This is a genomic window from Rhodococcus sp. IEGM1339, assembly GCF_050321925.1.
In the GTDB taxonomy this organism is placed as follows: domain Bacteria; phylum Actinomycetota; class Actinomycetes; order Mycobacteriales; family Mycobacteriaceae; genus Rhodococcus; species Rhodococcus pyridinivorans.
Genome location: NZ_JBNQFT010000006.1, coordinates 1 through 56017, shown reverse-complemented (window position 1 = coordinate 56017; position 56017 = coordinate 1). Strand labels below are relative to the sequence as shown.

Here is a 56017-nt window from a genome sequence, read left to right as displayed (position 1 = left end):
CCCGCAGCGCGGGGTGCCACCGCAGCGACGGGGCGCTCCTCCGTCACAGCGTCGCGGCGGCCCCCCGCCGTCCCCCGAGGGCACCCAGGTGCTCCGGCGCGACGGACGACCGCAGTCACCGCAGGCGTGGTCGCAGGCACCCGCCCCGAACTACCGGCCCGCTCCGCGGCAGGACCGACAGCAACCGCCCCCGCAGCAACGACGCGACTGGGCACCGACGCAGCGACCCGAACGGATCGCCGACCCCGCCCCGAACCGTCGCCCGCCGCGCGGGAACACACCACCGCCCGCACCCCCGCGACGCCCTGCGGCACCGCCTTCACGACCGGGCCCGCCCTCACGACCGGCACCACGCCGCCCGCTCGGTGCCCGGCGCATCCTGCGGCGACTCGCGATCGTCCTGGTGGTGCTCGTCGTCGCGATGGGCGCGAGCATGGTCTACCTCGACGGCACACTCGCGCGCGTCGATGCGCTCGCCGATTACGACGGCCGGGTCGGCGACACCCCCGGCACGAACTGGCTGCTCGTCGGCTCCGACAGCCGAGTGGGCCTCACCCCCGAGCAGGAACAGGAACTCGCGACCGGCGGGGAGGTCGGCGCCGACCGCACCGACACGGTGCTGCTCGTCCACATCCCGCCCGGTGGGGGCGCCACGACGATGATCTCGCTGCCCCGCGATTCCTACGTGAGCGTCCCGGGCTTCGGCCAGGACAAGCTCAACGCGTCGTTCGCGTTGGGCGGACCGCAACTGCTCGTGCAGACGGTCGAGGGCGCCACGGGCGTGCACATCGACCACTACGCCGAGATCGGCTTCGGCGGGTTCGCGTCGATCGTCGACGCGGTCGGCGGGGTCGACATCTGCGTGCCCTATCCGATCGACGACCCCCTCGCCGGACTCAGGCTCGAACCGGGATGCCAGGAGCTCAACGGAGCGCAGGCCCTGGGCTTCGTGCGCACCCGCGCCACCCCGCTCGCCGACCTGGACCGGATGAACAACCAGCGCCTGTTCCTGTCGGCGCTGCTGAGCAAGGCCACCAGTCCCGGCACCTTCCTGAACCCCTTCCGGGCATGGTCGCTGATGTCGGGTGCGGCCGGGTCGCTGCGGGTCGACGACGGCGACCACCTGTGGAACCTCGCACGACTCGCGTGGACGATGCGCGGCGAGACGGTCACCACGACGGTTCCGGTGGGCGGATTCGACGACGTCTACGGCATCGGCAACGTCTTGCTGTGGGATCGTGAGCGCGCCGTGCCGTTCTTCGGAGCCATCTCGGAGGGCGACCCGATCCCGCCGGAACTGCTCGCTCCGGCCCCCTGACGGACGCCGCGAATCGTCGTCGATCTTGGGGAAGGCTGTCCGAATTTTCCGTAGGGTAGCCGATGCTGCGTTGCCCAAGGGTAGCCAAGGCTTGGATGAAAAGCGCGTTGACCTGCACTAACGTCGTGATCATGACGACGATGGGCGACATGACCAAGACCAAGTTCCACACGCTGCTGCACGACCAGATCCGCCACGAGTTCACGGCGTCGCATCAGTACATCGCCATCGCGGTCTTCTACGACAACACCGATCTCCCGCAGCTGGCGAAGCACTTCTACGCGCAGGCCGTCGAGGAGCGCAACCACGCCATGATGATCGTCCAGTACTTCCTGGACCGCGACATGGCCGTCGACCTCACCGGCGTCGACGCGGTGCAGTCGATGTTCGAGGATGCCCGCGAGCCGATCGCGCTGGCCCTCGCCCAGGAGAAGAAGGTCACCGACCAGATCGTCGAGCTCGCCCGCACCGCGCGCGACGAGGGCGACTACCTCGGCGAGCAGTTCATGCAGTGGTTCCTGCAGGAACAGGTCGAGGAGGTTGCGACGATGACGACCCTGTTGACCGTGGCCGACCGTGCCGGTTCCAACCTCTTCAACCTCGAGGACTTCGTGGCCCGCGAGCTCAACTCGAAGGTGCGCGAGCCGCGCGGCAACGCCCCGCTCGCCGCCGGCGGCGCCATCTGATCGTTCCTCCATCCGGGGACAGCCCACCCGGAACGACGAAGGCCACCTCCCGCAGGAGGTGGCCTTCGTGCTGTCGTGAGCGGGTCAGCGCAGGGTGACCTGGCGGCTGCGCAGGCCGTCGCGCGACCGGCGCTCGGCGGCGGTGAGCGGTTCGTCCACGGCGAGGGCCTCGTCGAGGCGCTGCCCGAACTCGATGGTCGGGGTGACCCATTCGTCGGGGTGCTTCTCGCGGTCGAGGTCGAAGACCGGCACCAGCAGACCGTGGGTGCGGAACGAACCAGCGAACCGCGATCCCTCACCGAGGTGCAGACCGCCCGCCGCGTGCACGCGCGACAGCGCCGCCATCAGCACGTCCTCGTCCTCGGGGCGCACCCAGCGCAGGTGCGCCTTCTCGCCCGGATCGACCCACCACGCGCCGCGGAGACCGTCGCCTTCGAGACGCGCGGACGGCAGCACGGCTTCGTTCGCGTGCTTGACGGTGTGCGCGATCTCGGCGCTCGGTTCGACACCGGCCGGGATCCACCAGTCGAAGTCGTTGTGGACGGTGATCGCCGGCACGGCTGCCGGGTCGATCAGCTCGGCCAACGGCGGGGTGTCGTCGTCGACACTCGCGACCTGCAGCGACGAGCCCGGCTCGGCTGTGTGCGCCCAGTACAGGGCCGCGGCCAGTTCACCCGCCGGGTCCGGGCCGAAGCCGGTGGCGAGCTGCAGGCCGACGTACGCGACCGGCTCACCGTTCTCCTCGCGGACCAGGGCCGCTACCCCGCCGGGGAGGATGGTCGCACCCACGACGCGACGGCCGTCCTCGGCCGCGGGCAGCTCCGCGAGGGCCGACGGCACGAACTCGCGCAGTGCCACGAGATCGCATTCGAAGGCGAGTCCTTCGAAGGGCCGGGACGTCGCGGCGGCCGCTGTTTCCCGCTCGAGTCGGCGCTGCTCGAGCTTCGCGGCGCGGTTGCTGCCGGGCTTGGGTCCGCTGTTTCTCTTGCTCTTCTTGGCCACGGCGTCAAACTACACGGCGACCCGTGTCGCGATGTCGAGGTCGCGGGACCGGGTGGGGGTGCTCACCGATCGAAGGCGGCGTCGAGCTGCAGCTTGGTGCGCCCGGGATGGTTGGTGGCGACCCACTCGACGCCCAGCTCGCGGCACAGTTCGACGTCGGCGGGGTCGTCGACGGTCCAGCAGTAGGTGGCCCGGCCCGACAGCGCAGCCCGGTCGACGAGATCGCGGTGCTCGCGCAGCGTCGCGATCGAGGGACCGACAGCGGTCGCGCCGACGGTGGTCGCGGCACTGCCGCGCAGGTAGCGCGAGGTCTCCCCCAGCAACACGGTGGGCAGCAGCGGCGCGGCCCGGCGGATGCGCCAGACGGCCCCCGCCGCGAACGACATCACCACCACCCGGGAGAAATCGGCCGATGCCGGGGTCGCGAGACCGAAGCGGGCCAGTTCGGCGAGCAGTTTGCTCTCCACGAGACCGCCGTAGCGGACGGGATGCTTGGTCTCGACGAAGACCTTCACCGGGACACTCGTGAAGTCCATGACGAGTTCGAGCAGTTGCCGCAGCGTGAGCAGGTCGGCGGGCTCGCCGGGGCGTCCGTAGTCGTACTGCGCGAGCTCGTCGAGGGTCATCTCGCTGACGACACCGGTGCCGTTCGAGGTGCGGTCGATCGTGCGGTCGTGCACGCACACGAGGTGACCGTCGCGGGTGAGCCGCACGTCGCATTCGACGCCGTCGGCACCTTCCTTCAATGCGAGCTCGTAGGCGCCGATCGTGTGTTCCGGGAGGGCGGCGGACGCACCGCGATGCGCGACGACCCGGGGATGCGCGCTGCGGGTCACGGCGCCACCGCCTCAACGCGCTCCTCGTCGTCCGCTCGTTCTCCGGCCGATTCCGGAGCGTCGTCCTGTTCTTCGCGGGCCTGTTCCTGCTCGCGCACGGCGGCGGGGACGATGGGCGCGATCGGCGACGAGGCCGGACCTGCCGCGTGGGTGAAGCGGCGACGGCGCAGCGGCCGTCCCCACAGGTCGGCGTCGTCGAACAGGCGCAGGACGTGCAGGGTCGACAGCGCGACGACCGTCCCGAGCGCCGCGAGGACGGCGGTGAGCAGGACGCCGTCGGCGCGGGCCTGCAGGGTGTCGCGCTGACGCCACGCGAGCAGCGCCACCATGAGCACACCGTTGACCACCCACAGCACCCACCAGGTGCGGATCGCGCGGAGCAACCGCGGGTCGCGGTCGGCGATCTCGGTGAGGAAGACACCGGGCATCGCGAGGTTGAGGCCCGGAACGACCAGCCCCGCGAGGATGGACAGCGGCGACCGCGACTCGGCGAGACCACGCTCGGCGTAGATGCGCCGGCGCAGGTCGATCAACCGCAATCCGGATGCGACCGCCGCGGCCAGCGCCACGACCGGCCCGACCACCTGGGTCACCCACACCGCGGCATCCGACAACGCGAGCACGAGCGGGTCGACGAGACGGGTGCGGTTGTACAGCAACACTCCGTACCGGACGGCCTCGGCGACCGCCGCGAGACCGAAGACGACGGCGGTGCCGACGAGCAGCGTCGGCGCGAGGTCGGCGGCGGTCTCGGCGCGATCGGGTTCGACGGCCTCGTCCGGGAGCGGATCGAGCAGTCGCCAGCGGGGCATCTCACGATAGGACGGGGTCTCGGGAGCCGGACACCCGTGCGCAGGCGACGTCGGTTCGGTCGTCGGAGCACCACCCGCGGGTCGCGCGACCCAGCGGAAGTTACGGCGCGACGGAGGAACCGTCCCGTCGGGGGCGACGGGTGAGAGCAGCACACCGCGGCAGGCCGGGCACCACTGCCGCGGCTGATATGTCACCGGCCACCGATTCTCACAGCGCACACAGATCTGATAGGCCGACATCAATAGATCTTTGCCGGTTCGTCGCGCTCGGAGACGAGCGGGAGTCCGTGCTTCTGCCACGCCACCATGCCGCCCGCGACCTGGAAGGTCTCGTACCCGATGCGGGCCAGGTACTCGACCGCTCCGAGGGAGCGGCCGCCCTGCCTGCAGATCACGTAGATCTCGGCGTCGGGGTCGAGTTCCTCGATGTGGGCGGGCACGTCGGCGAGCGGAATGTGCAGCGCGCCGGGGGCGTGTCCGAGTTCCCATTCGTCGTCCTCGCGGACGTCGAGGAGGACGACCTCGTCGCCGAGTTCGGGTACCAGGTCGACCGACACGGTGGGCACGTCGGAAAAGCTCACGTCTCAATAGTGGCACGCGGCGTGAACGGATGTGGGTGTGGTCGTACCGATACTGTTCCGCAGGTGGGGCAGGTAGGTCTTCCACAACACTCCCCATCAACCCCATCCGCTGGAGTTATCCACAGTTTCCACAGGTTCATCAACAGGCCTATCCACGCATGGGGAATCACACTCGAGACATCTCACAGTGGACAAGCACCCGCCGATGGCCCGCGCCGGGTCCGTCGCTGAAATGATCGGGTCATGGAATTACGCATCTTCACCGAACCCCAGCAGGGCGCCACCTACGACGACCTCCTCGCCGTCGCACAGACCGCGGAACGACTCGGCTACGGCGCGTTCTTCCGCTCCGACCACTACCTGGCCATGAACGCCGAGGGCCTGCCCGGACCGACGGACGCATGGATCACGCTGGCCGGTCTCGCCCGCGACACGTCGACGATCCGCCTCGGCACGCTCGTCACCTCGGCGACCTTCCGGTACCCCGGCCCGCTCGCAATCTCCGTCGCGCAGGTCGACGCCATGAGCGGCGGACGCGTCGACTTCGGATTCGGAGCCGGCTGGTTCGAGGAGGAGCACCTCGCCTACGGCATCCCCTTCCCCACGCTGAAGGAGCGGTTCGACCGCTTCGAGGAGTCCCTCGCGGTCATCACCGGTCTGTGGGACACCCCCGAAGGCGAGACGTTCTCGTACGAGGGCGAGCACGTGCGGATCGAGAACTCCCCGGCGCTGCCGAAGCCGTACCAGCGTCCCCACCCACCGATCGTCATGGGCGGCGCAGGCAAGAAGCGCACGCCGGCACTGGCGGCGCGCTACGCCGACGAGTTCAACGTGCCGTTCAAGTCGCTGGACGAGACGAAGGTCCTGTTCGAGCGGGTGCGCTCGGCCTGCCGGGATGCCGGACGCGACCCCGAGGAACTGACCTACTCGAACGCACTCGTGCTGTGCTGCGGCCGGGACGAGGACGAGATCGCGCGTCGCGCGGCACGGATCGGCCGTGAGGTCGACGAACTGCGGGAGAACGGACTCGCGGGCACGCCGCAGGAGTTGATCGAAAAGATCCGCACCTTCGCCGAGGCCGGGACGCAGCGCATCTACCTGCAGGTCCTCGATCTCGCCGATCTCGAGCACCTCGAACTGGTGGCGAACGAGGTCATGCCCGCCGTCGCGGATCTCTGACGCGCAGGCGGTGCCTGCAGTCCTAGCCGGGTCAGTGGCTGCTGGTGGAGCCGAGGAACGCTTCGATGTCCCGGCTCCACTCGCGGCTGCGCCGCACCTCGAGACGCCAGTGCGCGAGGGCGAACAGCCCGGCCGCGGCGGCGGCGGAGAACGTCCACAACCACACCCCGAACAGCACGGCGGTGAACTTCGCGGCGGAGGTGGTCAGCGGGGGCTGCGTGTATTCGCCGGTGCTCGCCTCGACCCAGACCTGCACCTCGCTGCCCGCGGTCGCGAGACTGTCCACCTGGACGAGCGCGTGACGCGTCTCGTCGCCCCAACCCCAGGTCGCGGGGGCCGAGGAGATCTTCACGGTCTCGCCCCACCCGGAGGAGTCGCTCAGGGCATCGGCGTCGAGGACGGCCGTGACGCTGACACGTTCGGCGTTCTGCTTCTCGGAGAGTTCGAGCTGGGAGCTCCACATGGTGGCGGACACCCACATCGCGACGGGGATCATGATCGCCATCACGGCGATCATGAGGGTGAAGCAGCGCGCCTCGAGCTTGTCGGTGCGACGCACGAGCGGATCCCGCCTGCGCAGACTTCGCCGTGTACGCCGCAGATACCCCGCTCTGGTCGTCATGTCGGCAAGCCGTCCCTTTCCCCCTCTGGAATGATCCCTTCTTCCAGAATGCGTCCGCCTTCGGGGAAGTTCAAGGAACGCCAACGCATCTCACACTCGCACTGCGAGCGGAGATGTGGTGCGCGACACCGTCGAACCCTGAGGCCCGACGCTCTCTCAGGCGCCGAGGCCCACCGGGCAACTCACGCCGGTGGCGTGGACGGGGCAGTAGCCGTTGGGATTCTTCGCGAGGTACTGCTGGTGGTAGTCCTCCGCGTAGTAGAACTGCGTGAGCGGGGCGATCTCCGTGGTGATCTGCCCGTATCCGGCGTCGGCCAGTCGCTTGCCGAACGCTTCGGCCGTGGCCTCGGCGACCTCGATCTGCGTCTCGTCGTGGGTGTAGATCGCCGAGCGGTACTGGGTGCCGTGGTCGTTGCCCTGCCGCATGCCCTGGGTGGGGTCGTGGTTCTCCCAGAACTGCTGCAGGATGTGTTCGTAGCCGGTCACCTTCGGGTCGAAGACGACGAGCACCACCTCGGTGTGCCCGGTCCGGCCGGAACACACCTCCTCGTAGGTGGGGTTGGGGGTGTAGCCGCCGGAATAGCCGACCGCGGTCGAGTAGACGCCGTCGAGCTGCCAGAACTCCTTCTCGGCGCCCCAGAAGCAACCCATGCCGACGACTGCGGCCTGCAGGCCCTCGGGGAAGGGGGGAACGATGCGGTTGCCGTTGACGTAGTGGGTCTCGGGGACGGGCAGCGGTTCGGCGCGACCGGGGAGCGCGTCCTCGCGCGTCACCATCTGCGACTTCGAACCTGCACGGGCGAGGATCTCGTCGAACCAGGACATGACCCGATGCTACGCGCGGGTCGGAGCGACAGTCCGTTCGTCGGAAGCGACCTGCTTCGGCGCGAGCCAGCGGCTCTTGATCCAATGCGCAGCCGGAACCTCGACGCTGCGGTACAGCACCTCGGCGACGAGACCGCAGCCGATCAGCAGCAGCACGATCGCCGCGGTCGTGCCGACGATACCCACGGTGTTCTCGTAGATCCGGTACATCACGAGGGTGTGGGTCAGGTAGATGCAGTAGCTGCGGGTCGCGACCCAGGAGACGACGGTCGAGCGCGCGAGGCGCCCGTCGTACCGCGCGACCAGCACGATCGCCGCGAAGACCACCGTCACCGTCCACAGATAGCGGCTGCCCGACCAGTAGACGTTGATGTCCGTGGCCATCACGATCACCGCGATCTGCGCGAACATCGCCGCCAGCAGGGCGCGCAGCGAAATCAGGCCGGCCCAGCCGAAGTACACGATCTGCCCCAGGAACAAGGTCGGCAGCGTCGACGCGATCTTCGACAGGAACGGCACCGTGTACGGCTCGGGCACGTACAGGTTGTAGAGGAGCACCAGCATGCACAGCACGGCGCCGAGCATCGGCACCGCCACCGGCGCCGTCCGCAGCAGCGACCGTCCCGCCACGCACCACAGGTAGAACGAGATCTGTGCGGCGAGCGTCCACACCACGCCGAGCACGATCACCTGCGGTTTCAGGAAGAACGCAGCCAGGAAGAAGGACAGGAACGCCTCGGAGACCGACACCGTGGTGTGGCCGCTGAAGGTGCCGTTGATGCCGAGCCACACGAGCACGACCGCGGCGAGGATCGCCACCCAGAAGGCCGGCAGGAGCCGCGCGGCCCGGGCGATGAGGAACTTCCGGCGGTCCTGCCGGATCGCGGACCGGGTGACGAGCATGCCCGTGAGCATCATGAACGCCGTCACCCCGACGGACGACAGGTGCTGGTTGAGGCCGGCGCCCTTGACGAGTACCTCGTAGGTGAGGTCGATGCCCCACCAGCCTGTCCCGAGGTCGTCGATCAGGTAGAAGGCGATGTGGGAGTAGAGCACGGCCGCGACCGCGACGAACCGGACGATATCGACGCCCGGCAGATCCACACGCGGTGCATCGGCCCCGCGTGTCGGTTCGTTCAGGAAGGGCCGAAACACGCGCCAATGTTAAGGTCCCGTTCACGCAGCCGTTGCCGATGGTCCCGATATCCGACTGTTTGCGCTGGTGAGAGCTATTTTCCGGACGCGTGGGCCGTTCCGGGTGCTCTCCGACACAGTCGCGGTCCGATCGTGTCCGCATTACGGGGAATGTTGCGGACGGTGTAGTTATGGACTTGGGTGGAAACCCGAGAAGGTACGGAATAACTGCACGGGCCGGACGGCCCGGTGAAGAAGGGACCCTTCGTGGCTGAATACACACTTCCGGACTTGCCCTACGACTACGCAGCGCTCGAGCCGCACATCTCGGCGAAGATCATGGAGCTGCACCATTCGAAGCACCACGCCACCTACGTCGCCGGTGCGAACACCGCTCTCGAGAAGCTGGCCGAGGCCCGCGAGAACGGCACCATGGCGGCCCAGGCGACCAAGCTCGAGAAGGACCTCGCCTTCCACCTGGGTGGTCACACCAACCACTCCGTCTTCTGGAACAACCTCTCCCCCGAGGGTGGCGACAAGCCCGAGGGTGAGCTCGCTGCTGCGATCGACGATGCCTTCGGTTCGTTCGACAAGTTCCGCGATCACTTCTCCGCGAACGCGAACTCCATCCAGGGCTCCGGCTGGTCGATCCTCGCGTGGGATTCGATCGGACAGCGTCTGATCATCGTCCAGCTGTACGACCAGCAGGGCAACATCCCGATCGGCCTGACCCCGCTGCTCATGCTCGACATGTGGGAGCACGCCTTCTACCTGCAGTACCAGAACGTCAAGGCCGACTACGTCAAGGCCTTCTGGAACATCGTCAACTGGGCGGACGTGCAGGCTCGCTTCGAGCGCGCTCGCACCGCCACCTCGGGCCTGATCGTCTAGTACGGATCGGTCATACAGGTCGCGAGACCGACAGCGAGGGCGCCGGGACACCGGCGCCCTTCGTCGTCTCCGGGCCTGGTCTTTCCTATCCGCTACAGGAATCGCTATCCGCCGCAGCAATTGCTGAGGCGGATAGCAAGAGGTGTAGCGGCAGTGCTGGCACTCGACACCTCTTGTGTGCCGACGAAGAAAACGGGCATTCTCCCCTTACCGACCGAGAGGGAGGAGTGGGATGAACGCCGAGGAACACAGCCGCATCGAGCTGTCCGCATTCCAGTCCGCCGGGTCGCTTCGAGGTTTCGTCGTCTCGGGCAGATGGCCCGCGACCACCCGCGAATGGGCCCAGGTGCTGGCGATGACGGTGCGGATCGCGTCGCTGCCGGGACTGCTGCCCACCTCGACGGTGTTCGGGGTCAAAGAAGAACTGCCCGACGACCCCGAGCCCGGAACCGTGGGCCTCGTGGTCGCCGAAGGTCCGGTGCTCGGCGAGCGTGCCGTGCAGCCCGGACGGTTCGCCGAGCATCAGCCGCCGGCACTGATCATGCTGCATCCGCCGTCGGAGACGACGCCGTCACTGCCGGAGAACGCCGGCGCCGCCTCGGGCTGCGTGCTGCTCCCCGGGATCCCACATCTCGGGCTCGAGCATCGCGCCGCGTGGGTCGAGGCCGAACCGGATGGCACGGTGACGGCACTGTTCAGCAAGGTGGGAGTGGATCCGGGCAACGACCCCGACACCGCGATTCTGGCCATGCTGCTCGCTTCGTGAGGGCGCCCTGAAAACGAGAGTTCGGTTCTCCGAAAGTTAGCATTGCCTTTACAGAATTCGGTTCGCCGGGCTAACGTTGTCGTCGGCGAAGGGGAGTAGCCCCCAATCGCAGGGTCGACATACTGGCGGCGCCCGACAACGGCACTGCCCGGCCCCGCGGACCGGATCATCCTCCGGTGGGCGAGACCTTCGGCCGCTGGTCGCACCGTGCGTCCGGCGTCCGGAGGAAGCCCCGTTTCCTCCATACGAAAGGAGGAAACGCATATGTGGTCCGCGCTCGTCTTGTCCTTCGCAGTCGTCTTCGTCGCCGAACTCGGCGACAAATCCCAGCTCATGGCGATGACCTTCGCCCTGCGGTATCGCTGGTGGGTCGTCCTGTCGGGGATCCTGTTCGCGACCACCGCGGTGCACCTCGTGTCAGTGGCTGTCGGGCACTATCTGGGTGTCGCGATCCCCGCGACCGCCATCTCCATCGTCGGCGGCATCGCCTTCCTGATCTTCGGCGCGTGGACGCTGCGCGGCGACTCTCTCGACGACGACGAGCAGTCCAAGGCCGGACGCGTCGCGCGCTCCGCCTTCCTCGCCGTGACCTCGGCGTTCTTCCTCGCCGAACTCGGCGACAAGACGATGCTCGCGACCATCACGCTCGCGACCGACAACAACTGGGCCGGGGTGTGGATCGGGTCCACCGTCGGCATGGTCGCCGCCGACGCGCTGGCCATCGTCATCGGTGCCGTGTTCGGCCGGCATCTTCCCGACAACGCCATTCGCTACGGTGCTTCCGCCCTGTTCTTCGGCTTCGGCGCGTGGATGCTCGGCGACGGCCTGTTCCCGGCGACCGGCGTCGTCGGACCGATCGCCGGCGCGGTGGCCCTGCTGCTGTCCGTCGCCGCGATGGTGGTCGTCCGCCGGCGCGCCCGCCGTGTCACGGAGGACGAGGCCCCGGCGCTCATGCGTCCCTGATCACCGTTCCGAACAGTGTCTTTCCACTCTGCACAGGAGTATGCTTGCCGATAGGCAAATAAATTCGGAGGTGGTTCCATGTCTGAACTCACGGACAGCACCCCTCGATCCGAAACTCCTCCGTTCGACGCGGAAGACGTCCATCGTCTGCGTATCGCGATCGGACGGATCTCCCGCCGCATGGGCATGTTCGCCTCGGAGGAAGGGCTGACGCGTTCGCAGTCGACCCTCCTCACGACCGTCGCCCGCCACGAGACGATCGGAGTCCGCGACCTCGCGGAGATCGAAGGGCTCAACCCCACCATGTGTTCGCGCATGGTGGGCAAACTCGAAGACGCCGGGTTGCTCACCCGGTCCCCCGACACCGACGACAAGCGTGTCGTCCGCGTCCACATCACTCCCGCCGGTGCCGCACTCTCGGCGGAACTGCGCGACCGCCGCACCGCCCTGTTCGCCCGTCACCTCACCGAACTGAGCGACCGGCACCTCGAAGCTCTGCACGACGCACTGCCCGCCCTCGAGGCACTCTCGCAGCGCGTCGCCGATTCACCGCGCCCCTCCGCCGAGAGGGGTCGCCCGTGACAATGCTCGCCGACATCAGAGGACAGACCTTCGCCGCCCTGCGCGGCCCCAACTTCCGCCTCTACATCAGCGGCCAGGCCGTCTCTCTCATCGGCACGTGGATGCAGACGGTCGCGCAGTCGTGGCTCGTCCTGCAGCTCACCGGCTCCGCGACCGCCATCGGCATCGTGCTCGCACTGCAGACCGTGCCGATGCTGCTGCTCGGCCCCTACGGCGGCGTGGTCGCCGACCGCTCCGACAAACGCCGGCTCATGATCGGGTTGCAGACCCTCATGGGTGTGCAGGCCCTGATCCTGGGGCTGCTCGTCGTCACCGACACGATCGCCCTGTGGCACGTCTACGTCCTGGCGGTCGCGCTCGGCCTCAACCAGTGCTTCGAGAACCCCGCCCGACAGTCGTTCATGCTCGAACTGGTCGGTCCGGAGGATCTGCGGAACGCCGTGAGCCTGCAGTCGGTCCTCGCCTCGTGCTCCCGCATGATCGGCCCGGCCGTCGCCGGCCTGGTCATCGCCGCGGGCGGACTCGGCGTGTGCTTCCTGCTCAACGCCGCGAGCTTCGTTGCCGTCGTCACCTCCTTGCTGCGACTCGACGTCTCCCGGCTCCAGCGCTCCCCCGCCGCCGCCCGCGCGAAGGGACAGCTGCGTGAGGGTTTCGCCTACGTCCGCAGCACGCCCGACCTGGCCGTCCCGCTGTCGATGATGGCGCTCGTCGGATGTCTGGCCTTCGAGTTCCAGGTGGTTCTGCCGGTCCTGGCCGACCACACCTTCGCTGCCGGTGCCGGGGCCTACGGCTTCCTCACCGCCGCGATGGGCGCCGGATCGGTGGTGGGGGGCCTCGCCGTCGCCACCTGGGGTCGCACCGGAACCCGGCCGCTGATCCTCACCTCCCTCGCGTTCGGCATCGCCATGGCGGTCGCCGCCGCGGCCCCGAACCTGACCACGCTCATCGTGCTCATGGTGATCGTGGGCGCACTGAGCGTGACGTTCACGTCCACCACCAACAGTTCGCTGCAACTCGCCTCCGCGCCGACGATGCGCGGACGGGTGATGGCCCTGTGGTCGGTCGCCTTCCTCGGCTCCACGGCCATCGGCGGTCCCATCGCCGGATGGGTCTGCGAGCAGTGGGGTGGCCGGGCCGGATTGCTGCTCGGTGCCGTCGCGTGTCTCGTCGCCGCGGCGATGGGAGTCGTCGCACTGCGCCGCCGGACCGCGACCCCCGCGGAACCCGCGGCCGTGACCGGTTAGGGTTCGTGACGAACGACACTCACACGCCGTAGGGCTCTGTGAGAGAACCCGACGGAGTCGGACTCGGTGCCAACGAGCCCGAACCCGTCGGGTTCACGCAGCCCTCGGCTCGGGACAGGAGATACGAACAGTGGAGATTCAGGGATCCGCCGCACTGGTGACCGGCGCCGCATCCGGTCTCGGCGCCGCAACCGCACGCCGTCTCGCCGACGCCGGAGCCACCGTCTTCGGCCTCGACCTGCAGCAGTCCATCGACCGCGTCGGCGATGCCGCACCCGCGGGTGTCACGCTCCTCGCCACCGACGTGACCAGCGGCGACGACGTGCAGGCCGCCGTCGACCGCATCGTCGAGTCGGGTGTTCCGCTGCGCATCGTCGTCAACTGCGCCGGTGTCGGCTGGGCCGGCCGCATCCTGTCGAAGAACGGCCCGCACGACCTCGAGCTGTTCCGCACGGTCATCACCGTCAACCTGCTCGGCACCTTCAACGTCATGCGCCTCGCGGCCGACGCGATCTCCAAGACCGAGACGGTCGACGAGTCGGGTCAGCGCGGCGTCGTCATCAACACCGCCTCGGTGGCGGCGTTCGAGGGCCAGATCGGTCAGATCGCGTACTCCGCGTCGAAGGGTGGCGTGCACGGCATGACCGTCCCCGCCGCACGCGACCTCGCGCAGTTCGGCATCCGCGTCAACACCATCGCCCCCGGCATCGTCGACACCCCGATGCTCGCCGGTGTCACCGAGGAGTACCGCAAGGGCCTCGAGGCCGGTGTGCCGTTCCCGTCGCGGCTCGCCCAGCCCTCCGAGTACGCGCAGCTCGCGCAGATGATCGTCGAGCACGACTACCTCAACGGTGAGACCATCCGCATGGACGGCGCGCTGCGCATGGCGCCGCGGTAACCCTTCCTCCGGTAACCCCGCCTCTTCCGTGCGCGTTTCCGGCAGTTCCGGCTGCCGGGAACGCGCACATGCGTTAGACCGGACCCATGCGGATCGTTCTCGCCGTGGTGCTCGTCGTCGCGCTCGTCGGCGTCGCCGGGTGGGCGCTGCAACGACGCCTGATCTACCTGCCCGACAGCTCCACTCCCCCGTCCGCCGCGACCGTCCTGCCCGGTGCGGAGGACGTCGTGCTCACCACCTCCGACGGTCTCGCGCTCGACGCCTGGTTCGTGCCCGGTCGCGCTCCCGACGGCCCCGGAGCCGGCTTCACGGTTCTCCTCGCTCCCGGTAACGGCGGCAACCGACTCGGCCGCGTCGACACCGCCGCCGACCTCGCCGCGGCGGGTTTCTCGACGCTCCTGTTCGACTACCGCGGGTACGGCGGCAATCCCGGCTCCCCCACCGAGGAGGGTCTCGCCGCCGACGCCCGCGCGGCCCTCGAGCATCTCCGTTCACGCGACGACGTCGACCCCGCCCGGGTGCTGTACTTCGGGGAGAGCCTCGGCTGCGCCGTGGTCACCGCGCTCGCCGTCGACGAACCTCCCGCCGGAATGCTGCTGCGCTCGCCGTTCACCGATCTCGCCGCCGTGGCCCGGCACCACTATCCCTTCGTGCCCGCCGCACTGTTGAAGGACGAGTTCCCCGTCGCCGAACTCGTCGGCCACATCGACGTGCCGATCACGGTCGTCTACGGCACCGCCGACAGCATCGTCCCGCCGGCCCAGAGCTCGGCAGTCGCCGATGCCGCCCGATGGCTGCACGAGCGGGTCGAGCTCGACGGTCTCGAACACAACGATCCGCCGATGTTCGGCGCGCCCGTGGTGGACGCACTGATCCGGCTCAGAGCAGGCCTGTGAGCCTGGCGGAGCCGTCGACGAGGAATCTCACCAGATCGGGATCGGGTTGCACCTTCGCGGCCGACCCGTGCAGGTACAGGCCGCCGACGACGAAGGACGACGAGTCGCGGATCGGGACGGCCAGCGCCGCCCTGCCCAGCCGGGTCTCCTGGCACTCCTTCGCGTAACCGGACGAGATGATGTCGCGCAGCTCCCGCGCCAGCGACTCGCGCTCGCACATCGTGAACTCGGTGAGCCGGCGAAACTCGGCATCCGGAGCCGCCCCCGGCACGTGTGCCAGCATCAGCTTGCCGATGGCATTGGCGTGCAACGACTTCGACAGCGTGGTGATGGCGACGATCTCGTGGTCCGGATCCTGGTCGACGAAGCGGAGCCGGCTCCCGGCGAAGGACGCGACGTGCAATCCGAAACGCGTGCACCCCCGCAGGTCCTCCATCACGTCGTGGAGCGACTCGGACGGGGTGGATTCCGCTGCGGCCTGGGCGAGTTCGGCGGTGCGACGACCGAGCGCGAAACCCGACAGGTCGGGGACACGCACGAGATAGCCGTCCGCCACGAGCAGGTTCAGCATCCGGTAGGCGGTGGCGGGAGGCACTCCGGCGAACGCGGCGATCTCCTTGGCGGTGGTGCCGGGACCGAGCTGTGCGACGGCCTCGAGCATCCCCAGCGCCTTCTGCACGGCGTGGGGTTGTCGTCCTCCGAAAGTAGTCTCGGAGGACCGGATCGGCACGTGGGCGGTCACATCCGCTCCTCCTGTATGCCCCCCGTGACGATCCGCGGCCGCCCGTGCTCGTCGAGAACCAGTGTCCCCGCACCCGGCAGCAGATCCGAGGTCTCGACGGTGTCGAATGCTCCGATCGTCGCGAGGCTCTGCGGGCGGAGCCGGCGCAGCACCGCGCGCCAGACGGGTCCCGACACCAGGAGCGCGACGAGCGCCACCGGCACGACGAGCAGCGAGTGCGTGACCCCGTCGACGGCCGTGGCCACCAGCAGACCACCACCGAGCAACGCGACGAACACCGCCGCGACCCGCGTCCACGTGGTGTCCTCACCGATGCGGTGCAGGAACAGCAGGGATGCCACCGCGACCAGCGTGTACGCCGCGACCAGCGCGACCTCGACGACACCGTCGAAGACGGACGAATCCGCTTCCGCCACCAGGGTGTACAGGACGGCACCCGCGACACTCACCGCGACGAACGTCGTCACCGCGAGGTAGGGGGTACGCAGGGTGCCGTGTACGCGGGCCAGAGCGGACGGCAGCACCCGTTCGACACCCATCGAGTACAGGAGCCTCGAGCCTGCCTGTGCGCAGCCGAGTGTCGACGCGAACCACGAGCACGCCATGCCCGTCTTCACGGCGAGCACGACCACCCACGACGCACCGGAGTCGACACCGTCGAAATACGCTCCGATGATGAGCGATCCACGCCCGGTCAGCGAGGCGACGGCCGTGAAGACGAACAGCGCCCCGACGACGAGAGGGGTGATCAGCACCGTCCGGCTGACCGTGACGAGCGGCCGACGGGCCTCGGGTCCGAAGAACGCCGCGCTCTCGAATCCGGCCATGGACAGGACGGTCATGAGCGCCAGGAAGGGCAGCAGGCTCAGCGGTGAGACCGGCAGTTCGCTTGTCGTCGTTCCGCCCGCCGGCGCGACCAGCATCGTCGCGACGATCAGTACCAGCGAACACGTTTCGACGAGCAGGATCGCGCGGGTCGCGAACCGCACGCCGCGGATCGCGATCAGGGCGACGACCCCACCGAGCACCGCCGCCGTCACCAGCCACGGTCCCGTCCCCGGAAGATTCAGTCCCACAAGCTCACCGAGATCCAATACTGTGCGTGCTCCCTGGGCCAGCACGGAGATCGAGATGCCGAGATATCCGACGATGAGCGCCGTGCCCGTCACGAGCGCCGCGCGCGTACCGAGTCCCTGGAAGACGAAACTGTAGAGCGAACCCGCCGCGGCCAGGCGTCGCGTGAACTGCGTGATGCACCATGCGACCAGCACGACGACGCCGGTCGTCGCGGCGATGGTGAGCACACCCCCGAGTCCCGGAGCGCTCACGGTCATCCACAGGGCGATGAACACCATTCCGGTTGCGGGAGCGATCGTCGACAGCGACTGCCCGATCAGATCGAGCTGGGACAACTGCCGGCGGCCGAGCGCATGCAGGGGTGAGCGCACGTGATCCCCGGTGGGTTCCGCGTCCTGCGCGCGGTCGATCGCCGCCCGGAGTGCTGACGTCACGGCCGTGGTCCTTTCACTGGATTCGTCCGGACGCTAACCCCGTTCTGTTACAGCTGCATTACCTGCGCGAACACGACGTGCCGTCCAAGTGGGAATCCGCTCGCAGAGGCGATGCGAGGTGCATCACGCCACCGCCTTCCGCGCGGACTCGGGCGAACGCAAAACCCCACGTCGCCGAGCCCCGACGTCCCTGAATTCGAAGGCTCGCGTTCTCGTTCAGGGTGTCCCCGTTCGTTTCTCCGGCGTCGCACGCCCGACTCGAGACCACAGCAGGATGTGTCCATCCCCACCTGCGAGGGATCCGCCGGGACCTCGACGAGGTCCCGAAGCGAAACGGAAGGAGTGGTCGCACACATGCTGTGGGTGCTGATCGCATCGATCGTCGGAGGCACGCTGTTGCTCGCCGGCATCCCCAAGACCCGGGACCGCCAGGGCCTGCTGCGCACGGTGCGCGGGTACAAGCTGCTGCCTGCGCCGCTCGAGGACGCGGTGTCGTTCGCGCTGCCGTGGGCCGAGATCGTCCTCGGTGCCGCGCTCATCACCGGCATCGCCGGACGATGGGCGGCCGCAGGCGCCGCACTGCTGTTCCTGTGCTTCTTCGGCGGCCTGACGATCAACCTTCTCCGAGGCCGTCGTGACCTCGACTGCGGCTGTTTCGCATTCGGTTCCCACGACATCCCGCGGATCGGGTGGTTCCACGCGGTGCGGGCCGGTGCGTTCGTGCTCGTCTCCGCAGCCCTGGCCCTCGTTCCCGCCGGCGCACCGTCGCTCGCCGAGCACCTCCTCGCCGTCGCGCTCGCCGCACTGGTGCTGGTCGTGGTCGTCACCGCGGTGCAGTTGCGGTCGATCGTGCATCCGGGCCGACGCCCGGTCGACGACCACCTGACGAAGGCCTCGATCGAACTTCGTGCCGCCTCGCCCCTCTCGCGGTACTGACACATCCGAACGGAGAAATCTGTGAACACCTTCCTGCTGATCGCGGTCATCGTGCTGGCCGGCGCCGTCGCGGCACTGTTCCTCATGCTGCTCGCCCTCGCCCGCGAGATCGGGCGCGTGCAGGTGCGTCTCGGCCCCCTCGGCGCCCGGATGATGGACACCGGCCCGAAGATCGATCAGGTCGCTCCGAGCTTCCGCGGCCTGCAGGACCACCTCGGCCGCGAGGTCGGCGTCGGTGGCCACCGCGACAAGGCGCAGCTGCTGCTGTTCACCGCGCCGTCGTGCTCGACCTGCAAGAGCCTGCTGCCCGGCGTCAAGGCGATGGCGAAGGCGGAGAAGGACCTCGAGGTCGTCATCATCTCCGACGGCACGCCCGAGGAGCACCAGAGTTTCCTTGCCGGTTCGGGTATCGGTGCCGAGCTCAGCTACGTCGACGCCCGCGATGTGGGCATCGCCTACCAGGTGGGCACCACTCCGTACGGCGTGATCCTCGACGAGCACGGCAAGATCCAGGCCAAGGGCCTGTGCAACCACATGGCGCAGGTCGAATCCCTCCTCAACGCACTCGAATCCGGCACGCCCTCGCTGCAGCACCTGCACGAGGCAGCCAAGACTCGCGCCGCAGCCGGTCTGTGATCTGCGAGCGCCGACCGCCCCGTCGGTACGGGCGGAATCTCATCCCCTTCTCGAGATCGGAGTACGTCGTTGGACCTCAGACCCTCATCCGGGGAACCGGAGATGCACGAGAACCGATATCCGGTGGACGAAGCCACCGTCAAGGAACAAGCCGAATGGATGGCCGGCCGCGGCGGATCCTTCATCGGCCGCACCGGCCGCAGGATGTCCGAGCGGGTCTCCCGCCGTTCGGTGATCAGCAAGATCGGCCGGTGGACCATGGGTGTTTCCGGTGTGGCACTGATCAGTTCGCTGCCCGTCACCCGCACTGCGCTGGCGCAGGAGCCGCCGGCTCCGACCCCCGCCGAACCCGAACCGCTCGTTCCGGTCTACGACGGCAAGGACCCCGCCGAGTGCGAGTACTGGCGCTGGTGCAACATGGACGGCACCTCGTGCGCGGCCTGCAACGGCGGCGGTGTCACCACCTGTGCGCCGGGAAGCCGTCCCGGAGCGGAGTTCTGGGTTGGATGCTGCACGCATCCCGACACCGGTAAGACCTACCTGATCGCCTACTACGACTGCTGTGGTGCACCGTCGTGCTCGAACGCCTTCTGCGGTGAACCCGACATGCAGGCCATCATGTACAACCCGGTCTCGGGCAGCTTCGACCAGGAGATCATCTGGTGCGTGTCCGACGAATCCCAGTCGTACACCTGCACGATGGCACCGATCATCGGTGAGGACTGCCAGACCCGTCCCGCCGCACGACCGAAGGTGGGCGCCGGATCATGAAGCGCACCCAACGGGCGGTCGCCGCGACCGTCCCGCTCGCTCTCGCACTGTCCCTCGCGGCGTGCTCGAGCGACGACGACTCCTCCTCCGCGGCGGGCGAGGTCACCTACCCGACCGTCCCCTACACCACTCCCGGTGAGGGCATCTCCCTCGGTCACGACGATCAGGAGATCGGCGACACCATCCCGGAACCCGTGCATGTCTCGGAGATCCAGCCCGCGAGCGAGAACGACCTGCTTGCGGTCCTCCGGACTCCGGGCGGGCTCGAGATCGGTGTGAACGTCCTCGACCCGGTCACCGGTGTCGCGGGCAGTCGCATCGTCGTGGGTCCCGGCATCTGGGATCCGGTCATCCACGGGTTCGTCGGCGAGAGTTCCTCGGACCCAGCGGTTCTCGCCGCCGAAGTGTGGCGGCCGCGCGGTTCGCGCGGCCAGGCGGACTTCACCGTCACCACCTACTCGGGCGACCTGCTCGAGCCGGACGAGATCGAACTGCCCGACTACGCCCGCGCGCACTCGCGTCCCGGGTCCAGTGCCGTCACCTCGGACGGGAAGTACTTCGTGACGTGGGACGACGGCCTGTACGGCGTCCGCGTCGTCGATCTCGAGGCTGGCAAGGAGAGCGGCGCGCTGCAGATCATCGGGTGCGGTCCGTTCACCTGGCTCGTCGACCACAAGCTCTACAGCGTGTGCGAGGACACCCGCGAGCTGATCCAGATCTCCATCGACGATTCCGGTGTCCCCACCGAGACGGCGCGCACGAAGGTGCTGCCCGACGACTTCGTCAGCAACCGCAAGGTGACCTGGGCCGCGGACGCGAAGAAGGCACTGCTCGTCGGCGCGACCGGCGACGTCTTCGTCTTCGACTTCTCGAACGGTCTGCCGGAGGATCCCGTCGCTCCCATCGGGAACGCCGGACAGGACGGCGGCCGCTTCGCGGAGAACGCCATCAACAACACCGGCGACCGGATCGCGATCGAGTACACCGACAGCGAGATCCATCCGCACTCCGCGCGCGGTGGCGACATCGTCACGATCGAGCTGTTCGACGCGACCGGCCTCGCTCCGATCCGCACCCTCGATCTCGCGGCACTGGGGATGACGGACATCGCGTCCATGGCCTTCTCCGTGGACGGATCGATCCTGTATGTGGTCGGTTCGGGCCCCGAGGTCGACGGCGAGTCGGCCCAGCGCATCGTCGGTGTCTCGGCGAGCGACGGCACCGAGGTCAGTGCCGCCGAGGTCACCGGAACCGTCGACGACATCCGTTCGCTCCTGACCCCGCAGGTGATCCGATGACACGACCCGGTTCCGGGCTCGTGCTCGCTCGCCGACGCTTCCTCCGCCTGGGCACCCTCGGTGTCGGGGCGGTGGGGCTCGGCGCGCTCGGGTTCGGTGCCACCGCCTGCAGCTCCGGTACGTCCGGACAGCAGGCGGTGGCCACCGAGCTCGACTACATCCGTCCCACCGATCCCGAGGTGGCCGCGGCCGAGGCGGCCCGCGCCACCTCGGGGGCGACGGCAGCCTTCGCGCTCGCTGCGGGGGTGGGCGCCGTGGACCTCGGTGGGCGGATCGTGAACACGTGGACCTACGGCGGGGCCGCCGTCGCACCCGAGCTGCGGTTGTCGAAGGGCGACCGGGTGCGGGTGTCGGTGGACAACGGGCTTCCGCAGGAGACCACGCTGCACTGGCACGGCATCCGGATCCGCAACGACATGGACGGTGCGGCTCCGGTCACGCAGGAACCGATCGGCGCCGACGGTGGCCGGTTCGAATACGACTTCGTCGCACCCGATCCGGGCACCTACTGGTACCACTCGCACAGCGGACTGCAGGCCGACCGTGGTCTGTTCGGGGCTATGATCATCGAGGACCCGAACGACGCCACCGGCGCGGACGCCGACGCGGTGCTCGTGCTCGACGACTGGGTCGACGGTCTGGGCACCACCCCCGACGCGGTCCTGGCCGCGCTCAACCCGCAGGTCGCCGGGCACGGTCATGCCGGGCACGGCTCGGGGCCGGCCGAGTACACGGACGCCGATGCCTCGGTGGCGCAACAGATCACGTCGGCGGGCCACGGGGACTCCGTCCCGCTCGGCGGCATGACCCAGCACATCGCGTACCCGCTGCACCTGATCAACGGGCGTCCGCCGAACGATCCCGCCGTGGTGGAAGCCGCTGCGGGGCAACGGTTGCGTCTACGGGTCGTCAACGCGGCCGCGGAGACGCCCTACCGTTTCGCCGTGGCCGGTCACGAACTGACCGTCGTCGCCGTGGACGGCTTCGACGTGCAGCCGACGACCGCCGACACCGTGATCCTCGGCATGGCGCAGCGGGTGGACGTGCTCGTCACGGTGCGTTCCGGTGCGTGGCCGATCGTGGCGAAGGTCGAGGGGCGCGACGGCTACGCGTCGACCGTACTGCGGTCCCACGACGCGGTGCCGATGTCGAACCCCGATGTGGGATGCGACATTCCGGAGCTGAACGGGCGACTCGTAACCGAGAGCGAACTGCGGCCCGCCGAATCGGTACTGCTCGAGAAGCGGGACGTCGACCGCGACTACCGCGTCGAGCTGATCCAGGCCGGCGACCGCTACGTGTGGGGCATGGCCGGCCCCGACGCCGGCCGACTGGTGATGAAGGAGGGTGAACGGATCCGGATCACGATGGTCAACTCGTCGCCGATGTGGCATCCCATGCACACCCACGGCCACACCTTCGCCGTACCGGGTTACGGCGGTCTGCGACGCGACACCGTCAACGTGCTTCCGGGGACCGAACTCGCCATCGAGTTCGACGCGGACAATCCGGGCGAGTGGATGTTCCACTGTCACAACGCCTATCACTTCGAGGCAGGAATGACCGCGAATCTGCGGTACATCCGGTGAGGACGAGATATGAAGAAGTTTCTTTCCGCGGTCGCGGGCACGACACTCGCGATGGGACTGCTGACCGGATGCGGCAGTGCGGACGCCGACGAACCCGCGGTCGTCATCGAGGTCTCCAACATGTCGTACAGCCCCGCATCGGTCACCATCGAAAAGGGCCAGACCGTGCAGTGGCACTTCGACGACTCGGGACTGCCGCACGATGTGGCGGGCGACGGACCGCTCGAAGGTGACCTGAAGAGCGAACTGCTCACCGAGGGCACCTACGAGTACAGCTTCGACGAGGCCGGCACGTTCACCTACCACTGCACGCCGCACCCCGCGATGGTCGGCACGATCATCGTCGAATGATGCGGATCCGGTGGGGGGTGGCCGCGTTCGTGATGCTGGCCGCGACCTGGTGTGCCGGCTCCCCCACCGGGCCGGACGCGGAGATCGTCGTGCGCGACGTGCACTTCGCGCCGGTGGACGTGACCGTACCGGTGGGCGGCACCGTCCGGTGGACGTTCGACGACGGCGGGGTCCTGCACCACGTCGGATCGGAGGGCGAGTTCGACAGCGGCATCATCCCCGAGGGGAGCTTCGAGCACACCTTCACGACGCCGGGCGTCTACGAGTACCACTGCTCGGTCCACCGGTACATGACCGGAACCGTCACCGTGACCGGTTGACGGACAACGCCGTCCGCCGTCCGGTCGTATCCGTAAGCACCACAGCAAAGGAGCATCCCGATGACAGAAACACTCGTGCGTGAGCCTCTGGCTCACCCGCCCCTCGGAGTCGACGTACCGGAGATACGCCCGACGCTCGAGAGCGCCGTCGCGAAGAAGACCCGCGGCGGCCTGATCGCCGGTGCCGCGGTGGTCGGCGCCGCCGCCGGTCTCGTCGCGGCCGCCTCGACCCCGACGGCCATGACCGCCGCGGTGATCGCCACCGGCGCGGTGACCGCACTGGCCGCCAACTGGTCGACCTGCGGTATGTCGGTGGCCGGCGTGGTCGCCGCACCGAAGCAGCCGGGACGCCGTGGGTCGTCGACCCCGATCCGCCGGCTCGGCTGGCACACCCTCGGATCGCTCGCGACGGGCATCCCCACCGGCGCGCTCTTCGGTGCGCTCGGCGCGCTCGTGACCGGCTCGGTGCCGTGGGCGTGGACGCTCGCGGCCTGGGGCGTGATCGCGCTCGGTTACGGCCTGCACGAGCTGGGCATGATCACCCTGCCGACGCCCATGCGGCGTCAGCAGCTCCCCCGCCACCTGCGGCGCACGATGGCGCCGTGGAAGGTGTCGCTGCTGTTCGGTGCGCTCATCGGCCCCGGCTTCATGATCTTCATCCGGTCCAGCGCGTACTACCTGCTGGTCCTCGGCGTGATCGCCTCGGGTTCGCCGGTGCTCGGCGCCGCGATGTTCGCAACCGTCAGCCTCGGCCGCTGCATGCCGAGCGTACTGGCCATCCTGCACACCCACCGCGGTGGTTCGATGCCCGGCTTCCTGTCGGCGATGTGCGTCGTCGACCGTCGTGTCCAGACCCTCACCGGCGGTGTCCTCATCGCCCTGGCGGCCTTCGCTCTTGCCGCACTGGTCTGATCTCCCGTGCGTGGTTCCGGTGGCCGAGGCCACCGGAACCACGCACGTGGCATGCTCTGCGCTACAGGTCCTCGACGAACGGGATGTCGAGCACCGCACGATCACTCATCCACTCGCGCAGGACCTTCGTGGCGATCACGTCGTCCTCGTTGTACTCGAGCAACCGCACACGCTGCGCCGGATCGGGCTCGCCCGCCATGCCCACGGCCTCGCGGTACCAGCTCATCGACGCCTCACCCCCGGCCTCGGCGTCGCGCCAGTGATGCCCCGCGATCGGTGCGATCTTCTTCAGCCCCTTGCCGTTCGGACACACGAACTGGTCGGTGACGGCCTGGAAGATGTCGACCCACTCGTCCGAACCGATGAACGCCTTGACCTCCGCGAGCTCCGGCACACCCGGGAAGCCGTGGAACCGCCGCGCCGACGACAGCAACCACTTGTCCTCCGCCGACCGCGAATAGCAGTAGGCCGCAAAAGTCTTCCCGCGACGTTCGGCCGCGCGCCGCTGGTCCGACAGCCAGCGCCAGAACTCGGCGAACGAGCGTGCCTCGTCGTCGGTCGGCACGGGCTCCCACGTCGCGAACGGGATGTACTCGGAGGACGATCTCGAATTGAGCAGCGTGCCCCACAGATAGGCGCCGTGCTCGTGGTAGCTCTCCATGTCGATGTCGACCTCGACGTCGGCGCGGTGGACGTGCACGTGCCGGTAGCGACGCACGAGCGGCGCACCGGCGATCCACGCCCGCGCCGTGACGATCGCGTCCTCGAACGAACCCTGCGGCCACGCTTCCGGTTCCCCGCCCTCCCACCGGGCGAGGCCGTCGATGGTGTGCACCTCGAGTTCGCGAAGCACGGCGGCACGTTGCCCCGGCGCGACGAGCGACACATCCCGGGTGACGGTGAGTTCGGCGCGGCAGCGGTCCCACCACGGGCAGGTCTTGCACTCGCCGATCTGCGACGGCGCCGTCGGAGTGAGACCCCGCGCGATCTCGAGTCGGTCCGCCAGGCGGGCGTCGTAGTCGTCGAGGATCTGGTCGAGATCGTGCACGAGGATGCAGTCGCCGCCGTAGCCGATCGCGCCGGCGACCTTCGCGGGGCTCGCAAGTCCGTGACGTTCGAGCATCCGGTACAGGTGCGCGAGGCGCATCTGGTCGCGCACCTGACTGCGCACCTTGCGGGTCTCGTCGACAGCGGGTGCCCACGCGAACAGATCGGTGGTGAGCGCGCCGTGTCCGGGATCGGTGACCTTGTGGTTGACGACGATCACCGGGATGTAGCCGCCGTGTTCGGCGTCGCGCAGCAGGATCTCCGAGCGGCCGCGGCGTCCGGTGTCGGGTTCGCTCGGCAGCACCGCACCCCAGATGCGGTCGGCGCCCGCGCGGCACGCGTCGAGTGTGCGCTCGGCGCGCTGCGACATCGGTCCTTCGGGGGCGACGAGCACCCACCCGTCCGGGTCGGCGTCGAACAGCGTCTGGCGGATCGCCTCGCGATGCGCAGCCGCCGCCTCCTGGCGTTGCCGCGCACCCGGATTCTCGGGTGCACCTGCGAGTTCGTCGGGGAAGGTGGCGTCGAGATAGACCCGGTGGCGGCACCTCGTCAGCGCAGCGGCCTCGAGGGAGACGGCTGTGCGCTGTGACACTCCGCGTCGGGGCCGCGGTAGTTCTCCGGTTGCGTCCACGACATTCCAGGGTATTCCCTGCACAGGCGACGGCTCGCAGCAGCACCGTCACGTTAGGCTGACGCGGGGCGCCGGAGCGTCGTGTCGTACCGAATGGAGGGTGCTGTTCGATGGGGTTGTTCACACGGAAGCGTCGCGCGACTCGCAGGGCGGAAGCGAAGGCGCTGAGGACCAAGGCGAAGATCGAGGCCAGACTGGTCGCGAAGAATCGGCTCGAGAACGACCGGCGGGCAGCGAAGGCCAAGGCGAAGATCGACAAGAAACTCGCGAAGTCGCAGGTCAAGCTCGACCAGGAACTCGCGAGGTCGCAAGCCAAGGTCGAGAAGGAACAGATCGCGACCCTCAAGGCACAGAAGAAGGCCGCCGAGAACCAGGGGCTCACCGCGGCGAAGGTGCGCCGTTATCTCGGCGTCGCGCGTCTGCTCGCGCCGGTGCTCGTCCCGATCGTCTACCAGGCCGTGACGGCGCTGCGCGGTCAGCTCGACTCGCGTCGCGCGCAGCAGCTCGGGGTGCCGATCGAGGAACTGGGTTCGTTCACCGGTCACGGTGCCCGGCTCAGTGCCCGCATCGCGGGTGCGGAGCAGTCGCTCGCGAAGGTCGAGCAGCGCAACCCCAAGGACGCGGAGACGCAGAAGTTCGCCACCGCGACCCGCGAACGTCTCACCGATCTGACCGCCGCCGTGCAGACGGCCGAGCAGATGCCGGCCGCGCGCCGGAAGTCGGCACACGCGGCGATCTCGTCGGAACTCGACGGCATCGAAGCGGATCTGCTCGCGCGCCTCGGCGTGCGCTGACGCGGCCTGCACATCAGGAACGAGCACGACCGACAGTGACCAGGTATCCGACCGTTCTCGGCACCACCGCGGGCATCGCCACCGCGGTGCTGGCGGTGGCCGCCCACGGCGCCGCCGGCGGTGGTGTGCCGACGGGACCGGTCGCGGTACTGCTGGTCGCGGTCGCGGCGATCGTCGGGATCCTCGGCGCGCACCAGCCGTCGCTGTCCCCGCTCGTGCTCCTCGCCGGTGGGCAGGCGGCCACGCACGTCGCGCTCACCGTGCTGGTGCCCGGTCACGAACATCTGTCGGTGTCCATGCTGGGCGCCCACATACTCGCCGTCGCCGTGTGCGCGGTGCTGCTCACCGCCGCGGCCCACGTGTACGCGGCGTGCGGCACCGCGCTGCGGGTCGTGCTGCTGCGCGGCCCCCGGGTCGCCGCGCCCGCCGTGCTCGCCCCGACCTCGTCGACCGACCGGCTCGTGTGGGGACGTGCACCCCCGGCCATCTCGCGGAGAGGACCACCGCTCGCCACGGCTGCGCTGTGACGATCGATCCTCCAACCACGAGAAAGACCCATACATGTTCGAGTTCTCCCGTCGCGCCCTCGTGGGCGCGACAGCAACCGCTGCGCTGATGGTCGCGGGCGCCGGCATCGCTTCGGCCCACGTCACCGTCGTCGCACCCGGAGCCGAGCAGGGCGGTTACACCGTCCTGACCTTCCGGGTCCCCACCGAGTCCGAGACCGCCGGCACGACCGCCCTCACCGTCGAGCTTCCGGGGCTGCGCTCGGCGCGCACCGAGCCGCTGCCCGGCTGGACGGCGACCGTCGAGAAGGATCCCGAGTCGCAGCTCGCGACCTCCGTGACGTGGACCGCCGAACCGGACGTGCAGGTCGGGCCGGGACAGTTCCAGCAGTTCGTCCTGTCCGTCGGGCCGCTGCCCGAGGAGGACGAGATCGCCTTCCCCGCGATCCAGACCTACAGCGACGGCGAGGTCGTGGCGTGGGACGAGATCACGACCGGCGACGAGGAACCCGAACGTCCTGCCCCCAGCCTGACCCTCGCGGCGAGCAGCGGCGACGGGCACGGCGGCAGTGGTGACGCGCACGCCACCGAGACCGAGCAGACCGCCGGCGCGTCGGAGGACACCACCGACAGCACCGCGCGGTGGCTCGGCGGTATCGGCCTGGTGCTCGGTGCGCTCGGCGCCGCACTCGGCCTCGGCGCCGTGATCCGGGGGCGGCGGGCATGAAGCGCATCCTCGTTCTCCTCACCGCGTTGATCGCGGCGCTGACCCTGTCCGTCGGTTCCGCAGCCGCCCACTCGGTGGTGCTGTCGAGCTCGCCCGAGGACGGCGAGCAGATCGCCGAGGCACCCGATCGGGTGACCGTGACGTTCAACGAGAACCTGCAGGAGCAGTTCGCGGCTCTGACCGTCGTCGGGCCGGACGGCAACCTGTGGTCGAAGAGCGACCCGATCATCGAAGGTGCGAACGCATCCGTCGAACTAGACGGTCTCGGCCCCGTGGGCGAGTACACGATCGCCTACCGGGTGACCTCCGCCGACGGACATCCCGTCAGCGGAACCCGCACCTTCACGCTCACCCAGGAGGGAACCGGCGCGCCCGGTGAAGCGGCGTCCGGTGACACCGCGACCGGCGAGACCGGCGCGGAGTCGGGCGAGAGCGACAGCAGCGGACCTGCCGTGTGGTGGTTCGTCGTCGCAGGTGTCGTCGTGGTCGCCGCAGGTCTCGCCTTCGCGCTGCGCAAGCCGAAGGCCTGACCCGCATGATCCCGGAACGCCGGCAGTGGCTCGTCGTGGCCGCTGCCGGCGTTGCCTTCGGAACCGTCGCGGGCATCGCCGTGGCCGGTTCCCTCGCCCTGCCCGCCCCCTCGAGTTCGGTGCGGGCGATCGGGCTGTGTGTCGGCTCGACCGTGCTCGGACTCGCGGTCCTGGCCGTGATGGTGCAGCGGCAACGCCGTCCCGCGGTTTCCTCCGACACGCTGTGGCGGACGATCGCCACGCTCGGCGGTGTCTGGCTCGTGCTCGCGAGCATCGACCTCGCCTGGGCCGCGTCCACCGCGGCCGATGTTCCCGCCGCGGACCTGGACGTGGGGCGGTTCGGGCAGTTCGTCGGCACCACCACGGGACGCGTGGATGCGGCGGCATGGGTGTGCATCGCCGCGATCGTCGTCGTCGCCGCTGTGGCGTACCGCCGGTCGGCGGCGTGGTCCACCCTGCCGGTGCTCGTCGCCGCGGCGCTCGCGTTGATCGCCCGGCCAGTCACCGGCCACATGGCGCAGCAACCGCTGGGGTCGCTGTTCAACGCCGTGCATGTGCTCGCGGCCGCGGTGTGGTTCGGGGTGCTCGTGGCGCTGGCCGTCACCGTGCGGGGCCGCGGAGCGTGGGCGGAACTGCTGCCGCGCTACTCGCAGCTGGCCCTGCGGTGCGTGGTGGCGTTGGTGATCACGGGCGTGGTCGACGCGGCGGTACGGCTCGGCTCGGTCTCCGCGCTGCTGGGCACCGGCTACGGACGCGTCGTGCTCGCAAAGGCGATCGTGCTGTGCGCCCTGCTGGGGCTCGCGTGGAACTGGCGGCGCAACTGGCTCCCCGCTGCCGCGTCCCACCGTCTCCCGGAGGAGGAGTCGCTGCGCAACGCCGTCCTCGAGGTGTGCGCGATGTCGGTGGCGCTCGGGCTCGCGGCCGGATTGGCGACCACCGGCTGAGCCGTCACAACGTGGCCGCTCGTTCCAGGTCCTGCACGAACGAGCGGAACATGTCGTCGCGCTGCGATTTCGCCCGCAACACCGCCGACGGGTGCACGGTGACGACCACCGCCGGATCGCACGACCCGCACAGCTCCTCGGGCAGGTGCAGGACCTCCCCGCGGTGCTGTGTGAGCTTGAAGTCCTTACCGAGCAGCGACTGCGCGGCCGTGGCTCCGAGGCACACCACCACGTCGGGGCGGACGGCGTCGAGTTCGGCCTCGAGCCACGGCCGGCACGCCGCGACCTGCCCACCCGACGGTTTCTTGTGGATGCGTCTGCGGCCGTTGGCGGACCGGTCGAAGCGGAAATGCTTGACGGCGTTGGTCACGTACACCGTCCCGCGATCGATGCCCGCGCGTTCGAGGGCCTTGTCGAACAGGTGCCCCGCGGGCCCGACGAACGGTTCTCCCGCGAGGTCCTCCTCGTTGCCCGGTTGTTCGCCGACGAAGAGCATGCGTGCGTCGCGCACCCCTGCCCCGAAGACCGTCCGCTCGGCGGCCTTGTAGAGATCGCATCCCCGGCATCCCGCGGACGCGGCGGCGAGTTCGGCGAGGTCGCGGCTGTCGGGTACGTACTCCTGTGCGCCGGGATAGGTCACCATGGCTGTCGCATACCCGGCTTCACCGCGGTTGCACCAGTCGCTCGATCCAGGCGCGGCTGTCGGCGGGGTCGATGACGTCGTCGAGTTCGAAGCTCGTCGCCGCCTGCAGGGCCTTGCCCTGCTGGTAGGCGAGGGCGACGAGCCGGCCGAACAACTCCTCGCGCTCGCGGGGTGTCTCCGCGGCGTCGAGTTCCTTGCGGAATCCGAGACGCACGGCCCCTTCGAGTCCCATTCCGCCGATCTCCCCCGTCGGCCACGCGACGGTGAATTCGGGTGCGTGGAAAGATCCGCCGGCCATCGCCATCGCGCCGAGGCCGTAGCCCTTGCGGAGGATGATCATGCCGAACGGGACCGTCAGGCGTGCGCCGGCGACGAAGAAGCGCCCGAAGCGGCGCACGGTGGCGTCCTTCTCCGATTCCGGTCCGACCATGAATCCCGGTGTGTCGCACAGACTCACCACGGGCAGCCGGTGCGATTCGCACAGTTCCAGGAAGTCCGCGGCCTTGTCGGCGGCCTCGGCATCGATCGCCCCACCGAGGTGGGCGCTGCTGTTGGCGAGCACGCCGTAGGAGGCGCCTTCGACGCGCATCAGGGCGGTGACGATGCCGACGCCGTAGTCCGGGCGCAGTTCGAGCACCGATCCGAGGTCGGCGATCGCGTCGATCGCCGACCGCACGTCGTAGGCGCGGAAACGGTTCTCCGGCACCACATGTCGCGCGAGACGCGGGTCTGGTGCCTGCCGGTCCTCGTGCGGCGCGGTGAAGTACGCGAGATATCGCCGGGCGACGTCCACGGCGTGCGCCTCGTCGCGCGCCGCGACGTGCACGACGCCGTTGCGGCGTTGCACGTCGATCGGCCCGATGTCCTCGGGGCGGTGCACGCCGAGTCCTCCGCCCTCGATCATCGCGGGGCCGCCCATGCCGATGTTGGCGTCGGGGGTCGCGATGAGCACGTCGCACACCCCGGCGAGCGCGGCGTTGCCCGCGAAGCAGCGGCCGGAGACGACCGCGACGGTGGGCACGCGTCCGCGCAGCGACGCCATCGAGCGGAAGGTGGGCAGGTCGAGGCCCGCACCGGAACCGGCGTCGACGTCCCCGGGTCGCCCGCCACCACCCTCGGCGAACAGCACGAGCGGCACCCGCCGCCGGGCGGCGAGTTCGAGCAGCCGATCGGTCTTGCGGTGGTTGTTGCGGCCCTGGGTACCTGCGAGGACGGTGTAGTCGTAGGACATCACGACCACCTCGGCCCCGCCGATCCGTGCGGTGCCGCCGACAAGTCCGTCCGCCGGGGTGTTCGCGATCAGGTCCTCCTCGCTGCGGCGGCCGCGCTGGGCGGCGAGGACGAGCGGTCCGTATTCGACGAAGCTACCGTCATCGACGAGGTCGGCGATGTTCTCGCGCGCCGTGCGCCGGCCCCGCCCGTGCCGCTTCGCCACGATCTCGGGCCGCGCCGCATCGGTGGTGACCTCGTGCCTGCGGCGGATCTCGTCGAGGTCGGCACGGTCGGCGTCGAGGTCGGCCGCGGCGATGTCGTCCGTCGCGGTGTCCGTGTCGAGCACGCGGACCACCGCGAGCACGGTGCCCGGCTCGACGGTGCGTCCCGGCTCGACGAGCACACGTTCGACCACGGCACTGCCCGGTGCCCGGATCTCGTGCTGCATCTTCATCGCATCGAGCACGGCGAGCGGCGCACCGGCCGGAACGGTGTCGCCCGCGCGAGCGATCTCCACGACCGTGCCGACCATCTCGGCGTGCACCGCCTGTTCGTCGGCGCGCAGATCCGTGTACTCCACCGGTGCGGTCGGGGCGGTGTCGACGAAATCCGCGAGCCGCTCCCCCAGCCACGTGGTGCGGACATTGCCGGACCGGAACTCCTTGTCGTCCAGTATCTTCTGCAGGAGGTCGCGGTTGGTGCCGACACCGTCGACGATGAACTCGCCGAGTGCCGTCGACGCCTTGCGCAGCACGGCCGCGCGATCGCCGGAACGCACGTACGCGACGACCTTGGCGAGCAGCGAGTCGTAACGTCCGGTCACCTCGAGGCCGGGCCGGCCGTGGGTGTCGACGCGGATGCCCGGTCCGGTGGGTGGCGTGAACGCGGTGAGCGTCCCGGCTGTGGGCAGGGCGATCCCGTCGGGGCGCGGCGTCTCGGCGTTGACGCGCACCTGCACCGCGATGCCCTGCGCCGCCGCAGGACGTCCGCCGATCTTCTTGCCGTCGAAAGTGATGCCTTTCGGGAGACCGAGTTCGTCGAATCCCGTCCCGCGAGCGATCGCGAGCTGGGTCGCCACGAGGTCGACGCCGGTCACCTCCTCGGTGACGGTGTGCTCCACCTGGATCCGGGGGTTGACCTCGAGGAACACGAAACCGTCGTCGCGGACGAGGAATTCGACGGTGGACAGCCCGTGGCACCCGACCTGCCCGATCAGCCGGACCGCCGCGCCGTGCAGCGCCTCCCGCAGGGCGTCGGGCAGGTCGGGCGCGGGTGCGATCTCCACGAGCTTCTGGTGCCGGCGCTGCACGCTGCAGTCGCGATCGCCCAACGCCACCGCGCGGGTACCCGACCCCGACTCGGCGGCCACGACCTGCACCTCGACGTGGCGGGCACGCTCGACGAGCGCCTCGGCGTACAGCCGGTCGTCGTCGAAGGCGGCGTGTGCTTCGGCGGCGGCGAGCCGGAGCGCCTCGTCGAGATCGGCAGCATCGCGGACCACGCGCATGCCGCGACCGCCACCACCCGACAGTGCCTTGACGACGATCCCGCCCGGACGGTCGCGCAGGAAGGCCCGCACGGACTCCGGATCCGTCGTCTCGACGGCAGCGGTCACCGGGATGCCGAGTTCCTCCGCCACCGAGCGGGCGGCCCGCTTGTCGCCGAGGACGCGCAGTGCTTCCGGGGACGGCCCGACGAAGGTGAGTCCGGCGTCCGCACAGGCCTGCGCGAAGGCGGCGTTCTCGCTGAGGAATCCGTAACCGGGATGCACGAGCGTGCATCCGGTCGCTCGGGCGACCCCGACGATCGCCCCGGGGTCGAGATAGGCCGAGGGACCGGACTCCGGTAGGGCCTCGGCTCGCGTGGCGGCGCGGACGTGCGGAGCGTCGGCGTCGTCCGCGGCGTGGACGGCGACGGTGTCGAGTCCGAGGTCCCCGGCCGTGCGGACGACACGCAACGCGATCTCACCCCGGTTGGCTACGAGCAACATCGACGATCCTTCCCTCGGCAGCGGTTGTATCAACTCCTACTCCGGTCGGCACCCGCACCGCAGACCGCCGTCTCACGCAACGACCACGGGACGGTAGCGCAGGGCGCGACCGAGACCGAGCGCCATCAGCACGGACGTGATCGACGCCGTCGCCATGATCGCGGCGAGCACGACCACCTGGAACCGTCCGGCCTCCACCGGCGACAACCCGCCGAAGATCGCGCCGACGAACGCCCCGGGCAGCGTCACCAGACCGGTCGTCTTCGTCTGGTCGGTCGACGGGATCATCGCCGCGTGCACGGCGAAGCGTGCGGGTGAGAGTGTCGCCTGCCGCATCGTCGCGCCGAGTGCGAGCCAGCCCTCCACCTCGGGCCAATGGTCGTCGACGGTTTCGTGGAAGCGGCGACCGGCGAGGGCCGCGACCGTCATCGTGTTGCCGATGATGATGCCGCCGAGCGCGAGCGCGTAACGCGGGGTGGCCTCCACCGCGCCGGTCGCGAAGACGACACCCGCCGAGACGAGCACGCCGGTCAGCATCGCGGCGGCCGTCACCCCGCGCACGACGGCCTCGCTCCCGATGCGTCGGCAGGCCGTCCACCACGCGACGGTGAACATCACGACGAGCACCACCGCGACCCACCGGGCGTCGGTGATGACGCCGGAGAGCACGACGCTGATGAGCGCGAGTTGCACCGCGCCGCGGGCGATGGCACCGACGGGCGCGAATCGGTGCGGGACCCGGAACGCCCACAGCACCGCCGACGAGATCACGGCGAGGGCGAGGATGCCGATGATCGTGGGGATCAGGACGGTCGGGTCGATCACAGGGTCGACGTTAACGTCCCGGTCGCCGGGTGAGGCCCTATCGTCGCTCGGGCGCGGCGCGTCCCCAAAGGCGCTCGGGCGCGGTGCGTCCCCAAAGGCGCTCGGGCGCGGTGCGTCCCCAAAGGCGCTCGGGCGCGGCGTGCGGCAGATCCGCGGTGGACGCCACGGGCCAGTGCAGCGGATCGGGGCCGAGCGTGCGGAGCTGCTCCACCTGCTCGCGGCACCACACCGACACCTCACGGCGTCCCTCGACGACGTCCTCGGAGAACTCCGTCCAGTCGGCCCATTCGGTGTCGTGCACCTCCGACGGTTCGGGGGTGGGCGCCGGCCCGTCGTAGAGCACGCGGAAGACCGGGCAGATCTCGTTCTCGACGATGCCGTTGTCCATCACCGCCCGGTAGCGGAAGGACGGCAGGACGACCTCGATGTCGTGCACGTCGAGCCCGAGTTCCTGACGCAGCCGGCGGCGCACGGCCTCGATGAGCGGCTCGTCGGGCGCCGGATGACCGCAGCAGCTGTTCGTCAGGACACCGGGGAAGGTCGACTTGTCCAGGGCGCGCCGGGTGAGCAGAACGTTGCCGTGGTGGTCGAAGACGTACGACGAGAAGGCGAGGTGCAGCGGGGTGTCGGTGGTGTGCACCGTGGCCTTCGGCTCGATCCCGACCGCGCGGCCTGCGTCGTCGAGCAGCACGACCTGTTCCATGTGATGTCCTGTTCTGTATTCGTGTCCGAATGCCGGCTCGGCCGGTCGCGCCTCACCGGCCGAGCGGCGCGGTGGGCATCCCCAGTCTCGACCGTGAACGCAGCGTGGTCCAACCGGCCGAGGCCAGCCGCGGTGCCGCCACCGACAACCGCCGGCGCCGCGACACGCGTGCGCGCTGGTGGAGTACCCGGTATCCGCTCTCCTCCACCGCCCGCAGGATGTCGCCGTAGAGGACGAAGGCGGTCCGCATCGCGGGACGCACCTTCGGGTCGAGCAGGTCGATGCCCGGTTCGGCCACACGGTAGATCGAGCGGGTGTGCGCGATCAGGTGCGCGAGGGCGCGTTCGAACCGCACGTCGCGCTGTCCGGTCCGGCGGCAGTGCCACAGCAGGTCCTCGTCCACGTCGAAGGCGGCGAGGATGTCGGTGGGCAGGTAGATGCGGTCGCGGTCGAGGTCCTCACCCATGTCGCGGATGAAGTTGGTGAGCTGGAAGGCCTCACCGAGTGCGGCGGCGGGAGCCTCGGCCTGTTCGCGTTCGCCCTCGATCCCGAGGATGGGCAGCATCTGCAGCCCGATGACGGCGGCCGAGCCGTACATGTACTCCGACAGTTCGTCCATCGTGCGGTACCGCGACCGGAACAGTTCGGTGCCGGGGATGTCCATCCGCATCGACCGCAGGAAGGCGTAGTAGTACTCGTGCGGGATGTCGTACCGCTGCGTGGTGTCGACGAGGGCCCGCAGCACGAGACCGAATTCGTCGTAGGTCGGCGGCCTGCCCCCGAGCGCGTCGGACAGACGGCGTTCGAGCGCGTCGAGAACCGGTGCCGCGTCGACCGGTTTCACGTCGACGATGTCGTCGACCATCCGCGCGAAACCGTAGAGGGCGTGCACCCCGGCCCGTTTGGACGCCGGGAAGATGCGGGTCGCGAGGAAGTAGGTCTTGCCATGGCGCCGGTTGAGCTCACGGCACAGTTGATACGCCTCGTGCAGATCGGGATCGATCCCGTCGAGTTCACCCATGGGCAACCGCACCTGCTTCCATCGGAATCGACATCGTCGTGAGCCCGGCAGTCGCGCCACCGGAGATGCGTTCTGCGGCAAGACGTCCGGAGATAAGCACGGTCGGGACGCCGACACCCGGCGTGGTACCCGACCCGGCGAGGACGACATTGTCGACGCCGTGCACGAGGTTCGGGCGACGGAAGGGCCCGGTCTGCCGGAACAGGTGCGCCGCCGAGAAGGGGCTGCCGTCGAGCATGCCCTTGTCGGCCCAGGTCCGCGGGGTGTCGATGTGGTCGACTCGCATCGAACTCGCGAGTCCCCGATAGCCGCGCTGCTCGAGGACCTGCTGGATCTCCCGCATGTACGGCCTGCCGAGTCGGCCCCAATCGAGGGGTGCGGCAGCGAGATTCGGGCACGGCGCCAGCACCGAGACCGGTTCGCACTCGACACCGCCGCGCACGACCCGCAGGGACGGATCGGTCACGGCAGGTCGCGTGATGAGCAGGGACGGATCGGCCATCAACCGGCCGCGGCCGCGCGGGGCGGTGATCCGCGCGAAGGTCTCCGCCCACTCCTCACCGAAATCGATGGTGTGGTGGGAATCCGGCCAGGCCTGTGTCACCTCGGTGGGCACCGTGCCGTGGAAGACGACGGCCGAGGGCGACGCGACGGTGGCGCTGCGGGCGCGGCGGCGCGGCGGGACCCCGGCGCGCAGCAGCAGGTCGTCGACCACGGGCAGGTCCACGGTGAGGACGACGGCGTCGGCGGCGAACTCCCGGCCGTCCGCGGAACGCACGCTCTTCGCGCGGCCGCCGTCGACGCGGAGTTCCGACACCTCGACCCCGGTGTGCACGGTGCCGCCGTTGCGGACGAGCGCATCGACCATCGCGGCGGCGATGGTGGACATGCCGCCCTTCGGAAAGTAGACGCCGAGCGAGGTGTCCATGTGGGCGATGGCGCCGTAGACCGCCAGGGCCGTCGACGGTGCGGTGCCCGCGTACAGGGCCTGGAAGGTGAAGATTCGCCGGAGCCGGTCGTCCCGGATGAACGACCCGACGCGCGATCCGAGCCGGCCGAAGCCGCCGAGCCGGACGAGGTTGGCGGTGTCGCGCAGCGCCGCGGGTGTCGACACGAGGTCGAGCGGCGAATCGAAGTTGGAGTCGATGTAGCGGTCGAACTCGGCGTCGAAGATCGACGCGAGCCAGCGGCGCAGCCGCCGATATCCGCCGGCCTCCTCGGAACCGCACACGCGCGCGATCTCGGCGGTCATCTCGTCCGGATCGGAGTACACGTTCAGGGCGGTGCCGTCGGCGAAGCGCGCGTGGTAGCCGGGTGCGAGCGGGGTGAGGTCGAGCGCCGGGATGGTCGAGTCGAAGGATTCCCCGACGGCCGCGAGCGCGTCGGCGATGAGGTTCGGCATCGTCAGCACACTGGCGCCGTTGTCGATGTCGTAGAGATGCCGCCCGTCCTCGAACACCGGGTACGTTCCCACGCGACCACCGACCGTGTTCTCGCGTTCGAGGACGGTGACGCGCTTGCCGGCACCGGTGAGGTGGAGCGCCGCGGACAGTCCCGCGAGGCCCGCACCCACCACGACGACGGACTCGACGGAGCCGCCGACCGACCTCACGCCTTGCCTACCTGCGCACGCGGGGTCGTCTGCTCGGTGCGCGTGCGCGCTTCCATGAACAGCTGGAGGAAACCCACGGACGGGTACGGGTGCCGATTCTCGTTCTGCCGGGCTTCGTAGTTGGGCATGATCGGTGTTCCTCTGGTCGTCGCCTGAGCGGCGTGGGCGTGCGTAGTGGTTCGTGTCGGTCGGTTCGGGTGACGGCCCTCACGCCGTCTCTCCCCGTATTCGGAGCCCGTCGTCGAGCGGATGGGTCGGGTCTGCGGATTCGTCCCGGCCCTGGACGGGCGCGATACGGTCGAGGTATGGCTGCCCGCAAGACCGCTGTACTCCGACGGCCGTCGGCGACCGACGACTACCTCTACGAACCCGTCGATCGCAGGATCAGAGGTGAGTGGTTCGGCCGGACGGTGGTCGACAGCACCCGGGCCGTGCTGGTGTGGGCACCCGGCAAGCCCGTTCCGTTCTATGCCTTCCCCCGAGAGGACGTCCGGCTCGACCTGATCGCGGCCTCCCTGTCACCGAGCCGCTCCCGGCAGGACGTCTGGCAGTGGTACGACATCGTCGTCCGCGACCATCGGGCCTATTCACCGGTCTGCCAGCTCGACGTCGACGGTCTCGACGACCGTCTCGTCTTCCAGTGGTTCCGGTGGGGCGAGACCGGGCCGGGCGACGACGTCGACGAGGGCGAACGGTGGTTCGAGGAGGAGACCGAAGTGTTCACCCATCCACGCGATCCCTATCACCGCGTCGACGCCCTGCGCAGCTCCCGGCACGTGCGGGTGACCATCGGCGACGTCGTGGTCGCCGAGACCCGCAACCCCGTACTCGTGTTCGAGACCGGCCTCCCGACCCGCTACTACCTCCCTCCCGAGGACGTCGACTTCTCGGTGCTCGAGGAATCCGAGTGGCGGACGAGCTGCCCCTACAAGGGCGCCGCCCGATACTGGTCGTTCTCCGGCACACCGCCTGCCGAGAACGTCGCATGGTCGTATCCCGAGCCGTTCCCCGGCATGGAGCCCATCGAGGGATACGTGTGCTTCTACGACGACGCCGCGGAGATCACGGTCGAGGAGTGAGTGCGTCGGCTGCGGGACGCAGCGCTGCCCCGATCCCCGAGCCGCGGGCCTGGCGCGCACTGGCGGCCCTGTGCGTGGGTCTGTTCATCACCCTGCTCGACCAATCGCTCGTCGCGGTGTCGCTGCCGCGTATCCGCGAGGATCTGGACGCGAGCATCAACCAGGTGGTGTGGGTGTCGGCGGCCTATCTGCTGACCTTCGCGGTGCCGCTGCTGGTCACCGGTCGTCTCGGCGACCGTTTCGGTCAGCGCAACGTCTACCTGGTGGGCATGGCGATCTTCACGGCCGCGGCCTTCGCGTGCTCGATGGCTCCGACGATCGAGTGGCTGATCGCGCTGCGTGCGGTGCAGGGGCTCGGCGGGTCGCTGATCAACCCGCAACCGCTGAGCATCATCCACCGGATCTTCGCGCACGACCGGCGCGGTGCGGCCACCGGTGTGTGGAGCGCGGTGGCCAGCTCGGCGGGTCTGTTCGGGCCCGTCCTCGGTGGGGTGCTCGTCGGTACCGGTGGGTGGCGGTGGGTCTTCTTCGTCTACATCCCGCTGGGCCTGATCTCTCTGGTGATGGTCGCGCGGTACGTGCCGAAACTGCCGACCGGGGCGCGTCGCATCGACGTGCTGAGCGCCGTCGTCTCGCTGGTCGCGGTCACCGGCGTGATCTTCTCCCTGCAGCAGGGTCCCGATGCCGGCTGGACCGTGTGGGTGTGGGTCGTCCTCGGTATCGGGATCGTGGCGTTCGGGGTGTTCGTGCGTCTGCAGCGGACCGCGGTGGCCCGCGGCACCGAGGCGCTGGCCCCGCTCGGGTTGTTCACCCGCCGCAACTTCACCCTCGGGGTGACCGCCGTGGCGACGCTGGGTTTCACGGTCTACGCCGTGAACCTGCCGATCATGCTGTACCTGCAGGTGGGTCAGGGACTGTCCGCGCAGGTCGCAGGTCTGATGCTGGTACCGATGGGCGTGATCTCGGTGATCATGGCGCCCTTGATCGGGCGGGTCACCGATCGGGTCGCGCCGGGCCGGATCTCCCGGATCGGTTTCTCCGCGATGATCGCGGCGATGCTGTCGTTCGGTGTGGCGATGCATCTCGAGGCCACCGTCGGCTGGCTCCTGATCCCGATCGTGCTGCTCGGTTTCGCGAACTCGTTGTGCTGGGCCCCGAACTCGACGATCGCGTTGCGCGACCTGCCCGGTGACCTCGTAGGCGCCGGATCGGGTGTGTACAACACCGCCCGGCAGGTCGGTGCGGTACTCGGTGCGGCCGCCCTCGGTGCGGTGATGCAGATGGGTGAGGGGACGCTCGGGTTCGGTGCCGCGATGGGCAATGCGGTGTTGCTCCCGGTGGTCTTCCTCTTGGTGGGACTGGTGGCGGTCTCCCGTTTCCGAGAGAGTTCCACCGTCACCAGCGCAACGGGTGCGTGAGCAACCGTCATCGGCGCAACGGGTGCGTGAGCAACCGTCATCGGCGCAACGGGTGCGTGAGCAACCGTCATCGGCGCAACGGGTGCGTGAGCAACCGTCATCGGCGCAGCAGGTGCGTGACCAGGCGTCCGCCTTCCTCCAGGGACATGTGGGGAAGATAGGCACGACCGACCGCGATCCCGATGGTCGGCAGCGCCGCCGGGTCCGGGAACACCATGTACAGCGGGCGGTAACGGGGCTGGAACTTCGCCTTGAACGCCAGCAGCGAGCGGAATCCGTATACCGGTTCGAGCGTGCGGCCGAGCAGATCGAGCAGGGCGTCGAGGGCTCCTCGGTCGAGTCCGGACCCACCGTCCATACTCGCGAGGGGCGCCCCCGACAAGCTCAGGAATTCGAGGCCCTCGTCGGCGGCGGACCGTGCCGCGGACGCGATGAGGAATTCCATGGCCGGCCGGAAGCCGTCCGAACGTCGCCGCATGAAGTCCAGCGTCAGCCCGACCACCTTCCCGTGCCGGTGGACCGGCATCCACGACGTGATCGCATGGACGTGGTCGTTCGCGTCGACCGCGAGCAGCAACCGGACTTCGGGATCGCGCAGTTCGGCGACTCCTCCGAGCGTGAACCCCATCTCGGGCAGTCCCTTGTCGGCCACCCATTCCTCGGAGATGTCGACGATCTGCTCGGTCACCGACAGCGGCGCGGCGGCGAAGGTCGTCCATCGCGCTTCGATCCCGTCCTTGGCAGCACGGTTGAGGGCGGTGCGGACGTCCTGGAACTTCTTGCCCTTGAAGGCGAGGTCCGCGAGATCGACGACGGTCTCCTCACCCACCTGCAAACAGGTCCAACCGTGGTCCCGGGCGATCGTCGCCGTCTCCTCGCCCACCGAGTACAGGCACGGTGTCCATCCGTTGCCGAGGCAGTACGCCGCGAACTCGTCGATCGTCTCGGTCATCGAGGCGCGCTCACCGATCGGATCCGTCGCCGTCAGGGCGACACCCGAGTGGACCCGATACGCCACGGCGTGCCTGCCGTCGGTGCCGAACCAGTACCGATTCCCCGCCCAGGTGGTCATCCACGACATCGATCCGCCGCCCGGGTCGTGCAGGAGTTCTCGCACCCGCTGCTCGTCGCCGAGGTCGACCCCGGCAGGGGGCACGAGGAAGCTGCGCCACAGGAGCACGCAGAAGGCGACCCAGACGATCACGCCGATCCACTCGAACAACAGGGTGGCGGCGGTGTCGAGGGGCATCACGGGAGGCTCGAAGAGCTGGAGGTAGACCGGTGGAAGGAGCCGGCGCGGCGCGGCGCGGAGCAAGGTGCCGATGCCGGGATCACGATCGAACCCGTCCGCCACCAGCGTGCCCACCACCACGTACGTCACGAGCGCGATGCCTGCGGCGGCTGCGGTTCCGGCCCATACCCGGCGATAGGTTCCCTGCGGTGCACGGACATCGAACAGGGTGCGGGTCAGCAGTAACAGGGCGAGCACGGAGACCAGCGCGAGGAGTGGCGCGAGTTCCATGGATACGGAGCTGTGCCGGTGGATTCCGTACAACAGGGAGCGGATCTCGTCCTGTTCGGTCACGCGGACGATCGTGCTCGCGGCGGCCACGACGATCAGCACGATGTGTCCTCCGACCGAGAGGAACCATGCTGCCCGCCGCCCTCGACGCAGTCCTTCGGCACCGATCAGCAGCAGTACCGACGGCATGAGATTCGCGACGAGCGGACCTGCACCGGAGAGCCGAAGGGCCTGTTGCCCTTTCCGGCACTCGTCGTGCAGCGCGGGATCGGCACACACCTCGACGAGTTCTCGCGGGGTGTAGGGAACCTGCTCGAACAGCTCGCGTAGCGCGGACAGCGGTCCGATCGAGTGTGGGGAGAGCGCCGCGAAGATCGGGCCGAGCACGCTCGCTGCGACCACGAGCGCGACGAGCGTGCGGCGCTCCCGGATGGTGCCGCCGAGCACAGGACGGCGCACACCACGTCCGAACAGGAGCGGGCCGGCGAGCAACCCGGCCAGCGCGACGGTCACCCTGTTCACGTCCTGCAGGTGTCCGGCGAACAAGGCTGCGGTCACCAGGAAAACCAGCAGGAGTGTCCGGATGCGGCGACGCCACAGGGTGCCCATCGCGGTGGTGGAGGCGAGCAGGACGCCGAGCACCCACGCCAGCGGGTCCTCGGTGAGGTGGGTGTGCAGCTCCCTGCCCCACAGGTTCGGCACCAGGGAGGCGACCTGAGCAACGAGCAATGCGAGTGCCGCGCCCAGGCCCTGTGAGACGAGCGCGGCGAGCGTGAACCTGCGACTGCCGATGCGACGTTCGACCGGCACCGCGACGGCGAGGATCGCAATGATTCCGAGCACATACTCACCGGGACCGGAGGCGAACAACCCTGAAGTCCACAGTGTCCACAGGTGGCCGTCGGTGATATTCGGGATCCCGAGCGACATCTCGGATGCCGTTGCGTGCGACGGCCCGTTCCTCACAGAACCGGTGACGACCGCCAGGAACCAGATCAGCACGAGCAGTCCGCACGAGACGGGCGCCCGGAGCACCACCGTCCCGGTGCGGGACATCAGCACCCCCGCCCCTGTGCGGCGCATCAGTTGCCGAGCCCGAGCCGTTGTGCGAGCCATGGCAACTCCTTCTCGAGCCCTGCGGACCACAGGGCGAAGCTGTGTGTGCCCGGCAGTTCGGTGAGGTGGACGTCCATCCCCGCGCTCCGAGCCAACGAAGCGAGTTGTTCCACCCCGGCACGGTATTCGGAATCGTCGAGTCCCACCACGAAAGCACCGGCGGAATCGGGATACCGATTGCGTGCGAGCAGGTCGGCAGGATTGTTGCGCGCGAATGCTTCCGCATCACCACCGAACACGTCCCGGATCGTCGACGCCCGGTCACCGATGGTCGGCTCGGCCTGTCCCGACATGTCCAGAAAGGTCGGGTAGACATCTGGCCGGGTGGTCGCGAGTTGCAGTGCGCACGTTCCGCCGTACGAGAGTCCGCCCACGGCCCGTGCCCGTGGGTCGTCGTCGACCTGCAGGTCGTCCCGTACCCACGCCGGAACGTCGACGGCCAGATAGGTCGCCACGTTGCCGAGATGCGAGTCGGCGCACAACGGGTTGTCGAACTGACCTCCGGTGCCGTCCGCGAGCACGACGACCGGCGCCAGGCCGTGATGCTGCGCGGCATAGGCGTCCATGGTGGACGGGAGATGTCCGCCCACGAGCCAGTCCTCCGGACTGCCGGGCTGTCCGGCGAGCAGTACCAGCACCGGCAGTTCCGGTCGTGGATCCGAGAAGTAGGCCGGCGGGAGGTAGACGCGGGCTTCCCGCGCCCGGAATCCGGAGACTGTTCCGGGAATTGTCACAGAGGTGACCGCACCGGTCGCAGGCAGATCGTCCGACGCCGACCAGTCCTCCACCGGCACGGTCTGCGATGCCCGGAGGGAGGGGTCGTCGAAGGGGACGGTCCGGTAGTCGCTGATTCCGAGAACAGTCCGAACGGTGGGATAGGCGTCGTAGACCGCGTCGATCCGGCCCGCGGCGGAGATCACGACGAGTACCGCAGACACCACGAGTGCCGTCGCGACGAGTGGTCGGGCCCGGTCGCGACGTCGCACGAACCATCGTCCGATCAGTAGGGAGACGGCGAGCAGTGCCGTTGCCGCCCACCCGTACACCGCCCACGGCAGACGATCCGGGAACGGTTTCCACACCTTCTCGATCAGGAGCGCGGCTACCACCGTCGAGCCGAGGGCGGCGGTTACTGCGAGGGGTACTCCGTGTGCGAACCACACCCGGTAGCGGCGGAGGAGCAACACGATCAGACCGATGACCGTGAGGATCGCGAACACCGCGGTCGCCGTGGGGGTGGTGAGCGGTATTCCCAGCACTCCGTTCACCATCCTGGTCGAGGACATGGCGATCAGTATGCGCGGCCTTACACCCACCTGTCCGACATCACCGTCGAGACCATCGCAGAACAAGCGGAGGTTTCTCCACGCACGCGCTGATCGCCGCTACGGCGGCCGGTGCGGTGCTGTTCGTCGCGGTGGAACGACGCGTCGCCGAACCCGCGATCGGCTGGTGCTCCTGTCGACCCTCGGCGCGGATACCCCGATCTGGGTGCTGGGCTGCTGGTTCGCCGTGCTCGGCATCGGATTCGGCACGTCCATGCAGCTTCTCGTGGTGGTCGCCGGGGTCCTGCTGTGCCTCGTCGTCGAGAAACCCCTCGCGACCACCATCGCGTGGAAGAGCGATCCGGCTCCTAGCGACCCGGCAGCCACTGCATCGACTTGACGAAGGGGGCGAGCATCTTCGCCCACACCCGTCGCGGAAGTCCGCGCGGGCCGTCGAGATTGAGCAGGCGCGTCGTCGCGATCGTCTGCGCCTCGGTGTACTTGTACAGGCCCTCCGCGCCGTGGCGGCGTCCCATGCCGGAGATGCCCATACCGCCCATCGGTGCGTCGGTGCTGCCCCATGCCGGGGCGTATCCCTCGTCGACGTTCACCGTGCCGGCACGCACCCGCGCGGCGATGGCCTCGCCCTGCGCCTTCGTCGCGCCCCACACCGATGCGTTGAGTCCGTACTCGGTGTCGTTGGCCTCGCGGATCGCTTCTTCGACATTCTCCACCGGATAGATCGACACCACCGGGCCGAACGTCTCGTTCCGGTAGCACTCGGCGTCCTCGGGCACGTCGGTGAGCACGGTGGGTTCGAAGAACAGCGGTCCGAGGTCGGGCCGCGTCTTCCCGCCTGCGACGACGGTCGCGCCCTTGGCGACGGCGTCCTCGATGTGCCGGGTCACCGTCTTGACCTGGCTCTCGCTGATGAGGCAGCCCATCTCGGTACCGAAGTCGTAGTCGGGACCGAGCGACATCTCGCGCACCCGTGCCCCGAACATCCGGATGAACTCGGGGGCGATCGACTTCTCGACGTAGATCCGCTCGATCGAGATGCACAGCTGCCCGGAGTTCGAGAAGCATGCCCGCACGGCGGCGTCGGTGACCTCGCGCAGGTTCACCCCGGAGGTGACGATCATGGGGTTCTTGCCACCGAGTTCGGCGGAGAACCCGATCAGGCGCCGGCCGGCCTGCTCGGCGAGCAGACGTCCCGTCTCCGACGAACCCGTGAACATCAGGTAGTCGGTGCTCTCGACGATCGCGGTGCCCACCACGGTGCCGGGACCGGTGACCACGGCGAAGACGTCGCGGGGGACCCCGGCCTCGTAGAGGAGTTCGACGACGGCGAGCGCGCAGTAGGGCGTCTGGCTGTCGGGCTTGAGCACCACGCTGTTGCCGGCGAGCAGGGCGGGGATCGCGTCGGAGACGGCCAGCGTCATCGGGTAGTTCCACGGCGCGATCACGCCGACGACGCCCTTGGGATGGTGCAGGACGGTGGTCTTCGTCAGGACCGGCAGCATGCCCGTGGCCTTGCGGGGGCGCAGGAGCTTCGGTGCGACGCGCGCGTAGAACCGCGCGGTCATCGAGATGTCGAGCACCTCTTCTTGCGCGGAGACACGGGACTTGCCGGTCTCGGCCTGCGCCATGTCCATGAGCTGCTCGCGTCGGGACAGCACGAGCTCGCGGTACCGGTGCATGATCGCGGCGCGCTCGTCCACGGGCAGCTTCGCCCAGGCGACCTGCGCGGTGCGGGCCCGGTCGATCGCGGCCTTCGCGTCCTCGGCCGTGCCGACCGGGACGGTGGCCAGCTGCCGGCCGGTGAAGGCCTCGACGACGGGGCGGGTGGTCCGCTCGGCGGCGTCGGGGATCGCGATGAGGTCGGCAAGACGCTGGAAGGTCGCAGCGCTCGGAGCTGGCATGATGCACCCCTACCGGTGAGTAGTACTTGCAGTTTCACCAAACCTACCCGGGTGGGTGTGTGCTGTCACACAGGCGTGACGTCGATGCCCGTCTCCCGATCGTCGCGTCGCTCGGGACCTGCTTCGACGATCCCTTGGGCGACCTCGGCGAGGGGGACGTTGCTGTCCTGCGAGAGCCGGCGCAACAGTTCGAAGGCCGCGACGGCATCGACACCGAAACGCTCCATGATCATGCCCTTGGCCTGCCCGATGATGTCGCGGGTCGCCAAGGCGGACGCGAACTGCCCCTGACTGCGTGCCGCACTCATTGCCATCGCGGCATGAGCGGCGAGGACCTCGGCAGTCGCCTCCGCCGGAGGACCGAACGCCTCGGCTCTCGCAGAGAACATGTTCAGCGCTCCCATGCTCTCCTGATCGAGATACAGCTGGAACGACAAGGCACTGAGCACACCCGCGTCCACCGCGGCCTTCGCGAAACGCGGCCAGCGGGTCTCCGTCCGCAGGTCTTCGGAGCGCACCACGAGGTATTTGAAGCTCGCATCGAGGCACGGACCCTCCCCGAACTGCTCCTGGACGTCGTCGAGGTGCTCGGCGAGTTCCGACGTCGCGGCGAGGGAGCGGAAATGCTTCCTTCCGGTCACGATGAGGATGTCGGCACAATCGGTCCCCTCCACCAGTTCGACTGCGGCCGAGGTCACACCGCGCAGGGTTTCGTCGAGATCGGACGGGCGGTAGAAACCGCGCGCGAGCTGCGCCATACGGCGTCCGATATCGCTCGCTTCCGGTGAACGTGTCATAGGAACATCCTCCCTCCCGCGGAATCCGTCACCCGACGGATCCGACGACCGGATCACCCGGTTCCGCGAGTCTTGCACGGCCGCCCCACCTTCGGAACACGACCTCTTCCGTTTCACCCCGTTAGGCTGTACGAGTGGATCCACCGGTCACCCGGTACCTGCCCCGCGACGGTCACAACCTGACCTACGGGGTGGTCGGCGCGGGTCCCGCCGACGTCGTGTGGTTCTGATGCACCTGGATCTGCTGTGGACCGATCCGTACATGCACTCGCTCTTCGAACGCCTCGCGACCTACTCGCGCGCCGTCTACTTCCAGCGCCGCGGTTTCGGGCTCTCCGATCCCGTCGATCACGTGCCCACGATCGAACAGCAGACCGAGGACGTCCCCGCCGTCCTGGACGCCGAGCAGATCCGGCACGCCACCCTCATCGAGGATCGGCCCGATCGCCCAGGAAGCCGGCGTGGGAACCCTGGTGCTCTCGCACATGGTCCCGGGCAATCGGCCCGATTCCACCTGGGAAGGATGCGGCGCCGGATTCGACGGGCGCCTCGTCATCGGCCACGACCTCGACGTGATCGGCGTCGGAGCCCCGGCCTGACTCCGTGCGCCGAGCCCCGGCCTGACCCCGTGCGTCGGAGACGCAGCGTGAGCCCGTTCTATTCGCCCGTGTAGAACGCACTCGTCCGCTCGGCGGCTGCGCGTGCTTGTTCGGGGTCCTCGCCCGCGGCGATGTCGGCCTCGCACCAGCCTTCGCTGCTGTCGCGGACGAACTGCAGACCTTCCTCGGACATCGACCAGGTCTCGAATTCCTTCGGATCCACCGTTTCTCCCGATTCGATGTGCAGTCCGAGTCCGAGAAGCGCCTGGTCCCAGCCGATACCGACTGCGCCCGGACCGTACTGCTCCCAGTGCTCGTCGGGGTAGGCGATGTGCGTCAGTTCCAGGCGCGCCCGGTCTCCCGGTTCGGGCAGGACCGACACCTCGATCCAGCTCACGCGACCAGCGAATTCCCAGGTGGCCCTGAACGTCCGGGGCGGTTCGCAGGTGAGGACCTCACCGCCGGCGTTGCCCTGGAGCTGGTACCGGCCACCGACCTCGAGGTCGCCCTCGACGGGCAGGAACCAGCGGGGGATGCGCTGCGGGTCGGTGCACGCCTCCCACAGGTCCTCGGCGCTCGTGCGGTAGCTGCGCGAGATCGTGACGACCTTGGCCTCGTGGCCCTCGACGGTGCGACGACCGACCGTGCGGCGACTCGTCTCGTTGCTCGTGATCACGTTCTTCATGAGGATTTCCTTCTCTCGTCGGAAGCAGGGAGCGCGGGCGGGACGGCGTCGCGGCTCCGCCGCTCACGCTTGCCGCGCGCGATCTCGGTCTCCAGGGCGTCCAGCGCCGCGAATACCGGCGTATGCAGACCCGCGAGCCAGTCCTCGAGTTCGACGAGGACCTCGGGATCGAGTTCGTAGTAGCGGCGGGTGCCGTCCTTGTGGACGGCGGCGAACCGCTGGTCGCGCAGGATCTTGAGATGTTGCGAGACCGCCGGCTGGGAGATCGAGAACTCCCGGCCGATCGCCGCGACGATTTCACCGGCCACCTGCGGACCGCCCGCGAGCAGTTCGAGAATGCGGCGGCGAACCGGATCTGCGAGGACCTCGAACCCGTGCATGGACCAACTATATAAGTTCCTACTTATATTCACCAGAAGGACGGTTCCGCTACCTAGACTGCGACATATGACGACAACGACGCGCGTCTCCGAGGAAAAGGTCGACCGAGCGGTCATCGACGAACGGGCCCCCTCGGTCGCCCGCCTGTTGCTCGATCGAGTGGCCGCCACACCCGACGCCGAGGCCTTCCGCTACCCCGAGGGGAAGGACGGCTGGACGTCGGTCACCTGGGAACAGACCGGGGATCGGGTACGACTGCTCGCGGCCGGCTTGATCTCCCTGGGTATCGAGGCCGAGGACCGCGTGGCCCTCGCGTCGTCCACCCGCTACGAATGGGCGCTCGGCGACCTCGCCGTCATGTGCGCGGGCGCCGCGACCACCACCGTCTACCCCACCACCCACGCCGACGACGTCGCGTTCATCGTCGCCGACTCCGGCAGCCGGATCGTCATCGCCGAGGACGCCGGGCAGGTCGAGAAGCTCGTGAGCCACCGCAGCGATCTGCCCGAGGTGGCGAAGGTCGTGGTCGTCGAGGGCACCGGCGACGGTGATTGGGTCATCAATTTCGACGAACTCGCCGACCTGGGCCGCGGCCTGCTCGCCGAGGATTCCGGAGCGGTGCTCAACCGCATCCACAGCATCAGGGCCGAGCACCTGGCCACCCTCATCTACACCTCGGGTACCACCGGCAAACCGAAGGGCGTGCGCCTGCCGCACTCGGCGTGGACCTACGAGGCCGCCGCCATCGACGCGCTGCACATGCTCAGCTCCGACGACCTGCAGTATCTGTGGCTGCCGCTGTCGCATGTCTTCGGCAAGGTGCTGCTCACCCTCCCTCTGCAGATCGGCTTCCCCACCGCGGTGGACGGACGTGTCGACAAGATCGTCGAGAACCTCGCGGTGGTCCGCCCGACCTTCATGGGTGCGGCCCCGCGCATCTTCGAGAAGGCCCACGCGCGCGTCGAGGGAATGATGGAGGAGGAAGGCGGCGCCAAGAAGAAGATCTTCGACTGGGCCGTAGGCGTGGGCCGGAAGGTGTCGAAGGCGAAGCAGGCCGGCAGGTCGCCCGGACTGCTGGACAAACTGCAGCACGGCCTCGCCGACAAGCTGGTCTTCTCCACCATCCGCGAACGCTTCGGCGGTCACCTGCGGTTCTTCATCTCCGGTTCGGCGGCGCTCAACCCCGAGGTCGGCGAATGGTTCGACGCCGTCGGCATCCCCGTCCTCGAGGGTTACGGACTCACAGAGACCTCTGCCGCGACGTTCGTCAACCGTCCCTACGCCAACCGCATCGGCACGGTCGGCTGGCCCGTCCCGGGCACGGAGGTCCGCATCGCGGAGGACGGCGAGGTGCTCGTCCGCGGCCCCGGTGTGATGACCGGCTACCACAACCGGCCCGACGCGACCGCCGAGTCGCTCTCCGACGACGGATGGTTCCACACCGGCGACATCGGCAGCCTCGACGACGAGGGCTACCTGCGCATCACCGACCGCAAGAAGGACATGTTCAAGACGTCGCAGGGCAAGTACGTCGCCCCGTCGTCGCTGGCAGCGACCTTCAAAGGCATGTGCCCGTACACGTCGGAGATCGTCGTCTACGGCGAGGGCAAGCCCTACTGCGTGGCGCTGGTGGCGCTCGATCCGGAATCCGTCGGCGAGTGGGCGAACAAGAACGGTGTGAGCGGATCGTTCGAGGACATCGCACGGCACGACAAGACCCACGATCTGATCTCCGGATACATCGACGAGCTGAACCTGCAGCTCAACCGGTGGGAGCAGATCAAGAAGTTCACGATCATCGAGCGTGAACTGTCGGTCGAATCGGGTGATCTGACGCCGAGCATGAAGCTGCGCAGGAAGGTCGTCGTCGACAACTTCGCCGACAGGCTGGCAGGCCTCTACGAAGGGTGACGGCCTATCCTGGGTCTCATGATGAGTAGTGCACGACCGAATTTCCTGCAGCGGATCGGCTACATGTTCGGTCGCGCGCTACCGCCCGAGATGCGGGAGTGGGTACGCGACGACGTCCTGGGCCCCGGCGGAACACGCCGCTACCTGCTGCGATGGAACCTGCCGATCATCCCGCTGCTCCTGCTGTTCCTGCTGATCCCGGGGCCGGTGTGGATCCCGATCGCGATGATGCTGTTGCTGCTGCTGCCATGGGTCTACTTCTCGGTGGCGTTGATGCCCATCTGGCAGCGGCACCGCCTCCAGCAGCACGGTCTCGATCCGGAACTGCTCAGCGCGAAGGCACGCGCCCGCGCCGCCCGCGAACGAGAGGACTACGAACGCCGTTTCGGTCGCGCGTCCTGACCGGACCTCCCACGGTGCGGGGCAGCGTGTCCGCTTATCCTCGCACCATGAGTGACACCCCTGCCTTCACAGCCACAGCAGACCTCGCCGACGAGATCGGCCCGGACATCCGCAGCTGCGACACGCAGTTCATCCAGTTCGGCGGCCGCACCGAGTTCGTCGGCCCCATCACCACCATCCGCTGCTTCCAGGACAACCTGCTCGTCAAGCAGACCCTCTCCGAGCCGGGCAACGGCGGCGTGCTCGTCGTCGACGGCGGTGGCAGCATCCACACCGCGCTCGTCGGTGACATCATCGCCGGTCGCGGTGTCGACAACGGCTGGGCCGGGGTCATCGTCAACGGCGCGGTCCGCGACTCCGCCATCCTGCGCACACTCGACATCGGCATCAAGGCCCTCGGCACCAACCCGCGCAAGAGCACCCAGACCGGCTCCGGCGAGAAGAACGTGCCCGTCGAGATCGGCGGCGTGACGTTCAACCCGGGCGAGATCGTCTACAGCGACTCCGACGGCGTCGTCGTCCGCGTCGAGAACTGATCAGCCGAGCGCGCGGGTCGACCCGCTATTCGTGCGCGACCCGCGCGCTCGCCCCGGCGATCTCCACCACGTCGCCCACCTTCAGCTGACGGCCGCGACGCACCTCCACCTCACCGTTGACCGACACCAGGCCGTCGGCGATCACTTCCTTGGCCTCCGCACCCGACTCGATGAGGCTTGCGAGCTTGAGGAACTGACCGAGCCGGATCGACTCGTCACGGATCGGTACATCGAATGCGTCGGACATGGCACCCATTGTCCCCGACACTGGATCCATGGCCCGCCCCAGCATCATCTGGTTCCGTCGTGATTTCCGACTGAACGATCTGCCCACCCTGCTCTCGGCCACCGAGGCCGCCGACGACGTCCTCGCCCTGTTCGTCCTCGACGACGCACTGCTCCGCCCGTCCGGTGCCCACCGGCGCGACTTCCTCATGGGATGCCTGCAAGCCCTCGACCGGGATCTCGGCGGGCGCCTGCTCGTCGTCCAGGGAGACCCGATGATGCTGGTGCCGCAAGTCGCCGCCGAGTTCGATGCGGCCGCGGTCCACATCAGTTCCGACCACGGTCCCTACGGCACGCGACGCGACCGAGCGGTCGCCGAAGCGCTCGGCGACGTCCCGCTGGTGGCCACCGGCTCGCCGTATGCCGTCACGCCGGGCCGCATAACGAAACCCGACGGCACTGCATACAAGGTGTTCTCGGCCTTCCGCCGCGCCTGGAACGACCACGGATGGCACACACCCGCGGCAACCGGACCGGACACCGCCGACTGGGTCGACCCGAGCGGCTGCTCCACACGCGTGCCGATTCCCGAAGCCGGCGACGAACCCACACCTCCCCCCGGAGAGGCGGCCGCACTGGAGCGATGGCGCGAATTCCTCGACGCCGGTCTCGAGCGGTACGCCACCGACCGTGACCGGCCGGCCTACGACGGCACGAGCGGCCTGTCACCCTATCTGAAGTTCGGCTGCATCCATCCGCGGACCCTGCTGCACGACATGAGGAACCGGTCGGACGAGGGGGCCGTCACCTTCCGCAGCGAACTGGCGTGGCGCGACTTCTACGCCGACGTCCTGTTCCAGCGGCCCGAGACCGCCCGGACCAACTACAACAGCGACTTCGACGCCATCACCTACGATTCCGGACCCGACGCCGACGCCCTGTTCGCCGCGTGGTGCGAGGGCCGCACGGGATTCCCGATCGTGGACGCCGGGATGCGGCAGCTCCTCGCAGAGGGCGTCATGCACAACCGGGTGCGGATGATCGTCGCGTCGTTCCTGACGAAGGACCTGCACCTGCCGTGGTGGCGTGGGGCGCGACATTTCATGAAGCATCTGGTGGACGGCGATCTGGCCTCCAACCAACACAATTGGCAGTGGACGGCGGGCAGCGGCACCGACGCCGCTCCCTACTTCCGGGTGTTCAATCCGACCCGGCAGGGCGAGAAGTTCGATCCGACGGGTGAATACGTACGCAGATGGGTACCCGAACTGCGGAGCATCGACGGCGCTCGTGTGCACAGCCTGCCCGACGGCCCTCCGGACGGATACCCGGAACCGGTCGTCGATCACGCACACGAACGCCGCGTCGCTCTGGACAGATACGAGCGGATTCGCTCACCCCGATGAAGAAGACGGCGAAACGACCCATCCGGTCGTGGCGGTGCTCCGAACAACTTCTGGACGGACAACCTGTTCGCCGTACACCCAACGAAAGGACATCGCAGTGCGCGCTCTCGTCGAGGCAGCTTTCATGGCCATCCACAACCCGCTCGTCGACGCATACACCTTTCTGATCAGCGTCCTTCCTGCTTGAGTGGATACGGTGCAGGAGTCCGCCCCGGCGCCGTCACCACCGGGCGCCCCGGCGCCGTCACCACCGGGCGCCCCGGCGCCGTCACCACCGGGTGAGCATCACTGCAAACAGGAGGTAGGGCATGGGCATCGAATTCTCGAGCGTCGTCGACGCACCGCGTGACGAGGTGTTCGACTGGCACTCCCGGCCCGGCGCCATCCTCCGCCTGATCCCGCCCTGGCAGCCGATGAACGTCGTCGCCGAGGCCGACTCCCTCGAATCCGGTACGGCCGTCCTCGGTCTCCCCGGCGGTCTGCGCTGGATCTCCCGGCACAGACCCGAGGATTACGACCCGCCAGCACGTTTCGTGGACGAACTCTCCCACGACGGCCTGTTGTCGCGCCCCGCCACCGTCATCGGCTCGTGGCGCCACGAACACCGCTTCGACGTCGTCGACGAATTCCGCACCCGCGTCACCGATCGCGTCGACACGCCGGTACCGGGCTGTTTCCTCACCCAGACCTTCCGTTACCGGCACCGTCAGCTCGCCGACGATCTCGCGAGCCACCGCTGGTCGCACGCGCAGGGCATCCGACCCGGGACGGTCGCGGTGACCGGATCGAGCGGACTCGTGGGTACTGCCCTGACGGCCTTCCTGTCCACGGGTGGCTACCAGGTAGTCCGCCTGGTGCGCCGGAAACCGCAGCGCACCGACGAACGATGCTGGGACCCTCAGGATCCGGCGCCCGACCTACTCGAAGGCGTCGACGCCGTCGTCCACCTCGCGGGCGCGTCGATCGCGGGACGGTTCACCGACTCCCACAAGGCCGCGATCCGCGACAGCCGCATCGAACCGACACGCCGACTCGCCGAACTCGCCGCGACCACACCCAACGGTCCCGCGACCTTCGTCTCCGCGTCCGCGATCGGCCTCTACGGTTACGACCGAGGAGACACACCGCTCGACGAGAACGCATCACGTGGAACGGGTTTCCTCGCCGACGTCGTCTCCGATTGGGAGGCCGCGGCACATCCCGCGGAGAAGAAGGGCATGCGGGTCGTGCACGTGCGCACCGGCATCGTCCAGACACCCCGCGGCGGAACGCTCCAGTTGATGCGGCCGCTGTTCGCGAGCGGTCTCGGTGGCCGGATCGGCGACGGCCGGCAGTGGTTCTCCTGGATCGACATCGACGACCTCCTCGAGGTCTACCACCGTGCCCTCACCGACCCCGGCCTGACCGGACCGGTGAACGCCGTTGCACCGCAGCCGGTGCGCAACGAGGAGTACACCCGGGTACTGGCGTCGGTGCTGCACCGGCCCGCACTGCTGCCCGTCCCCGGTTTCGGCCCCCGGTTGCTGCTCGGCGACGAGGGTGCACGCGAGGTCGCCCAGGCCGATCAGTTCGTCGTCCCGAAGGCGCTGATCGACGCCGGGCACCGGTTCCGGCGTCCCGATCTCGAAGCGTCGCTGCGCCACCAACTCGGCCACATCCTGGAGGAACCGTGAGCGGAAAGCGTGTCCTGGTCACCGGAGCGACCGGCTACATCGGTGGCCGGCTCGCTCCGCGCCTGCTCGAGGCGGGTTACCGGGTACGGGTGCTCGCGCGCAGCCCCGACAAATTGCGCGACGTGCCGTGGGCCGACGACGTCGAGATCGTCCGTGGCGACCTCGACGACGCCGAATCGCTGCGCGCGGCATGCCGCGACATCGACGTCGTGTACTACCTGGTGCATTCGATGGGTGGTCGCGACGAGTTCGTCGACGCGGAGAAGCGAGCGGCGCAGAACGTCGCCGACGCGGCACGCGACCACGGCGTCTCCCGCATCGTGTACCTCGGTGGGCTGCACCCGGAGTCGGGTGATCTCTCACCGCACCTGTATTCACGGGCCCAGGTCGGACGTATCCTGACGGATTCCGGTGTTCCGACTCTCGTGCTGCAGGCCGGCGTCGTGATCGGTTCGGGTTCGGCGTCGTTCGAGATGATCCGCCATCTGAGCAACCGGCTCCCCGTCATGACGACCCCACGCTGGGTGAACAACCGGATCCAGCCCATCGCGGTGCGCGACGTCCTGCACTATCTGCTCGCTGCCGCAGATGCACCCCTCCCCCGCAGTAGCACCTACGACATCGGTGGGCCCGACGTCCTGCGGTACGGCGAGATGATGCAGCAGTACTCGGAGGTCGCCGGTCTGACGAAACGCCGGATCCTCGTCCTGCCCGTCCTCACACCGAAGCTCGCCGGTTTGTGGATCGGTCTGGTCACGCCGATTCCTCCGCCTCTCGGTCGCGCGCTCCTCGAATCGCTGTCGACCGACGCGGTAATGCGCAACCATGACGTCGACTCGATCATCCCCCCACCGGAATCCGGCCTCACCGGCTACCGCGACGCGGTCCGGCTCGCCCTCGGCCGTATCGAACGGGGAGAGGTCGAGACGACGTGGACGAACGCATCACCGGTCGGTGCACCCGCCGATCCGCTTCCCTCCGACCCGGACTGGGCCGGCGAGGTCGTCTTCACCGACGAGCGGTCACTCGAGTCGGATTCGCCCCAGGAGAAGGTGTTCGCCGTCGTCGAGAGCATCGGCGGCGAGAACGGTTGGTATTCCTTCCCGTTGGCGTGGACCATCCGCGGCTGGCTCGACCGGTTCGTCGGCGGCGTCGGACTCCACCGCGGTCGCCGCGACCCGAAAACCCTGCATACCGGTGACGCCCTGGACTTCTGGCGCGTCGAACGGATCGAACGCCCGACGCTGCTGCGCCTGCGCGCGGAGATGCGGGCACCCGGCGGAGCGTGGCTCGAGTGGCGGGTCGAACCGCTGGAGTCGGGTCGGTCGCGCGTGCACCAGCGGGCGATCTTCTTCCCGCGAGGGATCGCCGGTCGTCTCTACTGGTACGCGCTGGTTCCCTTCCACGGCATCATCTTCCGCGGCATGCTCGAGAACATCGCGGGTACGGCCGGCCGCTAGAGCGATCCGCTACATCTTTCGCCATCCGCTACAGCAATTCGGTAGTTGTCAACCTGTCTGAGACAGGTGGTGGATGTTGATCCCTGTAGACCCGGGCAGTTCCGGCGCACGAGGCGCACGCCGGAACCGCTCGG

At 68.9% G+C, this 56017-nt stretch carries 57 protein-coding genes; 33 read left to right on the top strand and 24 right to left on the bottom strand.

Features of this window, described 5'->3' with window-relative positions; translation table 11 throughout:
- Positions 1-88: 88 nt before the first annotated feature.
- Positions 89-1318 carry an LCP family protein gene (locus tag ACQR3U_RS09195; RefSeq protein WP_230810389.1) on the top strand — a complete coding sequence of 410 codons (1230 nt, stop codon included), beginning with the start codon at positions 89-91 and terminating at the stop codon, positions 1316-1318.
- Positions 1319-1458: 140 nt separating this feature from the next.
- A complete protein-coding gene (locus ACQR3U_RS09190; RefSeq protein WP_229568520.1) occupies positions 1459-2004 on the top strand; it encodes a ferritin in 546 nt (181 codons plus the stop codon).
- Between the two features lie 84 nt (positions 2005-2088).
- On the opposite strand, the gene ACQR3U_RS09185 is transcribed toward ACQR3U_RS09190, so the two are convergent.
- The 4 genes from ACQR3U_RS09185 to ACQR3U_RS09170 form a co-directional block, all read right to left on the bottom strand.
- A complete protein-coding gene (locus ACQR3U_RS09185) occupies positions 2089-3006 on the bottom strand; it encodes a DUF5926 family protein (RefSeq protein ID WP_200359172.1) in 918 nt (305 codons plus the stop codon).
- 62 nt (positions 3007-3068) lie between these two features.
- A complete protein-coding gene (locus ACQR3U_RS09180; protein WP_016694581.1) occupies positions 3069-3842 on the bottom strand; it encodes a glycerophosphodiester phosphodiesterase in 774 nt (257 codons plus the stop codon).
- A complete protein-coding gene (locus ACQR3U_RS09175; protein WP_230810388.1) occupies positions 3839-4894 on the bottom strand; it encodes a DUF4328 domain-containing protein in 1056 nt (351 codons plus the stop codon). The genes ACQR3U_RS09180 and ACQR3U_RS09175 overlap by 4 nt, the downstream gene beginning before the upstream one ends.
- Complete coding sequence (locus ACQR3U_RS09170) at positions 4894-5220, bottom strand: rhodanese-like domain-containing protein (protein WP_006553400.1); 327 nt, start codon at positions 5218-5220, stop codon at positions 4894-4896. The genes ACQR3U_RS09175 and ACQR3U_RS09170 overlap by 1 nt, the downstream gene beginning before the upstream one ends.
- Before the next feature lie 258 nt (positions 5221-5478).
- On the opposite strand from ACQR3U_RS09170, the gene ACQR3U_RS09165 reads away from it, so the two are divergent.
- Positions 5479-6414: an LLM class F420-dependent oxidoreductase gene (locus ACQR3U_RS09165; protein ID WP_006553399.1), complete on the top strand. Its 936-nt coding sequence runs from the start codon at positions 5479-5481 to the stop codon at positions 6412-6414.
- Between the two features lie 31 nt (positions 6415-6445).
- Here ACQR3U_RS09165 and ACQR3U_RS09160 read toward each other — a convergent pair whose 3' ends face one another.
- From ACQR3U_RS09160 to ACQR3U_RS09150, 3 genes are all read right to left on the bottom strand, one after another.
- Positions 6446-7036, bottom strand: coding sequence for an Rv1733c family protein (locus ACQR3U_RS09160; RefSeq protein ID WP_428692120.1), 591 nt, complete (start codon positions 7034-7036; stop codon positions 6446-6448).
- Positions 7037-7192: 156 nt separating this feature from the next.
- Complete coding sequence (gene msrA / locus ACQR3U_RS09155) at positions 7193-7861, bottom strand: peptide-methionine (S)-S-oxide reductase MsrA (protein WP_230810387.1); 669 nt, start codon at positions 7859-7861, stop codon at positions 7193-7195.
- A gap of 9 nt (positions 7862-7870) precedes the next feature.
- On the bottom strand, positions 7871-8965 hold the full coding sequence (locus ACQR3U_RS09150; protein WP_230810421.1) for an acyltransferase family protein: 1095 nt from the start codon (positions 8963-8965) through the stop codon (positions 7871-7873).
- A 297-nt stretch (positions 8966-9262) separates the two neighbouring features.
- Between ACQR3U_RS09150 and ACQR3U_RS09145 the strand changes: the two genes are divergently transcribed.
- From ACQR3U_RS09145 to ACQR3U_RS09115, 7 genes are all read left to right on the top strand, one after another.
- Positions 9263-9886, top strand: a complete 624-nt coding sequence (locus ACQR3U_RS09145; RefSeq protein WP_006553395.1) for a superoxide dismutase — start codon at positions 9263-9265, stop codon at positions 9884-9886.
- 232 nt (positions 9887-10118) lie between these two features.
- On the top strand, positions 10119-10652 hold the full coding sequence (locus ACQR3U_RS09140; protein ID WP_230810386.1) for a peptidase: 534 nt from the start codon (positions 10119-10121) through the stop codon (positions 10650-10652).
- 264 nt (positions 10653-10916) lie between these two features.
- A complete protein-coding gene (locus ACQR3U_RS09135; RefSeq protein ID WP_006553393.1) occupies positions 10917-11615 on the top strand; it encodes a TMEM165/GDT1 family protein in 699 nt (232 codons plus the stop codon).
- A gap of 78 nt (positions 11616-11693) precedes the next feature.
- Positions 11694-12197 (top strand): MarR family winged helix-turn-helix transcriptional regulator, encoded by a 504-nt coding sequence (locus ACQR3U_RS09130; protein ID WP_006553392.1) that lies wholly within the window; start codon positions 11694-11696, stop codon positions 12195-12197.
- The gene (locus ACQR3U_RS09125) at positions 12194-13441 is read left to right on the top strand and encodes an MFS transporter (protein ID WP_170318542.1); all 1248 of its coding nucleotides are present in this window, start codon (positions 12194-12196) and stop codon (positions 13439-13441) included. Before ACQR3U_RS09130 ends, ACQR3U_RS09125 begins: the two co-directional genes overlap by 4 nt.
- A gap of 130 nt (positions 13442-13571) precedes the next feature.
- Positions 13572-14339 (top strand): SDR family NAD(P)-dependent oxidoreductase, encoded by a 768-nt coding sequence (locus tag ACQR3U_RS09120; protein ID WP_230810385.1) that lies wholly within the window; start codon positions 13572-13574, stop codon positions 14337-14339.
- Positions 14340-14425: 86 nt separating this feature from the next.
- Positions 14426-15235 (top strand): alpha/beta hydrolase, encoded by an 810-nt coding sequence (locus ACQR3U_RS09115; RefSeq protein WP_217579303.1) that lies wholly within the window; start codon positions 14426-14428, stop codon positions 15233-15235.
- Here the strand turns inward: ACQR3U_RS09115 and ACQR3U_RS09110 are convergent.
- Both ACQR3U_RS09110 and ACQR3U_RS09105 read right to left on the bottom strand, forming a co-directional pair.
- Positions 15219-15977, bottom strand: a complete 759-nt coding sequence (locus ACQR3U_RS09110) for an IclR family transcriptional regulator (RefSeq protein WP_006553387.1) — start codon at positions 15975-15977, stop codon at positions 15219-15221. The two genes, ACQR3U_RS09115 and ACQR3U_RS09110, sit on opposite strands and share 17 nt — an antisense overlap.
- A complete protein-coding gene (locus tag ACQR3U_RS09105) occupies positions 15974-17488 on the bottom strand; it encodes an APC family permease (protein ID WP_230810384.1) in 1515 nt (504 codons plus the stop codon). Before ACQR3U_RS09105 ends, ACQR3U_RS09110 begins: the two co-directional genes overlap by 4 nt.
- A gap of 354 nt (positions 17489-17842) precedes the next feature.
- Here ACQR3U_RS09105 and ACQR3U_RS09100 point away from each other — a divergent pair, with 354 nt between their 5' ends.
- From ACQR3U_RS09100 to ACQR3U_RS09065, 8 genes are all read left to right on the top strand, one after another.
- Positions 17843-18424, top strand: coding sequence for a MauE/DoxX family redox-associated membrane protein (locus ACQR3U_RS09100; RefSeq protein WP_039583653.1), 582 nt, complete (start codon positions 17843-17845; stop codon positions 18422-18424).
- A 21-nt stretch (positions 18425-18445) separates the two neighbouring features.
- Positions 18446-19060 (top strand): redoxin domain-containing protein, encoded by a 615-nt coding sequence (locus ACQR3U_RS09095; protein ID WP_230810383.1) that lies wholly within the window; start codon positions 18446-18448, stop codon positions 19058-19060.
- Between the two features lie 102 nt (positions 19061-19162).
- Positions 19163-19831, top strand: a complete 669-nt coding sequence (locus ACQR3U_RS09090) for a methylamine dehydrogenase light chain (RefSeq protein ID WP_033097867.1) — start codon at positions 19163-19165, stop codon at positions 19829-19831.
- Positions 19828-21129, top strand: a complete 1302-nt coding sequence (locus ACQR3U_RS09085; protein ID WP_230810382.1) for a hypothetical protein — start codon at positions 19828-19830, stop codon at positions 21127-21129. Before ACQR3U_RS09090 ends, ACQR3U_RS09085 begins: the two co-directional genes overlap by 4 nt.
- Complete coding sequence (locus tag ACQR3U_RS09080) at positions 21126-22718, top strand: multicopper oxidase family protein (RefSeq protein ID WP_006553381.1); 1593 nt, start codon at positions 21126-21128, stop codon at positions 22716-22718. The genes ACQR3U_RS09085 and ACQR3U_RS09080 overlap by 4 nt, the downstream gene beginning before the upstream one ends.
- A gap of 9 nt (positions 22719-22727) precedes the next feature.
- Positions 22728-23069, top strand: coding sequence for a cupredoxin domain-containing protein (locus ACQR3U_RS09075; RefSeq protein WP_230810381.1), 342 nt, complete (start codon positions 22728-22730; stop codon positions 23067-23069).
- Entirely contained in the window at positions 23066-23389 is a 324-nt protein-coding gene (locus tag ACQR3U_RS09070) for a cupredoxin domain-containing protein (protein WP_084294978.1), read from the top strand. The genes ACQR3U_RS09075 and ACQR3U_RS09070 overlap by 4 nt, the downstream gene beginning before the upstream one ends.
- A 60-nt stretch (positions 23390-23449) precedes the next feature.
- Positions 23450-24301 (top strand): methylamine utilization protein, encoded by an 852-nt coding sequence (locus ACQR3U_RS09065; RefSeq protein ID WP_230810380.1) that lies wholly within the window; start codon positions 23450-23452, stop codon positions 24299-24301.
- A gap of 61 nt (positions 24302-24362) precedes the next feature.
- On the opposite strand, the gene ACQR3U_RS09060 is transcribed toward ACQR3U_RS09065, so the two are convergent.
- Positions 24363-25940, bottom strand: coding sequence for a TM0106 family RecB-like putative nuclease (locus ACQR3U_RS09060; protein ID WP_138845359.1), 1578 nt, complete (start codon positions 25938-25940; stop codon positions 24363-24365).
- Between the two features lie 149 nt (positions 25941-26089).
- Here ACQR3U_RS09060 and ACQR3U_RS09055 point away from each other — a divergent pair, with 149 nt between their 5' ends.
- The 5 genes from ACQR3U_RS09055 to ACQR3U_RS09035 are packed head-to-tail and all read left to right on the top strand — an operon-like array spanning position 26090 to position 29480.
- The gene (locus tag ACQR3U_RS09055) at positions 26090-26773 is read left to right on the top strand and encodes a DUF6474 family protein (protein WP_024102631.1); all 684 of its coding nucleotides are present in this window, start codon (positions 26090-26092) and stop codon (positions 26771-26773) included.
- A gap of 35 nt (positions 26774-26808) precedes the next feature.
- Positions 26809-27300 carry a hypothetical protein gene (locus tag ACQR3U_RS09050; protein ID WP_200359165.1) on the top strand — a complete coding sequence of 164 codons (492 nt, stop codon included), beginning with the start codon at positions 26809-26811 and terminating at the stop codon, positions 27298-27300.
- Positions 27301-27334: 34 nt separating this feature from the next.
- Positions 27335-28006: a YcnI family protein gene (locus ACQR3U_RS09045; RefSeq protein ID WP_006553374.1), complete on the top strand. Its 672-nt coding sequence runs from the start codon at positions 27335-27337 to the stop codon at positions 28004-28006.
- Positions 28003-28536, top strand: coding sequence for a copper resistance CopC family protein (locus ACQR3U_RS09040; RefSeq protein ID WP_230810379.1), 534 nt, complete (start codon positions 28003-28005; stop codon positions 28534-28536). Before ACQR3U_RS09045 ends, ACQR3U_RS09040 begins: the two co-directional genes overlap by 4 nt.
- 5 nt (positions 28537-28541) lie before the next feature.
- The gene (locus tag ACQR3U_RS09035; RefSeq protein WP_064060569.1) at positions 28542-29480 is read left to right on the top strand and encodes a copper resistance D family protein; all 939 of its coding nucleotides are present in this window, start codon (positions 28542-28544) and stop codon (positions 29478-29480) included.
- Between the two features lie 4 nt (positions 29481-29484).
- Here the strand turns inward: ACQR3U_RS09035 and ACQR3U_RS09030 are convergent, their stop codons facing one another.
- The 7 genes from ACQR3U_RS09030 to ACQR3U_RS09000 form a co-directional block, all read right to left on the bottom strand.
- Complete coding sequence (locus ACQR3U_RS09030) at positions 29485-30123, bottom strand: UdgX family uracil-DNA binding protein (protein WP_006553371.1); 639 nt, start codon at positions 30121-30123, stop codon at positions 29485-29487.
- A 19-nt stretch (positions 30124-30142) separates the two neighbouring features.
- The gene (locus tag ACQR3U_RS09025; protein WP_230810378.1) at positions 30143-33325 is read right to left on the bottom strand and encodes an acetyl-CoA carboxylase family protein; all 3183 of its coding nucleotides are present in this window, start codon (positions 33323-33325) and stop codon (positions 30143-30145) included.
- 72 nt (positions 33326-33397) lie between these two features.
- Entirely contained in the window at positions 33398-34150 is a 753-nt protein-coding gene (locus ACQR3U_RS09020) for an ABC transporter permease (protein WP_024102624.1), read from the bottom strand.
- Positions 34151-34187: 37 nt separating this feature from the next.
- A complete protein-coding gene (gene idi, locus ACQR3U_RS09015; protein WP_230810377.1) occupies positions 34188-34853 on the bottom strand; it encodes an isopentenyl-diphosphate Delta-isomerase in 666 nt (221 codons plus the stop codon).
- 52 nt (positions 34854-34905) lie between these two features.
- A complete protein-coding gene (locus ACQR3U_RS09010) occupies positions 34906-35874 on the bottom strand; it encodes a phytoene/squalene synthase family protein (protein WP_220666348.1) in 969 nt (322 codons plus the stop codon).
- Complete coding sequence (gene crtI / locus ACQR3U_RS09005; protein ID WP_217579308.1) at positions 35867-37486, bottom strand: phytoene desaturase family protein; 1620 nt, start codon at positions 37484-37486, stop codon at positions 35867-35869. The genes ACQR3U_RS09010 and crtI overlap by 8 nt, the downstream gene beginning before the upstream one ends.
- Positions 37483-37614 (bottom strand): hypothetical protein, encoded by a 132-nt coding sequence (locus ACQR3U_RS09000; protein ID WP_019290392.1) that lies wholly within the window; start codon positions 37612-37614, stop codon positions 37483-37485. The genes crtI and ACQR3U_RS09000 overlap by 4 nt, the downstream gene beginning before the upstream one ends.
- 177 nt (positions 37615-37791) lie before the next feature.
- On the opposite strand from ACQR3U_RS09000, the gene ACQR3U_RS08995 reads away from it, so the two are divergent.
- The gene (locus ACQR3U_RS08995) at positions 37792-38565 is read left to right on the top strand and encodes a DUF427 domain-containing protein (RefSeq protein ID WP_230810376.1); all 774 of its coding nucleotides are present in this window, start codon (positions 37792-37794) and stop codon (positions 38563-38565) included.
- On the top strand, positions 38562-39983 hold the full coding sequence (locus tag ACQR3U_RS08990) for a DHA2 family efflux MFS transporter permease subunit (protein WP_033097878.1): 1422 nt from the start codon (positions 38562-38564) through the stop codon (positions 39981-39983). Before ACQR3U_RS08995 ends, ACQR3U_RS08990 begins: the two co-directional genes overlap by 4 nt.
- A gap of 97 nt (positions 39984-40080) precedes the next feature.
- On the opposite strand, the gene ACQR3U_RS08985 is transcribed toward ACQR3U_RS08990, so the two are convergent.
- Together ACQR3U_RS08985 and ACQR3U_RS08980 are read right to left on the bottom strand one after the other, a co-directional pair.
- Positions 40081-42561: a bifunctional lysylphosphatidylglycerol flippase/synthetase MprF gene (locus ACQR3U_RS08985; protein WP_372477570.1), complete on the bottom strand. Its 2481-nt coding sequence runs from the start codon at positions 42559-42561 to the stop codon at positions 40081-40083.
- A 26-nt stretch (positions 42562-42587) separates the two neighbouring features.
- Positions 42588-43907: an alpha/beta hydrolase gene (locus ACQR3U_RS08980; protein ID WP_033097879.1), complete on the bottom strand. Its 1320-nt coding sequence runs from the start codon at positions 43905-43907 to the stop codon at positions 42588-42590.
- 166 nt (positions 43908-44073) lie between these two features.
- On the opposite strand from ACQR3U_RS08980, the gene ACQR3U_RS08975 reads away from it, so the two are divergent.
- Positions 44074-44286 (top strand): hypothetical protein, encoded by a 213-nt coding sequence (locus ACQR3U_RS08975; RefSeq protein ID WP_230810374.1) that lies wholly within the window; start codon positions 44074-44076, stop codon positions 44284-44286.
- Here ACQR3U_RS08975 and ACQR3U_RS08970 read toward each other — a convergent pair.
- Both ACQR3U_RS08970 and ACQR3U_RS08965 read right to left on the bottom strand, forming a co-directional pair.
- Entirely contained in the window at positions 44255-45808 is a 1554-nt protein-coding gene (locus ACQR3U_RS08970; protein WP_230810373.1) for a succinic semialdehyde dehydrogenase, read from the bottom strand. The genes ACQR3U_RS08975 and ACQR3U_RS08970 overlap by 32 nt on opposite strands.
- A gap of 65 nt (positions 45809-45873) precedes the next feature.
- Complete coding sequence (locus ACQR3U_RS08965) at positions 45874-46605, bottom strand: GAF and ANTAR domain-containing protein (RefSeq protein WP_230810372.1); 732 nt, start codon at positions 46603-46605, stop codon at positions 45874-45876.
- Between the two features lie 461 nt (positions 46606-47066).
- Between ACQR3U_RS08965 and ACQR3U_RS08960 the strand changes: the two genes are divergently transcribed.
- A complete protein-coding gene (locus tag ACQR3U_RS08960) occupies positions 47067-47204 on the top strand; it encodes a hypothetical protein (RefSeq protein ID WP_019290400.1) in 138 nt (45 codons plus the stop codon).
- A 58-nt stretch (positions 47205-47262) separates the two neighbouring features.
- Here ACQR3U_RS08960 and ACQR3U_RS08955 read toward each other — a convergent pair whose 3' ends face one another.
- Both ACQR3U_RS08955 and ACQR3U_RS08950 read right to left on the bottom strand, forming a co-directional pair.
- Positions 47263-47889 carry an SRPBCC family protein gene (locus ACQR3U_RS08955; RefSeq protein WP_230810371.1) on the bottom strand — a complete coding sequence of 209 codons (627 nt, stop codon included), beginning with the start codon at positions 47887-47889 and terminating at the stop codon, positions 47263-47265.
- Entirely contained in the window at positions 47886-48269 is a 384-nt protein-coding gene (locus ACQR3U_RS08950; protein WP_006553358.1) for an ArsR/SmtB family transcription factor, read from the bottom strand. The genes ACQR3U_RS08955 and ACQR3U_RS08950 overlap by 4 nt, the downstream gene beginning before the upstream one ends.
- A 67-nt stretch (positions 48270-48336) precedes the next feature.
- Here ACQR3U_RS08950 and ACQR3U_RS08945 point away from each other — a divergent pair, with 67 nt between their 5' ends.
- The 3 genes from ACQR3U_RS08945 to rraA are packed head-to-tail and all read left to right on the top strand — an operon-like array spanning position 48337 to position 51119.
- A complete protein-coding gene (locus tag ACQR3U_RS08945) occupies positions 48337-50181 on the top strand; it encodes an AMP-dependent synthetase/ligase (RefSeq protein ID WP_230810370.1) in 1845 nt (614 codons plus the stop codon).
- A gap of 18 nt (positions 50182-50199) precedes the next feature.
- Positions 50200-50583, top strand: coding sequence for a DUF5313 family protein (locus ACQR3U_RS08940; RefSeq protein ID WP_006553356.1), 384 nt, complete (start codon positions 50200-50202; stop codon positions 50581-50583).
- Between the two features lie 47 nt (positions 50584-50630).
- Entirely contained in the window at positions 50631-51119 is a 489-nt protein-coding gene (rraA, locus tag ACQR3U_RS08935) for a ribonuclease E activity regulator RraA (RefSeq protein ID WP_006553355.1), read from the top strand.
- Positions 51120-51144: 25 nt separating this feature from the next.
- Here the strand turns inward: rraA and ACQR3U_RS08930 are convergent, their stop codons facing one another.
- A complete protein-coding gene (locus ACQR3U_RS08930) occupies positions 51145-51366 on the bottom strand; it encodes an RNA-binding S4 domain-containing protein (RefSeq protein WP_006553353.1) in 222 nt (73 codons plus the stop codon).
- A 28-nt stretch (positions 51367-51394) separates the two neighbouring features.
- Between ACQR3U_RS08930 and ACQR3U_RS08925 the strand changes: the two genes are divergently transcribed.
- The 3 genes from ACQR3U_RS08925 (at position 51395) to ACQR3U_RS08915 (ending at position 55883) form a co-directional block, all read left to right on the top strand.
- Positions 51395-52750 (top strand): cryptochrome/photolyase family protein, encoded by a 1356-nt coding sequence (locus tag ACQR3U_RS08925; protein WP_230810369.1) that lies wholly within the window; start codon positions 51395-51397, stop codon positions 52748-52750.
- Positions 52751-53058: 308 nt separating this feature from the next.
- Positions 53059-54423, top strand: coding sequence for a TIGR01777 family oxidoreductase (locus ACQR3U_RS08920; protein WP_006553351.1), 1365 nt, complete (start codon positions 53059-53061; stop codon positions 54421-54423).
- Positions 54420-55883 carry an SDR family oxidoreductase gene (locus ACQR3U_RS08915; RefSeq protein ID WP_230810368.1) on the top strand — a complete coding sequence of 488 codons (1464 nt, stop codon included), beginning with the start codon at positions 54420-54422 and terminating at the stop codon, positions 55881-55883. The genes ACQR3U_RS08920 and ACQR3U_RS08915 overlap by 4 nt, the downstream gene beginning before the upstream one ends.
- Positions 55884-56017 lie beyond the last annotated feature (134 nt).

Coding starts and splice junctions, on each gene's coding strand:
- ACQR3U_RS08945 (WP_230810370.1), top strand. CDS start 48,337: ATGACGACAACGACGCGCGTCTCCGAGGAAAAGGTCGACCGAGCGGTC.
- rraA (WP_006553355.1), top strand. CDS start 50,631: ATGAGTGACACCCCTGCCTTCACAGCCACAGCAGACCTCGCCGACGAG.
- ACQR3U_RS09040 (WP_230810379.1), top strand. CDS start 28,003: ATGAAGCGCATCCTCGTTCTCCTCACCGCGTTGATCGCGGCGCTGACC.
- ACQR3U_RS09160 (WP_428692120.1), bottom strand. CDS start 7,036: ATGACGACCAGAGCGGGGTATCTGCGGCGTACACGGCGAAGTCTGCGC.
- ACQR3U_RS09055 (WP_024102631.1), top strand. CDS start 26,090: ATGGGGTTGTTCACACGGAAGCGTCGCGCGACTCGCAGGGCGGAAGCG.
- ACQR3U_RS08930 (WP_006553353.1), bottom strand. CDS start 51,366: ATGTCCGACGCATTCGATGTACCGATCCGTGACGAGTCGATCCGGCTC.
- ACQR3U_RS08920 (WP_006553351.1), top strand. CDS start 53,059: ATGGGCATCGAATTCTCGAGCGTCGTCGACGCACCGCGTGACGAGGTG.
- ACQR3U_RS08995 (WP_230810376.1), top strand. CDS start 37,792: ATGGCTGCCCGCAAGACCGCTGTACTCCGACGGCCGTCGGCGACCGAC.
- ACQR3U_RS09140 (WP_230810386.1), top strand. CDS start 10,119: ATGAACGCCGAGGAACACAGCCGCATCGAGCTGTCCGCATTCCAGTCC.
- ACQR3U_RS09065 (WP_230810380.1), top strand. CDS start 23,450: ATGACAGAAACACTCGTGCGTGAGCCTCTGGCTCACCCGCCCCTCGGA.
- ACQR3U_RS09045 (WP_006553374.1), top strand. CDS start 27,335: ATGTTCGAGTTCTCCCGTCGCGCCCTCGTGGGCGCGACAGCAACCGCT.
- ACQR3U_RS08965 (WP_230810372.1), bottom strand. CDS start 46,605: ATGACACGTTCACCGGAAGCGAGCGATATCGGACGCCGTATGGCGCAG.
- ACQR3U_RS09085 (WP_230810382.1), top strand. CDS start 19,828: ATGAAGCGCACCCAACGGGCGGTCGCCGCGACCGTCCCGCTCGCTCTC.
- ACQR3U_RS09135 (WP_006553393.1), top strand. CDS start 10,917: ATGTGGTCCGCGCTCGTCTTGTCCTTCGCAGTCGTCTTCGTCGCCGAA.
- ACQR3U_RS09100 (WP_039583653.1), top strand. CDS start 17,843: ATGCTGTGGGTGCTGATCGCATCGATCGTCGGAGGCACGCTGTTGCTC.
- ACQR3U_RS09165 (WP_006553399.1), top strand. CDS start 5,479: ATGGAATTACGCATCTTCACCGAACCCCAGCAGGGCGCCACCTACGAC.
- ACQR3U_RS08980 (WP_033097879.1), bottom strand. CDS start 43,907: ATGTCCTCGACCAGGATGGTGAACGGAGTGCTGGGAATACCGCTCACC.
- ACQR3U_RS09035 (WP_064060569.1), top strand. CDS start 28,542: ATGATCCCGGAACGCCGGCAGTGGCTCGTCGTGGCCGCTGCCGGCGTT.
- ACQR3U_RS08970 (WP_230810373.1), bottom strand. CDS start 45,808: ATGCCAGCTCCGAGCGCTGCGACCTTCCAGCGTCTTGCCGACCTCATC.
- ACQR3U_RS09090 (WP_033097867.1), top strand. CDS start 19,163: ATGCACGAGAACCGATATCCGGTGGACGAAGCCACCGTCAAGGAACAA.
- ACQR3U_RS08950 (WP_006553358.1), bottom strand. CDS start 48,269: ATGCACGGGTTCGAGGTCCTCGCAGATCCGGTTCGCCGCCGCATTCTC.
- ACQR3U_RS09190 (WP_229568520.1), top strand. CDS start 1,459: ATGGGCGACATGACCAAGACCAAGTTCCACACGCTGCTGCACGACCAG.
- idi (WP_230810377.1), bottom strand. CDS start 34,853: ATGGAACAGGTCGTGCTGCTCGACGACGCAGGCCGCGCGGTCGGGATC.
- ACQR3U_RS09010 (WP_220666348.1), bottom strand. CDS start 35,874: ATGGGTGAACTCGACGGGATCGATCCCGATCTGCACGAGGCGTATCAA.
- ACQR3U_RS09075 (WP_230810381.1), top strand. CDS start 22,728: ATGAAGAAGTTTCTTTCCGCGGTCGCGGGCACGACACTCGCGATGGGA.
- ACQR3U_RS09070 (WP_084294978.1), top strand. CDS start 23,066: ATGATGCGGATCCGGTGGGGGGTGGCCGCGTTCGTGATGCTGGCCGCG.
- ACQR3U_RS09080 (WP_006553381.1), top strand. CDS start 21,126: ATGACACGACCCGGTTCCGGGCTCGTGCTCGCTCGCCGACGCTTCCTC.
- ACQR3U_RS08985 (WP_372477570.1), bottom strand. CDS start 42,561: ATGTCCCGCACCGGGACGGTGGTGCTCCGGGCGCCCGTCTCGTGCGGA.
- ACQR3U_RS08940 (WP_006553356.1), top strand. CDS start 50,200: ATGATGAGTAGTGCACGACCGAATTTCCTGCAGCGGATCGGCTACATG.
- ACQR3U_RS09175 (WP_230810388.1), bottom strand. CDS start 4,894: ATGTCGGCCTATCAGATCTGTGTGCGCTGTGAGAATCGGTGGCCGGTG.
- msrA (WP_230810387.1), bottom strand. CDS start 7,861: ATGTCCTGGTTCGACGAGATCCTCGCCCGTGCAGGTTCGAAGTCGCAG.
- ACQR3U_RS09025 (WP_230810378.1), bottom strand. CDS start 33,325: ATGTTGCTCGTAGCCAACCGGGGTGAGATCGCGTTGCGTGTCGTCCGC.
- ACQR3U_RS09030 (WP_006553371.1), bottom strand. CDS start 30,123: ATGGTGACCTATCCCGGCGCACAGGAGTACGTACCCGACAGCCGCGAC.
- ACQR3U_RS08955 (WP_230810371.1), bottom strand. CDS start 47,889: ATGAAGAACGTGATCACGAGCAACGAGACGAGTCGCCGCACGGTCGGT.
- ACQR3U_RS09130 (WP_006553392.1), top strand. CDS start 11,694: ATGTCTGAACTCACGGACAGCACCCCTCGATCCGAAACTCCTCCGTTC.
- ACQR3U_RS08925 (WP_230810369.1), top strand. CDS start 51,395: ATGGCCCGCCCCAGCATCATCTGGTTCCGTCGTGATTTCCGACTGAAC.
- ACQR3U_RS09000 (WP_019290392.1), bottom strand. CDS start 37,614: ATGCCCAACTACGAAGCCCGGCAGAACGAGAATCGGCACCCGTACCCG.
- ACQR3U_RS09115 (WP_217579303.1), top strand. CDS start 14,426: ATGCGGATCGTTCTCGCCGTGGTGCTCGTCGTCGCGCTCGTCGGCGTC.